Genomic DNA, 55,442 nt, shown 5'->3' with positions numbered 1-55,442 from the left:
CACAAAGGTCTGCCGGTCGTCGAGGCGTCACGCGCCGATCTGAATGCCCATGATTTCCGGCCGTTCCGGGCGCTGGCCGACCTCCCCCTCGCGATGAGCGCGCATGTCGTCTACGCCGAGCTCGACCCGAGCCGTCCTGCCACGCAGTCTCGGATCGTCATCGAGGACGTGATCCGCGGTCTGATCGGCTTCGACGGACTGCTCATGACCGACGATCTGTCCATGCACGCGCTCGACGGCGCGTTCCGTACGCGGGCGGAAGCCGCGTTCGCGGCGGGCATCGACGTCGCTCTTCACTGCAACGGTGACATGGCCGAAATGCACGGCGTCCTCGAAGGGACCCCTGCGCTCGCGGGCGTCGCCCTGCGCCGGGCCGAGGCTGCGCTCTCGCGTCTCCCCTCCGACGCCGGCGATTTCGACGTCCGGGAGGCGCGCGCGCGCTTCGAGGCAGCGCTGTCCGTCGCCGCCTGAGCAGAATCACCCCTCCTGCGACCCCTGCATCGTCTTGTGTTCGGGCGGCGCGCTCCTTAGGTTCGCCCCAAACCGACAACACGAGACGATGCCGCGCGCTTTCTCGCAGCGGGACAGGAGTTTGCCATGGGCAGCATGAGTATCTGGCACTGGATCATCGTCGCGGGCATCGTGATGCTGCTGTTCGGGCGGGGCAAGATCTCCGACCTGATGGGCGATGTCGCCAAGGGCATCAAGGCCTTCAAGAAGGGCATGGCCGAGGACGAGACGCCTCCCGCCCCGACGGCACAGACCCCGCCTCAGGTGAGCGCGACAGAGCCTGTCCGCACCCTGCCGCACCAGGGCGAGCCGGCCGCCACGGCTCCGATCGCCGCGGACCGCAAGGTCGGCTGAGCCGCCTGAACGGATTGCGGCATCCTTCCGATCGGTATCGGGCAGCGCCGGCTCCGGCCGCGGGACGAACGACGCCATGTTCGACATGAGTTGGGGCGAGGTGATGCTGATCGGCGGCGTCGCCCTCATCGTCATCGGTCCGAAGGATCTGCCCAAGGCCCTGCGCACCCTTGGACAGATCAAGGGCAAGGTCGTGCGCATGGCCGGCGAGTTCAACGCCCAGTTCAATGAGGCCATTCGCGAGTCCGAGCTCGACGAGGTCCGCAACGAGATCGACGGGATGCGGCGCTCCGCCAATACGGTGGGGCCGACCTTCGATCCGATCCAGACGATCCGGAGCGAGATCAAGGGTGCCGCCGAAGGGCGGGCTCAGTCGAGCACGCAACCCCTCGCCAACGTTGCCGCGCAGCTAGATGCGGCGGACGCCGCCAAGGGCGCGTCGCCGGGCACCTATGATGTGCCCGCCCCGCTCGCTGCCGCCCCACCCGAGCCCTCTGCGCCGGTCCAGTCCGGAGCAGCCGCACCATGATCGAGGGGACGGACGAGGCCGAGATCGAGGCCTCGCGGGCGCCGTTGGTCGAGCACCTGATCGAGCTGCGTTCGCGCCTGATCAAGTCGCTCGCCGCCTTCGTGGTGATGTTCTTCGGCTGCTTCTTCTTCTCGCGCCACATCTACAACATTCTGGTGTTTCCCTACGTCTCGGTGGTCGGCTCGGACAAGGCGAAGCTCATCGCGACGCATTTTCTCGAGCAGGTCTTCACCAACATTAAGCTCAGCGTCTTCGGGGCGGCCTTCCTGGCTTTCCCGGTGATCGCGACGCAGATCTACGCCTTCGTGGCGCCAGGGCTCTACCGCAACGAGCGCAAGGCCTTCCTGCCCTACCTCGTCGCCACCCCCGTCTTTTTCGTGCTCGGCGCGCTGGTGGTGTTCTTCCTAGCGATGCCGCTCCTCATCCAGTTCTCGGTGAGCCTGCAGCAGATCGGGCAGCCGGGGGAGGCGGAGATCGCCCTGCTGCCGAAGGTCGACGAGTACCTCTCGCTGATCATGACGTTGATCTTCGCCTTCGGCCTCGCCTTCCAGCTGCCCGTCATCCTGACGCTGCTCGGTCAGATCGGCATCATCGACACCGCCTTCCTGCGCGAGAAGCGCCGCTACGCCATCGTCCTCGTCTTCGTGGCGGCCGCGATCCTGACGCCCCCCGACGTCATCTCTCAGCTCTCGCTCGCGCTGCCCATGCTCCTCCTCTACGAGGCCTCGATCTTCTCCGTGCAGCGCGTCGAGGCGGCGCGGGCCCGCAGACGCGCGGCGGAGGGGCTGGAGCCGTAGGCAGGGTCTGACACCGCTTGCGGCTGATCGGTTCTTCGGTCGGCGCGGGAGCCTCTCTCCTGGAAGCAGGGCGCTTGCCGATGAAGCGGCGCATCGGCGTGCCGCTTCTACAGCATCCCCCATTGTCATTCGGGGGCGCCCCCCGGATCTGGCCTTCGGCACATCCGAGGACAGGCTCCTCTGCGCGGCCCCGGAATGATGAAGGGGATGGAGGGAAATCCGTCTGCGATCGCCCCGCCTGGCCAAGGAGGGGACCCGCGCTCCGATCCGCCATCACCCGGCGCAACGAACCGGAAATGGAATGGGAATCCGGCTGTTGAAACGCGGGCCCGCCGGACGCTCTGCAGAAGTACCGCGAGGCGCAAAGCGCCCTCAGCCGATCAACGCCACTGCTCGAAGGCCCTCTGCATCACCTGGGTGCCCGATGAGCCCTTCTCGAAGCTGACGATCGCGCGCGGTCCGGACGTGTACTTCAGCGCGAGGTCGAACCAGTTCCGGTTCAGCAGCAGGTCTGTGTTGCGCTCCACGTCGTTAGTCAGGGACGAGAGGCCGATCAGGAAGACGTTCTCGCGCACCCGCACCGGCAGACCGGATACGGGCGAGCCGCGCGCATTCTCCTCTTCCTTGGCCTGGATCAGGCCGATGTCCTGAACCCCCCGCGCGGCGCCAGCCGGGCCTTGCGTGAAAATCAGCTCGATCGTGTGCGAGGCGGGCAGGGTCGCGTCGAGATTGCGCCGGATCGTCATCGCCAGGCTCAGGCCTGCATCCGGCATATCGATCGTCCCGCGGATCGCGGTTTCCAGGGGCTGGCCCTGCTCCCCGGGGACGGCCTCGAGGCGCCATACCACGCGACCCTGCGTCGTGGCCGGGGCATTGTTCCCGCCGTTCGTATTCTCCTCGTAGAGGATCGCGCGCTGCGAGACCGCGATCTCCGGCTGCGCCGGCGGAGGCTGCGGCGCGGCGGAGGGTGGGCGCTCGGCAGGCTTGGGATCGCCGCCGATCCGATCGGCGTACTTGGTCTCGCCGCTCTCGGCCGGCGCATCCTGAGTTCCGGACGTCGCCGGCTGCAGATCGGAGGGCTTGTCGCGCAGCATATAGGCAGCGGTCGCGATCAGTCCGATGACGATGAGCAGGACGGCGCCCACGAAGGCGTTTCTGAGCGTCCGCGAGCGTCCGCCGCGCGGCGGCACCACCTCGATGCGCGGGCGCTGCCGCCCCGAAGCGGCGTCCGCCAGCAGGGCGCTCGGATCGTCGGTCGCAGCCGGGTTTTCGTCGACCGCGCCGGCAGCGGCGGGCGTCTCGGGTACGGGCGCCGGCTTGGGCGCGCGAAACGGCACTACGGCCGCCGCTTCCACCGGAGGCATGGGCTCGGGGATCGCCGTCCGCTCATCGGTCGTTGGCACGCCGAGCTCCGGCGGGGGAGCCGGTGGAAGCACCGGCTCCGGGAGCGGCGCCGGCTTTGGGGGCGGGGGAGGGGGAGGCGTCGCCTCCGCGATCGGAGCCGGGACCGGATCGTTCGAGGGCGGCGGAGCGGCATGGTCCGTCTCGAGCCGCTCGATCGCGGCTTCGAGCGCCTTGCTCTCGATCTCGATATCCGCATCCGAAAGCGGTGGTTCGAGCGAGCGGAGCTGGCCGATCAGGGCGCTGCGCGCACGATCGTAGACCGCGCGGCGCATGGCCGGGGAACGGTCCGGAAGCGCATCGAGCGCCCGTGACAGCAGCGGATAGTAATCGGCCATCGTTAAGTTGGTCCGCCCTCTTCTCGGCCGCGTGCCGGCCTCGCTCGCGCGGATGGGCGGGCGCTAGTCCTCGAAGGGGTTGTGCATGAGAATGGTGTCGTCGCGTTCGGGCGAGGTCGAGAGCAGGGCGACGGGCGCCCCGATCAGCTCCTCGATCCGGCGGACGTATTTGATGGCTTGGGCCGGCAGGTCCGCCCAGGAGCGGGCGCCGGCCGTCGTCTCTGACCAGCCCTCGATCGTCTCGTAGATCGGCTCGACCCGCGCCTGAGCGGCCTGGTTGGCGGGCAGGTGATCGAGGGTCTCGCTTCCCAATCGGTAGCCCGTGCAGACCTTCAGGGTCTCGAATCCGTCGAGGATGTCGAGCTTCGTGAGCGCGATGCCCTGGATGCCGGAGGTGCGCACCGTCTGGCGGACGAGAACGGCATCGAACCAGCCGCATCGCCGCTTGCGGCCGGTATTCACCCCGAACTCGCGACCGCGCTGGCCGATGGTCTCGCCGATCTCGTCGAAGAGCTCGGTCGGGAAGGGTCCCTCGCCGACCCGCGTCGTGTAGGCCTTGGCGATCCCGAGCACGTAGCCGATGGCGGAGGGGCCGAGGCCCGATCCCGTTGCGGCCTGGGCGGCGACGATGTTGGACGAGGTCACGAAGGGATAAGTGCCGTGGTCCACGTCGAGGAGCGCGCCCTGCGCGCCCTCGAACAGGATGCGCTTGCCCGCTCGGCGCTGGTCGTCGAGCAGGGCCCAGACCGCGTCGGCATAGGGCAGGATCGTCGGGGCGATTGCCTTCAGCTCCGCCAGCAACGCGCCTGCATCGACTTCCTCGATGCCCAGTCCCCGGCGAAGCGCGTTGTGATGGGTGAGAACCCGCTCGATCTTGGCGGCCAGCGTACCCTCGTCGGCAAGGTCGACGACCCGGATCGCGCGGCGACCGACCTTGTCTTCGTAGGCCGGACCGATACCGCGCTTGGTCGTGCCGATCTTCAGCCCGGCATTCGAGGTCTCGCGGAAATGATCGAGCTCGCGGTGGAGCGGCAGGATCAGCGTCGCGTTGTCGGCGATCCTCAGGGTGCGAGGCGAGATCTCGACGCCCTGGGCTTGAAGCCGCGCAATCTCGTCGACGAGATGCCAGGGATCCACCACGACGCCGTTGCCGATGACGGAGAGCTTGCCGCCGCGCACGACGCCGGAGGGGAGGAGCGCGAGCTTATAGGTCACACCGTTCACGACCAGCGTGTGTCCGGCATTGTGGCCGCCCTGGAATCGCACCACGATATCGGCCTGCTCGGAGAGCCAGTCGACGATCTTACCCTTGCCTTCGTCGCCCCATTGGGCGCCTACGACGACGACGTTCGCCATTCACACAACAACCTGTCCCGCGCCCGAGCGAAGAGGGCCCGCCTGCGCAGGAGCCGTCTTGCCGTTGGGTCTTTCCGCGATCCAAGGGCGGAAATCAAGCAAGCGGACGAGGGGCCAGGTGACTAACGCGCCTCCGTCCCGGGCTGGCGACCGGGGAGCTCGCCGGGTTTGATCACCGGCATGGAGCTCGGGTTCGGGTCGGGCGGCGTCACCACCATGCCGGGCGCCGCATTGCCTGGCGGCTTGATCACGCCGTCGTTCCTCTCGAGCTTGTCGCTCAGGGTACCGCCGCCCGCCGGAGCGCCTTCGGAAGGCTGCACCTTCTCGGGGATCGTCTTGTCCGGAGCCGGCATGTTCGGCGCGGTATCGCGGCCTCTCAGGGGCGCGTCCGGCGATTGGGCAAAAGCGGTACCAGCCATCGCGAGCAGGAAAGCGGCAGCCACGTGCGGGAGCTTGGGCATCTCTGGCCTTTCTCTCGGTGGGGGTTCCGAGAGAACAGGTCCAGCGGCAAAGCGTTCCTATCCGGGACCGCCGTCCTCAACCTTCGCCGCGCGCGAGGGCGAGGTAATGCGCCCGCAGCCGCCGGGTCAGCGGGCCGGGGCTGCCGTCTCCGATGACCTTGCCGTCGAGGGCGACCACCGGCATCACGAAGGCCGAGGCGCTGGTGTAGAAGGCCTCCGTCGCCGCGCAGGCCTCCTCCACGGAGAACAGCCGCTCCTCGATCGTCAGGTCGGCCTCCTCCGCAAGGCGCAGCACCGCCTTGCGCGTGATCCCGGGCAACAGCGCCGTCGAGAGCGGACGCGTGACCAGCACCCCGGACGCCGTCACGATGAAGGCAGTGGAGGAGGATCCCTCCGTCACCGCCCCGTCCTCGACCATCCAGGCCTCCGCGACGCCGGCGGCCGCCGCCTGCTGCTTGGCGAGTACCTGAGCGAGCAGGGCCACCGACTTGATGTCGCGCCGCTTCCAACGAAGGTCCGGCACGGTAACGACCTTGGCGCCGGTCTCCGCCAGGGGATTGGCCGCGATGCGCTTTCCTTGCGTGAACATCATCACGGTCGGGGTGGTGTCGGCGGACGGATAGGCGAAGTCGCGCTCGGCCACGCCCCGGGTCACCTGCATGTAGACGAGGCCTTCCTCGAGGCCGTTGCGTGCAATGAGGTCCGTCTGGAGGCCGATCCATTCCTTGGTGGTGTGCGGGTTGCGGATGTCGATCTCGCCGAGCGACCGGTCGAGCCGGGCGAGATGCGCCTCGTTGTCGACGAGCCGGCCGTCGAGCACCGCCGAGACCTCGTAGATCCCGTCCGCGAACAGGAACCCGCGATCCATGATCGGAATACGGGCTTCGGCCAGGGGCAGGAATTCGCCGTTCAAATAGACGATGCGGGATTGCGGCACGTCAGAGTCCTCGAAACCAGTAATGGCAGATCGCGAAGCAGGAATCGTGCGCCCGTCACGCGGTCCCGAACACCCGCTCGAAGATCGTATCGACGTGCTTGAAATGATAGCCGAGGTCGAAGCAAGCCTCGATCTCCTGGGCGGGAAGGGCGGCGCTCACCTCCGGATCCGCCTTCAGCAACGTCAGGAACTCGCCCTCGCCTCGCCAGACCGGCATCGCGTTGCGCTGGACCAGCCGGTAGGAATCCTCGCGGGAGAGGCCGGCCTGGGTCAGGGCCAGCAGCACCCGCTGCGAGTGGACCAGGCCGCCGAGCTTGTCGAGGTTGCGCTGCATCTGCTCCGGGTAGATCAGCAGCTTGTCGACGACGCCGGTGAGGCGGGCGAGCGCGAAGTCGAGGGTGACGGTGGCGTCCGGCCCGATCATCCGCTCGACCGACGAATGCGAGATGTCGCGCTCGTGCCAGAGCGCGACGTTCTCCATGGCCGGCAGCGCGAAGGACCGCACCATGCGGGCGAGGCCAGTCAGGTTCTCGGTGAGCACCGGGTTGCGCTTGTGGGGCATCGCGGAGGAGCCCTTCTGCCCTTCCGAGAAGAACTCTTCCGCCTCCAGCACCTCCGTGCGCTGAAGGTGGCGCACCTCGATGGCGAGGCGCTCGACGGAGCTCGCGACCACCCCCAGCGTCGCGAAGAACATCGCGTGGCGGTCGCGCGGGATCACCTGCGTCGAGACCGGCTCCGGGGTCAGCCCCATCGCCTCGGCGACGTAGACCTCCACGCGCGGGTCGATATTGGCGAAGGTCCCGACCGCGCCGGAGATCGCGCAGGTCGCCACTTCTTCCCGCGCCGCCACGAGGCGGGCGCGGACCCGCACGAACTCCGCATAGGCCTGGGTGAGCTTCAGGCCGAACGTCACGGGCTCTGCATGGATGCCGTGCGAGCGCCCGATCGTCGGGGTCAGCTTGTGCTCGAAGGCGCGGCGCTTCAGGGCGGCGAGCAGCGCGTCGACGTCCGCGATGAGGATGTCCGCGGCCCGCACGAGCTGAACGTTCAGGCAGGTGTCGAGCACGTCGGACGAGGTCATGCCCTGGTGGACGAAGCGCGCCTCCGGGCCGACGATCTCGGCGAGGTGGGTCAGGAAGGCGATGACGTCGTGCTTGGTGACCGCCTCGATGGCGTCGATACGCGCCACGTCGAAGACGGCATCTCGACCCTTCGCCCAGATCGTCTCGGCCGCCTCCTTGGGCACGATCCCGATCTCGGCGAGCGCGGTGGTCGCGTGCGCCTCGATCTCGAACCAGATCCGGAACCGCGTCTCGGGCGACCAGATCGCCGTCATCTCGGGGCGGCTGTAGCGGGGTATCATGCGGGGGCTCGCGGCTTTGGTCGGACCCGGGGCGCGGTAGCATGCGCGGCGGGGCCAGCTCAACACGGGCCGGCCGGACCATCCACTTCCGCTACCCGGCCGAGATCGGCTTGATCCCCTGGTCCCGTCGTGAGAGGGGCAGGCTGCGGCGAGCGGACCTCGGGATCGCGCTGGGACGGGTTTGAGCGAGATGGAGAGCCGAGCCGCGAAGTTTCCCGCATCGAGCGAAACTTCTCCGCCCGCCCACGGCGTCAGCCTCGCTGCGGCCTTCCGGGTCTGGCTGCGGATCGCCGCGCTCTCCTTCGGCGGACCGGCCGGGCAGATCGCGGTGATGCACCGCATTCTCGTCGAGGAGCAGCGCTGGGTTTCCGAGAGCCGGTTCCTGCACGCGCTCAACTATTGCATGCTGCTCCCGGGACCGGAGGCGCAGCAGCTCGCGACCTATATCGGTTGGCTGATGCACCGCACCCGCGGGGGCATCATCGCGGGCGTCCTGTTCATCCTGCCGGGCGCCGTCTCGATCATGGCCCTGAGCTGGATCTACGTCCTGTTCGGAAATGTCGGAATCGTCGCGGGCCTGTTCTTCGGGCTGAAGGCGGCGGTTCTGGCCATCGTCCTCGACGCCGTCGTCCGGATCGGGCGGCGCGCCCTGCGTAACCGGATCATGCTCGGCCTCGCCGGCCTCGCCTTCGTGGCGATCTACCTCTTCGACGTACCGTTTCCGCTCATCATCCTGGCGGCCGCGGCCGTCGGCTTTCTCGGCGTCCGCGCGGGGCTGCAGCAACTTCGTGGCGGCGGCCATGCCGGCGCGGCGGCCCGGGACGCGGGTCCCTACCTGCTCGGCGACGCGTTGCCGGACCATGCACGCCCCAGCGTCGCCAGCAGCCTGCGGATCTCCGCGATTTGGCTGGCGCTGTGGCTCCTGCCCATCGCGGCCATTCTGGGTCTGTTGGGGCCAGACAACGTCTTCGCGCAACTCGCCCTCTTCTTCTCGAAGATGGCGATGGTGACCTTCGGAGGCGCCTACGCCGTGCTCGCCTACGTCGCGCAGCAGGCCGTCGAGACCTATGGCTGGCTGAAGCCCGGCGAGATGCTCGACGGGCTCGGCATGGCGGAGAGCACACCGGGGCCGCTGATCATGGTCCTGCAATTCGTCGGCTTCCTCGCCGCATTCCGCGATCCCGGGACCCTGTCTCCCCTCGTCGCGGCGACCCTCGGCGGATTGGTCGCGACCTGGGTCACCTTCGTGCCCTGCTTCCTGTGGATCTTCCTCGGGGCCCCCTTCATCGAGGTCCTGCGCGGGAACGCGAGCCTCAACGGCGCGCTCTCCGCGGTGACCGCGGCGGTCGTCGGCGTGATCCTGAACCTCGCGGTCTGGTTCGCGATCCACACGCTGTTCCGCGAGACGCGCGACCTGCGCTTCGGCGTCGCCAACCTCGACGTGCCGGTGCTCGCAAGCCTCGACCCCTGGGCGGCGCTCCTGGCCGCCGCGGCCGTGATCGCGTTGTTCCGGTTCAAGCTCGGCGCGATCACCGTGATCGCGGCCGCGGCACTGTCCGGCGTGGCGCTCCATCTCATCGGCGTCGTGGGGTGAGGGCAACGCCCGGTCAGGCTCCTGGCGAAACGGCCGGAGGGTTCGGCTTGGGTGCGTTCGGTGAAAGGACCCGCAGCTCCCCTCTTTCGGCGGCGAAGGCTCGGAGCAGGAGGTCCGTCATCCGGAAGCTGCCACCCTTGGGCTTCCAGGATGGATCGCGAAGGATGGAGATGCGGCTGCCTTCGATGGCTCGGTGGAAGGTTTCCGCCACGATCCGTCCTCCGATGTCGCCGAGCCTGCCGCCGTTCATCTCCGCCTCGCGAAGGATGTAGAACCAGAGCGGCGTGGCGCCGGTCAACTCGCCCATGAGCTTCTTGGACAAGCCGGACAGGTCGACGCCGGCCGCTCCATCCCCGACGATCTCCCCGCTCGTCAGGACCGTCGGCGCGAGGCCGGCGCCGCGGAAGTGCGCGGCGACCTCCTGCGCGCTGGCGAGCCCCACCATCCGACCCCGTATGAGGTTGCGGAAGGCGAGATTCCGATCGAGATCGTCGGCAACGACCGTCCCGCGGCCGCCGAAGGAGCCGAGCGGCAGCTTGTTGAGCGGGTCGGTCAGACGCGTATCGATGCGGCGGGCGAGGTTGAGGATCCCGGGCGCCTCGGGCGCGAGCTCGACGATGCCGGCATCGGCAACGAAGTCGAACAGCCGCGTCCAGTCGGCCACCCAGTTCGTCGGCAGCCGCTCGAACGGCCCCTCGATTGGGTTGTCCACGTCCGTTCCCGGAGAAAGGTTTCCGCTCGTCCCGCTGAAGCGGAACAGGTTCTCCAGCGAACCAGGGGCGAGGGCAGGGCCGAGCGGGCGGACGCGGGCGTTGAAGAACTCGTTCCAGTCGTAATCCTCGCGGATCATCGAGTGCCCGAAGCGATAGGCCGCGACCGAGAACTCAATCGGCATGGTGGGCATCGCGGTGGCACCCGGCTCGAAGACCCGGCGTCCCTGCGCGAGCACGTCGGACAGGATGTCGGCTCTCACGATGCGCGGCAGGAAGTCGTGCAGAAGCATCCACTGGTAGTGCTTGACCGTATCTTCCTTGGCGACCTCCAGCAGACGCGAACTCGGCGTCGCGGTCATGGCGAAGTGCTTCACCCGCGCGTTGTGGAAGCGCATGAAGGCGAGATGGACCTGGGCGACCGCGAGGTTCTCGTCGTTGCGCTGGTCGGGGATATCGGCCATCCGCTCTTCGCTCGAACTGGCCGCGCGACTTCCGAGCCGAGGCAGGTCGAACCCGTCCAGCGGCAGTGCCGCCACCGTTCCGGCTCGGCCGGAACTCTGCGTCGTTCCGATCCGAAGCTGGGCACCGTCGAACTCGTAGCGGTGGGCATCGTTCGGATCGGTCGGGCCGAGACCGTAGACCGAGTCTAGGTCGAGCGCCGGGCTGCGCCCCGGGGAAAGCAGCGCGACCGGCACCAAAGTCTTGAAGGGGACCTTCGTCAGGTCGCGGGTCATGTCGTGATCAACGAACTGCCCCAGATAGGTGAAGCCCGCCGGCACGTCGCCGTCCACGTTGTTCGGACCGGAGACCATCGCCGTCGCGAGAGCCCCGAGAAGCGCTTCGCTCGACGGAGCGGCATCACGTTTGACGATCTGCGAAAACCGGAAGGCAGTCTCCGTCTCACTCGCGGTCGCCGCTCGCACGACCGACCCGACCACCTCGTTCCGGTCGGCAAGAAAAAAGACGTCGCGCTGATGCCGCTCCATGACCGCCCCCGAGAATCATCTCTTACGGAAACTTCAAGTATGTTTTCACAACTTGAGGTCTGCCTCCATATGCAGTGAGGTTCACGACGGCGGAGGCGCGCCACGGCGCCGTCGAAGCGGTAATCGGGCGCCGCAGAGGGCATGCAGGGGAGCGGGTTGGAAGGTCTCAGACCCTCGCTACCTGCGCTGCCGCGGCTTGACTTCCGGTGACGTGCGGTCGCATTGCACAACCGCGTGGGATGGTGCTTGCCTCCCGCCGGGCTGACATTCCTGCGAAAGCCTCTAAATGGACCGGCGCTAGCGCCCGCCCCACGGGCAAGAAGCTGCCGTCCGCATGCCTGGAGCCTCCGACTTGGCGAACAACGTGGCCGATTCCGTTCCCGCTCAGACCGGCCCTGAGGGGACCAAGCGCGACTTCCTCTTCATCGCGACCGGCGCGGCGCTCGCCGTCGGCACCGCCGCCCTGGCCTGGCCCTTCGTCGCCTCGATGGCGCCGGATGCGGAGACGGTCGCGGCCGGCGCTCCGCTGGAAGTCGATCTCACCCCGATCCAAGAGGGCCAGATCATCACGGTGTTCTGGCGCGGCAAGCTGATCTTCGTGCGCAACCGGACCGACAAGGAAGTCAAGGACTCGGAGGCCGTGCAGCTTTCTGATCTGATCGATCCGGCACCGGACTCGGCCCGCGTCAAAGAGGGCCACGCCAAGTGGCTCGTCGTCTACGGCAATTGTACCCATCTTGGATGCGTGCCGATCGGTCATTCGGGCCAGTACGACGGATGGTCCTGCCCGTGCCACGGCTCAGTCTTCGACAGCGCCGGACGGGTCCGGCGCGGGCCGGCTCCGACCAACCTGCCTATTCCGCCCTACGCCTTCACGTCCGACACCAAAATCCGGATCGGCGACGAGGGAGCGGGCAAGGCGGTCGCCTAGCCGACCTGTGATCACGCGAAACAGACAGCGATGCGGGTAGCCCCATGAGCGGACACGCCAACACCTACGTTCCCAAGAGCCGCCTTGCGAAGTGGTTCGAATCGCGCCTGCCCCTCGTCGGGCTGATGCATTCGTCGTTCGTGTCGTTCCCGGTTCCGCGCAACCTGAACTACTTTTGGACCTTCGGCGCGATCTTGATCATGATGCTCGGGCTCCAGATCGTCACCGGCGTCTGGCTCGCGATGCACTACGATCCGTCGGCGGATAAGGCCTTCAACTCCGTCGAGCACATCATGCGCGACGTGAATTACGGGTGGCTGCTGCGCTACGCGCACGCCAACGGCGCCTCGATGTTCTTCGTCGCCGTCTACATCCACATCTTCCGGAACCTCTACTACGGGTCCTACAAGGCGCCCCGCGAGGTGCTCTACATCCTCGGCGTCATCATCTACCTGCTCATGATGGCCACGGCCTTCCTCGGCTACACGCTGCCCTGGGGTCAGATGAGCTACTGGGGCGCGACCGTCATCACCAACATCCTGGCGGCGATCCCGGTGGTCGGCGACACCATCCAGAGCCTGCTCTGGGGTGGCTATTCGGTCGGCAGCCCGACGCTTAACCGCTTCTTCTCGCTGCACTACCTGCTGCCCTTCATGATCGCGGGCGTCGTGGTCCTCCACGTCTGGGCGCTGCACGTCGTCGGCCAGAACAACCCGACGGGCATTCCGATCAAGTCGGGCAAGGACGCGGTGGCCTTCACGCCCTACGCAACCGTGAAGGACGTGTTCGCAGCCGTCGTGTTCATGCTGTTCTTCGCCTACTGGATCTTCTACCAGCCCGGCTATCTCGGCCACGCCGACAACTACATCCCGGCCAATCCCGCAGTGACCCCCGCGCACATCGTGCCGGAATGGTACTTCCTGCCGTTCTACGCGATCCTGCGCGCAGTGCCAGACAAGCTCGGCGGCGTCATCCTGATGTTCGGCGCGGTGCTCATCCTCGCCTTCGCGCCCTGGCTCGACACGTCGCGGGTGCGCTCCTCGAACTACCGGCCGATCTACCGGCAGTTCTTCTGGCTCTTCGTCATCGTCTGCGTGGTGCTGGGCTGGCTCGGCGCGAAGCCTCCCGAGGGTGGCTACGTCATCGCCTCGCAGATCTGCACCTTCTACTACTTCGCGCACTTCCTCATCGTGATGCCGCTCGTCGGTCTGTTCGAGACGCCGACGGCGCTGCCGGGATCGATCCTGGAGAGCGTGACCGGGCCGGGCAAGCAGATCGAGTCCGGATCGGGGATGCCGGTAGGGGCGGCGGCGGCGCCGTCGTCAAAGGGTTGAGGGCAGGGGATCTAACGCAGCAATGACCATGACCCGCGCCCTCGCCGCGTCGTTCCTCGCGGCCCTCGTCAGCCTCGCTCCGGCCCATGCGGCCGAAGCTCCCAAGCCGCCGCGGGAGGAGTGGAGCTTCTCCGGCATCTTCGGCAAGTTCGACCAAGCCCAGCTTCAGCGCGGCTTCCAGGTCTACCGGGAAGTCTGCTCGAGCTGCCACAGCATGAGCCTCGTCCGCTTCCGGAACTTGGCCGAACCCGGCGGCCCCGGCTTCACGGCCGGCCAGGTCAAGGCCTTGGCCGCCGAGTACAAGGTCAAGGAAGTGAACGACAACGGCGAGGAGGTCGAGCGGCCTGCCCGGCCCGCCGACGCCTGGCCGTCACCCTTCCCGAACGACAAGGCCGCCGCGGCCGCCAACGGCGGCAAGGCGCCGCCGGACTTCTCGGTGCTGGCCAAGGCGCGCACCTTCGAGCGCGGCTTCCCGCTCTTCGTCGTCGACGCGATGCCCTTCGTCGGCTATTCGGAGCAGGGCGTCGACTACATCCACGCGCTCCTCAACGGCTACGAGGACGCGCCCGCCGGCATGGAAGTGCCCGCGGGAACGAACTACAACAAGTACTATCCCGGCCACCTGATCGCGATGGCCAAGCCCCTGAGCGACGGTCAGGTGACCTACGCCAAGGGCGAGAACGGCGAGCCGGTCGTTCCCGAGACCGTCGAGCAATATTCGAGGGACGTCGCCGCCTTCATGTCGTGGACGGCGGAGCCTCACATGGAGGCACGCAAGGCCCTGGGCTTCCGGGTCATCCTGTTCCTGATCCTGCTGGCGGGCCTGCTCTACTACGTGAAGAAGAAGATCTGGGCCGATGTCGGCGGCGAGGTCCACGGTCTGCAGCCCGAACTGCACAAGACCGGCTGACGCCACCCTGATCCCAACCGATCGCATTGACGCGCCGTCCGCGATGCCCCGACAAGGGTGGTCCCGGGCGGCGCTTCCGTGATCCGCGCAGTCTCGAGCTCTGATTGACCCGTGAGGTGAAGCGATGGCCGCAGCGATCCTGGGCGTGATCGGCGGATCCGGCATCTACGATCTGCCGGGCCTGGAAGACATCCGCGAGGAGGCGATCCCTTCGCCCTGGGGCGAGCCTTCGGACGTCCTCCGCATCGGTCGCATCGGCGAGACGACGGTGGTGTTCCTGGCCCGGCACGGACGCGGGCATCGGCTCTCGCCTTCCGGCATCAACTACCGCGCCAACATCGATGTGCTGAAACGCGCCGGCGTCACCGATCTCGTCTCGGTTTCGGCCTGCGGCTCCTTCAGGAAGGAGCTTCATCCCGGGTTGTTCGTGCTCGCCGACCAATTCGTCGATCGCACATTCGCACGGTCCTCGTCCTTCTTCGGGAACGGCTGCGTGGCGCACGTGCCCTTCGCACATCCCGTAGGGCCCACTCTCCAGGCCCGCATCGTTCAGGCTGCGGCCGCCGAGGAGGTCGCGGTCCATCGCGGCGGGACCTATGTCTGCATGGAAGGCCCGCAATTCTCCTCCTACGCGGAGTCGATGACCTACAAGGATGCGGGCTACGACGTGATCGGCATGACCGCGATGCCGGAGGCCAAGCTCGCCCGCGAGGCGGAACTGACCTACGCCATCATCGCCATGGTGACCGACTTCGATTGCTGGCACCCGAACCACGCCGAAGTCGACGTCGCTTCCGTCGTCGCCGTCGCCAGGGCCAATGCCGGTAGGGCGGCGCGCTTGGTGGCGCGCCTCGCCCGCGACTTCCCCGGGGAGCGCGAGGATTGTCCGGTCGGGTCTCACCGATCCCTCGACGGCGCCGTCATGACGGCGCCTGATCACCGGGATCCCGACCTCCTCGCGAAGCTCGACGCCGTCGCCGGACGCATCCTTGCGGCCTGATCGGCGGGTTCTGCCGGCGCGACCCTTTCCAAGGCCCCGATCTTCGCACTAGAAGGCGGCTTCGTTTCCTGCCGACCCTTTGAGCGGACGATTGAAGCGCGATGCGCTCTGCCAGCATCAGCCGCCGCACGGCGGAGACCGACGTGACCGTCTCGATCAACCTCGACGGGAGCGGCCGCGCGAGCGTCGCCACCGGCGTTGGCTTCCTCGACCACATGCTGGAGCTCTTCGCCCGGCACGGATTGTTCGACCTCGACGTGGCCGTGACGGGCGATCTCCACGTCGACGCCCACCACACCACCGAGGATGCCGGCATCGCCCTCGGCCAGGCGGTCGCGCAGGCGCTCGGTGACAAGGCGGGCATCGGCCGCTACGCCGACATTCACCTTCCCATGGACGAGGCGCTCACCCGCGTTGCGGTCGACATCTCGGGCCGGCCCTTCCTTGTGTTCCGCACGACGTTCAAGGCCGAGAAGATCGGGTCCTTCGACACCGAACTGGTGCGCGAGTGGTTTCAGGCCTTCGCGATGAATGCGGGCATCACCCTGCATGTCGAGACGCTCTACGGCGACAACGCCCACCACGTCGCCGAAAGCTGCTTCAAGGGATTGGCCCGAGCCTTGCGGCAGGCGGTCGCCGTCGATCCGCGCGAACAGGGCCGCGTGCCCTCGACGAAGGGATCGCTCTGAGCCGGCGACGGCGTCGGAGAGTGAGGAGTCCGAGGATGCGCACTTACACGCTCCACCTGCCGAAGGGCGCGCTTGCCGGCGAGGCTTACGGACTGGACCGGGCCGAGCTCGTGCCGGACGGATTCTCCTGGCGCGCCTTCGCCTTCGGCCCCCTCTGGTTCCTCTATCATCGGCTCTGGATCGCGGCCCTGGGCGTGTTGGCGCTTCTCCTCGCGGCGGCCGTCCTCGGCCGGTTTCTCGGCCTGAACCCGCTTGCGGGAACCGCGATCTCTCTGCTGCTCCAAGTGCTCATCGGCCTGGAAGCCTCGAGCCTGCGCCGCTGGACCTATGCCCGCCGCGGGCGCCCCGCGCGCGACGCGGTGGTCGCCGCCTCGCCGATCGAGGCCGAGCGCAAGGCGCTCACGCGCTGGCTTGATCCTGCGAACGCCGCGCTTGCGCCGCAGGTGCCCTACGGCTCGTCGATGGGCCGATCCGCCGACGCGGTGATCGGGCTGTTCCCGTTGAGCGAGGGACGCCGGTGACGCGCGCAGCGGTTCTGCCGTGACGGGCGAGACGGTCGCCATCATCGATTACGGCTCGGGCAACCTGCATTCGGCGGCCAAGGCTTTCGAGCGCGCGGCGCGCGAGGCGGGCCTCGCCTCGCGCATCGCGGTCACCAGCGATCCCGACCGCGTCGCATCGGCCGACCGCGTCGTGCTCCCGGGTGTCGGCGCCTACGCCGATTGCCGGAGGGGCCTCGACGCCGTACCCGGCATGGTCGAGGCCATGACGCACGCGGCCAAGGAGCGGGTGCGGCCGTTCCTCGGCATCTGCGTCGGCATGCAGTTGCTGGCGACCCGCGGCCTCGAACACACGCCGACACCGGGCCTCGGCTGGATTCCGGGGGACGTGGCGCCGATCGCACCGTCCGATCCGGAGCTGAAGGTCCCGCATATGGGCTGGAACACCCTGAGGCGCGACCGGGACCAAGCCCTTCTCGAGGGCATTCCCACGGGTGAGACGGGATTGCATGCCTATTTCGTGCACAGCTACGCGTTGATCCCCGAGGACTCGTCCGACGTGGTGGCCCATAGCGAGTATGGCGGTCCGGTCACGGCGCTCGTGGCGCGCGACAACATCGCGGGCACGCAGTTTCACCCCGAGAAGAGCCAGCGCCTGGGCCTCGCCCTGATCGCGAATTTCCTGCGGTGGCGGCCGTGACCCTGCCCGCGACCCCGACGACGAGATAGCCGAGTGATCCTGTTTCCCGCGATCGACCTGAAGGAGGGGCGCTGCGTCCGCCTCGTGCAGGGGGACATGGCGCAGGCCGTCGTCTTCAACGACGACCCCGCAGCGCAAGCCAAGACCTTCGAGGACCAGGGCTTCTCCTGGCTGCACGTGGTCGACCTGGACGGCGCCTTCGCCGGCGCGCCGATGAACGCCTCCGCCGTCGACGCGATCCTCGCGCGCACGTCGCTGCCGGTGCAGCTCGGCGGCGGCATCCGCGAGATGCGCACCGTCGAGGCCTGGATCGCCAAGGGTGTGACGCGGGTCATCATCGGAACGGCGGCGGTCCGCGACCCCACCTTCGTGCGCGAGGCGGCGCGGCTCTATCCGGGCAAGATCGCCGTCGGCATCGATGCCAAGGACGGACGGGTCGCCGTCGAGGGCTGGGCCAAGACGTCCAGCACGACGGCCGAGGAGCTCGGGCGCCGCTTCGAGGATGCGGGGGTCGCGGCGATCATCTACACGGACATCGCGCGGGACGGCATCCTCAAGGGGCTCAACATCGAGATGACGCTGGCGCTTGCAGGCGCGGTGACGATCCCGGTGATCGCGTCCGGCGGCCTCGCCTCGATCGAGGACGTGCACCGGCTGCTGCAGCCGGATTGCGCGCTGCTGGCCGGTGCCATCACGGGCCGCGCCCTCTATGACGGCCGCATCGACCCGGCCGAGGCGCTTGCCGCCATCGCAGACGCAACGTCCCAGGCCGGGGCCGCGTGACGACACCCGATTTCGTGTAATCTGATCGGCCCCGACGGCCCCAAGGCGCTCGTGCTCAAGACCCGCATCATCCCCTGTCTCGACGTGAAGGACGGCCGCGTCGTAAAGGGCGTCCAGTTCCTCGAACTCCGCGACGCCGGCGACCCGGTCGAGGCCGCCAAGGCCTACGACGCGGCCGGCGCCGACGAGCTCTGCTTCCTCGACATCACGGCGAGCCACGAGGACCGCGGCACGCTGCTCGACGTGGTCAGCCGGACGGCGGAGGCTTGCTTCATGCCCCTCACGGTGGGCGGCGGCGTGCGCACGGTGGAAGACATCCGCACCCTGCTGCTGGCCGGGGCCGACAAGGTCTCGATCAACACGGCGGCGGTGAAGGACCCCGACTTCGTGGCGCAGGCGGCCCGGAAGTTCGGCAGCCAATGCATCGTCGTGGCGATCGATGCCAAGCGCACCTCCGCGCCCGGCGAGCCGGCCGCCTGGCAGATCTTCACCCACGGCGGCCGGAGCCCCACGGGAATCGACGCGATCGATTTCGCGCGGACGGTGACGGCGCGGGGCGCGGGCGAACTCCTCGTCACCTCGATGGACCGGGACGGCATGCGCTCCGGCTACGACCTCGCCCTGACCCGGGCCATCGCCGATGCGGTCTCGGTACCCGTGATCGCCTCCGGCGGCGTCGGCGGCCTCGACGATTTCGTCGCCGGCGTGCGGGACGGCGGCGCCAGCGCGGTGCTGGCCGCCTCGATCTTCCATTTCGGCCAGCATACGGTTGCCGAGGCCAAGGCCCACATGGCGGCGGCCGGCCTCGCCATGCGGCTCGACGCATGATCGATGACCGCCGCCCGTGGTCCTCACGGGACTGAGAAGCCCATGACGCAGTTTTCCCTCAGTGACCTCGAAGCCCTGATCGCGACCCGTGCGGAGGCCTCGCCGGAGGTCTCCTACACGGCGAAGCTCCTGTCCGGCGGTCCTGCGAAGCCGGCCAAGAAGCTCGGGGAGGAAGCCGTCGAGGCGGCCATCGCCGCGGTACAAGGAGACCGGGCCGGCCTCGTGGCCGAGGCCGCCGACGTGCTCTATCACTTGGTCGTGGTTCTGAGGGCCGGAGGCGTCGGCCTCGACGAGGTGATGGCGGAGTTGGAGGGTCGCACGGTTCAGAGCGGCATCGCCGAGAAGGCCTCTCGGAGGCAGACGTGAACGCCGTGTCCGGCAAGTCGGCGCGGCCCGTCTCCGAGCGCGACCCGACGCTCGGGCAGGACCCCGTCACCGGCGTCGGGCCGGAGCGCCTCTCGCCCTACCGCCTCTTTAAGCGCGAGGAATGGGCGCAGCTGCGCGCCGACGCGCCGCTGACCCTCGACGTTGAGGAGATTACCCGGCTGCAATCGCTGAACGACCCGATCTCCGTCGAGGAGGTCGTGGCGATCTACCTGCCGCTCTCCCGCCTGCTCTCCCTCTACGTCGCCGCCACGCAGGGGCTGTTCAAGGCGACGCAGCGCTTCCTGCTCGCCGAGCACGAGACCAAGGTGCCCTACATCATCGGCGTCGCGGGCTCGGTGGCGGTGGGCAAGTCGACGACCGCCCGCGTCCTGCAGGCGCTCCTCGCCCGCTGGCCGAACACGCCGAACGTCGATCTGGTCACCACGGACGGGTTCCTGCTGCCGAATGCGGAACTGCAGCGCATGGGCGCGATGGAGCGCAAGGGCTTCCCCGAGAGCTACGACACCGGGGCGCTGCTGCGGTTCCTCACCGATATCAAGGCGGGCAAGAAGCGTGTGGCGGCGCCGCTCTACTCGCACCTCGTCTACGACGTCATCCCGGGCGAGGAGCGGGTGGTGGAATCCCCCGATATCCTGATCGTGGAAGGACTCAACGTGCTCCAGCCGGCCCGGCTGCCGCGGGACGGCACCGCCATCCCCTTCGTGTCCGACTTCTTCGATTTCTCGATCTACCTCGACGGCCACGAGGACGACCTGCACCGCTGGTACGTCAACCGCTTCATGCGCCTGCGCCAGACCGCGTTCCGCGATCCGCTCTCCTACTTCCGAAAGTTTGCCGAGGTGCCCGAGGCCGAAGCGCTCGACATCGCCGACCATCTCTGGACCTCGATCAACCTGCCGAACCTGCGCGACAACATCCTGCCGACACGCCAGCGTGCGAGCCTGATCCTCGCCAAGGGCGCGAGCCACCGGATTGAGAGCGTCGCCCTGCGGCGCCTCTAACAGGTCGCGTCTCCGCGATCCCGGTTAAGCCGCGTGACACTGCCGCGTCCCGCATCGCTGGCCTCACGTCAGCGGATAGACGGCCTCCACGACGTAAGGCCCTCCGCCGGTGGATTCGCGGGCGGAGAACAACGCGACTCGGTCCGCGCTGAAGCGCAGCGTCGCGAAGAGCCCCTGCTGCGCCAGGTAGGTCGCGACATCCTCGGAATGAGTGTCGCGGCGCAGGCGCGCCAGCGTCACGTGCGGCGTGAATTTTCGGCGCTCCGGGGCCGCGCCGGCCTCGCGGGCGAGGTGCTCGTGCTCGGCCTGCAGGTCGGCGAGTTCCCGGTTCGCCGCCACCGCGGCGATGAGCGCGCGGGGCTTGGCGCCGCCGAAGCTCGACAGACCATCGAGCACGATCTGCATCGGCCCGCGCCGCCGGGCGTTGACCAGGGCCTCGTGCATTGCCTCGGCGCAGGTGGTGTCGACGTCGCCGAGGAAGCGCAGGGTCACGTGGTAATCGCTGGGCTCGATCCAGCGCGCGTGACGCAAACCGCCTCGCCGGCCGGCGAGGGCGGCCGCGATGTCCGGCGGGATCCCCAGGCCGGTGAACAGGCGCGGCATCGCTTCAGCGCTTGAGCCGGTCGATGAAGGCTTCGACCGTAGGCAGGATGCCGGCCACGATCGTTTCCACTCCTTTGGAGTTGGGGTGGAGGCCGTCGTCGAGGTTGTAGACCGGATCGCCGACGATGCCTTCGAGGAAGAACGGGTAGAGAACGAGACCGTATTTCGCGGCGAGATCCGGATAGATCGCGTCGAAGCGGTTCACGTAGTCGGGCCCCAGGTTGCGGGCGGCCCTCATGCCGGCCAGCAGCACGGGAATGCCGCGCTCCTTGAGGCGGCGGATGATCGTGTCGAGCGCCTTGGCGCTGACGCTTGGATCGGTGCCGCGCAGCATGTCGTTGGCGCCGAGCTCCAGGATGACGCCGTCGGTCCCGTCGGGGACGGACCATTCCAGGCGTTCGAGCCCGCCGGTCGTGGTGTCGCCCGAGACCCCGGCATTGGCGACGCTGACCTGACGGCCGCGCTTGCGCAGCTCCCGCTCCAGCACCGCGGGGAAGGCCGCCGCCGCCGGGAGCCGGTAGCCGGCGCTGAGGCTGTCGCCGAAGGCCACAAGCTTGAGCGGACGCCCGTCCGGCGCGGCCTGGGCGGGGAGCCCGCCGAGGGCGAGTGCGGCAAAGAGCACCATCAGCCCTCGCGCGCCGTGGCGCGAGGGCTTACGCCCGACCATATCGCGAAAAGGCTTGAGCACGGCCCCAAGGGGTGACGAAAAGCACAGACCCATTCCGATTCAGCCCCAATCCTCGTCGCCGATGTTCTCATTCGCACACAGATCGGTAGCCCCTTGAGCGCAGGCAAGGCCGATGGCCCCGCCATCACACTCGCAGAGATCGATCTGAGCCTCGGCCGCGATGCGGCGCGGGTCCACGTGCTGCGGGGCATCTCCCTCGATGTCGCGCGGGGCGAGGCCGTCGGCCTCGTCGGGCCGTCGGGTTCGGGCAAGTCGACCCTGCTCATGGTCATGGCGGGCCTGGAACGGCCCGACAGCGGCCGCATCCTCGTCGAGGGCACGGATCTCGGCGCGCTGGACGAGGACGCCCTGGCGGGCTTCCGGGGGCGGCGGATCGGCATCGTCTTCCAGGCCTTCCACCTCGTCCCGACCATGACGGCGCTGGAGAACGTGGCCCTGCCGCTCGAACTCGCCGACAAGCCCGATGCCCATGTCCGCGCGGCGGCGGAGCTGCGGGCCGTCGGTCTCGGCGACCGCCTGCATCATTATCCGGCCCAGCTCTCGGGTGGCGAGCAGCAGCGCGTCGCCATCGCCCGCGCCATCGCGCCGGACCCGGCGATCCTCGTGGCGGACGAGCCGACCGGCAATCTCGACGAGGCGACCGGCCGACAGATCGTCGACCTCCTCTTCGCCCTGAAGCGCGACCGCGGCGCCACCCTCGTCCTCGTGACCCACGATCCGGGCCTCGCCAAGCTGTGCGACAGGACCGTTCGGCTGCGCTCGGGGCGGGTCGAGGAGCCGGTAGCCGCGTGACCGGTTTGTCGGGTTTGACTTCGACCCTCCCCGGTCACGTTCCGATCTCAAAACGGCGGGCTGGCTGAACCATGCACGGTACGCTTCCGCAGGCCGATCGTGGCCGCCGATCCGCTCCCCGGGAAACTCGCCTCCCGCTCACCTTGCGCCTCGCCCTGCGCGAACTACGCGGCGGGCTATCCGGCTTCGTCGTCTTCCTCGCCTGCATCGCGATCGGCGTCGCGGCCATCGCCGGCGTCGCCTCGATCTCGCGCTCGCTGACCGACGGGCTCGGCCGCGAGGGAAGGCGCATCCTGGGCGGCGACCTCACCTACAGCCTGATCAACCGCTCGGCGACACCGGCCGAACGTGCGGTCCTCGAGGCCCAGGGACCCGTCTCGGTGGTCACGACGCTGCGGGCCATGGCGCTGGCCGGCGACAAGGGCGCGGCCCTCGTCGAGCTGAAGGCGGTCGACGCCACCTATCCGGCGACGGGCGACCTCGTCACCGATCCGGCAGTGCCTCTCGCCACGCTCCTGGCGGAGCGGGACGGCGCCTACGGCGCGGTGGCCGATCCCGTGCTGCTGACCCGCCTCGACCTCAAGGTCGGCGACCGCGTCAGCATCGCCGGCAAGCCCGTGGCGATCCGGGCGACCCTCGTCTCCGAGCCCGACAAGATCGCCAACGGCATCGGCTTCGGCCCCCGCGTTCTCATCTCCGACGCCGCGCTGGCGGAGACCGGCCTCGTCCAGCCGGGCAGCCTCAACCGCTGGAGCTATCGGCTGCAGCTTCCGGGGGTGCCGGATGCCGAGCTCGAGCGGCGTACCGCCGCCATCGCCAAGGCCGCGCCGGAGGCGGGTTGGGAGATGCGTTCGCGCACCAACGCCGATCCGCGCTTCGCCCGGAGCATCGAGCGCTTCACTCAATTCCTCACCCTCGTCGGCCTGACCGCGCTCATCGTCGGTGGGGTGGGTGTCGCCAACGCGGTCCACGCCTTCGTCGAGCGCAAGCGCGGCTCGATCGCGACCTTGAAGAGCGTCGGCGCCCCGGGGGGGCAGGTCGTCAGGCTCTACCTGACCCAGGTGATGCTGATCGCCGGCCTCGGAACGGCGATCGGCCTCGCCGTCGGCGCCGGGCTGCCCTTCCTCCTCGACGCCTTCTTCCGCGCGGACCTGCCGCTTCCGCTCAACCCGACCCTCGCGCCGGCCGAGCTGGCATTGGCCGCCGCCTACGGCCTTCTCACCGCGCTCGCCTTCGCCATCGTGCCCCTCGGCCGCGCCCATGACGTGCCGGTCTCGGGCCTGTTCCGCGACGTGGTCGACCGGAGCGGCGCGCGCACGCGCCTGCGTTATCGCCTGATCCTGGCCGCTGCGCTGGCAGCCCTCGTCGGGCTCGCCGTCGTCACCGCTTTCGACAAGCGCGTGGCGCTCGTCTTCATCGCTGCGGCCGGCCTCGCCTTCGGCCTCCTGCGCCTCGTCGCCCTAGGCCTGATGGCCCTGGCGCGTCGCCTGCCTCGCCCGCGAACGGCCGCGCCGCGCCTGGCGCTCGCCAACCTGCACCGGCCCGGCGCGCTGACCCCGTCCATCGTGCTCTCCCTCGGGCTCGGGGTCACGCTCCTCGTGACCCTGAGCCTCATCGACGCCAATGTCCGGCAGACGCTGACCTCGTCGCTGCCGGCCCGCGCGCCGAACCTGTTCTTCCTCGACATCCCTGCTTCCGAGGCGGACGGCTTCCACGCCTTCCTCGGCAGGGCCGCGAGCAACGCGAAGATCGAGCGCGTGCCGATGATGCGAGGCCGCATCACCGCCCTCAACGGCGTGCCGGCGGCCGAGATCAAGCCGCCGGAGGACGCGGCCTGGGTGCTCGACGGCGACCGCGGCATCACCTATTCGGCCGACCTGCCGGAGGGGTCGAGCCTGATCGCGGGGAGCTGGTGGAACGCGGAGGAGGGCCGCGCGGCCCTGGTATCGTTCGATTCCGAGCTTGCCCGCGCCCTCAAGCTGGAAGTTGGCAGCACCGTCAGGGTCAATGTCCTCGGGCGCGAGCTCACGGCGCGGATCGCCAACCTGCGCAAGGTCGAGTGGCGCTCGCTGGGCATCAACTTCGTGATGGTGTTCTCGCCCGGCACCTTCCGCGGCGCCCCCCACAGCGACCTCGCGACGCTGACCCTGCCGAACGGTCCAGATGCGGGCATCGAGGCCGGAATCCTGCGCGACGTCGCCCGAGCCTTCCCCTCGGTGACCAGCGTGCGGGTCAAGGACGCCCTCGACGCCGTCAACGACATCGTCGGCAAGCTCGTCCTCGCCATCCGCGGCGCGAGCGCGGTGGCGGTGGTCGCGAGCCTCTTCGTCCTCGCCGGCGCGCTGGCCGCCGGACACCGCAGCCGCCTCTACGATGCGGTGGTGCTGAAGACCCTCGGCGCGACGCGGCGCCGGCTGCTCACCGCCTACCTCCTCGAATACGGCGCGCTCGGGCTTGCCACGGCCCTGTTCGGCCTCGCCGCGGGCACGCTCGCCGCCTTCGTGATCGTGACGCGGGTTATGCGGCTGGAATTCAGCCTCGACCTCTCGGGCGCGTTCGTGGCTGCGGCGCTGGCAGTGGTCTTCGCCGTCGTCCTCGGCCTCGCCGGAACCTGGCGCATCCTGGGCCAGAAACCGGCACCGTACCTGCGGCAGTTCTGATGCATGTTCTGCGGGTCGCTGGCAGTCGACCTGCGGTCCCGTCCGGCGCTGCGCGACGTCGGCGGTCACCCGGGGACGGATCATCCGTTCGGGACCCCGTAGGAGAGAGACGTGTCAGGAGGCTGGCCGGAACTCGGAAAGGCGCCTGCGCTGGCGGCCCGCCTCGTCGAAGTTCTCGGGGTCCAGCCAGCGCTTGAAGGCGGTGCGGCGGTCGGGCCATTCATGGTCGAGGATGGAGTACCAGGCGGTGTCCCGGCTCTCGCCCTTGAGGACCAGGTGCTGGCGGAAGATGCCCTCGAAGGCGTAGCCGAAGCGCTCGGCCGCGCGCCGCGAGGGTCCGTTGCGAGCGTTGCAGCGCCACTGGTAGCGCCGGTAGCCGAGGCCGAACACGTGATCGGCGAGGAGGAAGAACGCCTCCGTCGCCACGCGCGTGCCGGCGATCCGGGGCCCCCACAGAATGTGCCCGATTTCGGCGCTGCCGTGAGCGGTGCTGATGTCCATGAGGCTCTGGCGGCCCTCGGCGCGGCCCGTGGCTCCGTCGATCACGGCAAAGGCCATTCGGTCGGTCGACGCGGCCGCCGCCAGAAGTTCCTCCTCGAAGGCTTCGCGGGAGGTCGGCACCGGGTCGGGCAGCCAGCGATACAGGCGCTCGGCGTCGCGGTCCGAGGCGACGGCGTAGAGGTCATTGCCGTGGAGGGCCGGATCAAGCGGCTCCAGGCGGCAGTACAAGCCTGCGAAGGGTTGCCGTTCCGGCATTGGCCAGGACGCGGGAAAGGATGACATCGGGGTTTCGTCGTCTGACACGGGAAGCACGGGCGCCGGGTACCATCCCACAGCCTCCAGGCGCCAGCCGGCCGGGCACGGGGCGCCGGCTCTTGCATCGATCGGCGTCATCTTTCGTCAATGCCGAACCGGGGGGGGCGAAATTAACAGCTTGGACGGACCATCGAAGCGGGTCCGTCGCCATTCCGACAGTCAAGCTCAGCGCATCAACACGCAGCAAAGCTTTGCGGAGATCGCGCCGGCAGCGATGAACACTTTCGGAACTTTGCTGCGACCCACTGCTTCTTGACGGATACCCTCCACGAGGATTCCGGAATGAACAGCGAATATCTCATCATCGTGCTGGCGCTCGCCACGCTCGCCATGGTCATTGGCTTCGCGCTCTGGCAGCGCGGCCGGGTCGCGGCGGCCAAGAAGGATCCGGCCCGATCCGCCTTCACGGAAACTCATGGCGGCACGCCGCGGCCGAACCGTCCCGGCACCGAGCACTAAGGCGCCACCCGGCGAGGCGATGGCCGCCTCGCCCCGCCCGCCCGTCAGAACGGCAGCAGCACGTCGACGAGCTGCTGGCCGTAGCGCGGCTGCTGCACGTCGGTGATCTGCCCGCGCCCGCCATAGGCGATGCGCGCTTGCGCGATCTTCGTCGATTCGATGGTGTTGTCGGACTCGATGTCCTCGGGGCGGACCACACCGGCGACGACGAGCTCGCGGACCTCGAAGTTGATCCGGATCTCCTGCTTGCCCTCGACCACGAGATTGCCGTTCGGGAGGATCTGCGTGACGACCGCCGCGATGCTCGTCGTGACCTGCTCGTTGCGCTGAACCGATCCCGCGCCCTCGCTCGTCGTGTCCGACGTCGCCTTGACCAGGGATTCCGGGTTGACCCCGGCGGCAAGGATGGCCGCGTTGGTCTCCAGGCCCAGCGCATTCGGCAGTCCGACATTCTCGCTGTTCGTTCGCGAGCGCTTCGTCTCGTTGTTGAGGTTGGCACGGTCCGTCACGTTGACCTTGACGGTGACGAGATCGCCGATCCGCGCCGCGCGCTGGTCCTTGAAGAAGGCCCGCGAGCCCGTGCGCCAGAGCGAATTCGGCGCGTAGGACACGGGCTGGACCTCCGGCATCGGCAGGCGGACCGGCTTGTAGCCGGCCTGGGCGGTCGGGTCCTCGATCGCCGAGAGCTTGGGCGTCGCGCCGATCTGGGAAAGGCGGTCGACGGTGTTGCAGGCGCCGAGGCTTCCGCTGAGCAGGGCGGCGGCGAGGGCGAGGGGCAGGCGGAGCGTCATCGGGGCGGCCGGAGGCAGGAGGACGGGGTCAGCGGATGTCGAGGGCGGCGTTGGTCTGGCGGGCCGGCGGCGGCCCCACCGAGACCCGGCCGGGACCGATCACGGTGGCGGCGAGAACCTTCTTCGAGACCGGGTTCGTGACGTTGATCATGGCACCGAGCCGGCCGTTCTCGTTGGCCTGCCCGCGAAGGGACAGGTTGAGGCCCGGGGCGTCGAACACGATGGTCACAGCCTCGCCGCGGGTCACGAGATCGGGCGGCGCGATATCGCCGGCCCGCAGTACGGCTCCGGCGCCCAGCGCACGCTGAGCGACCTGACCCGTGAGGCCGGCGACCCCCGTCTGCGCGTCGGCCGGAGCCGCCTCGCGGGGACGTCGTTCGGTCGTGAGATCGGCCGCCGTCATCGCCTCGCCGCGGTTGAGCGCGCGCACCAGGATCGCGACCTCCCGCATCTCGAGCACCTGACCCGAGACGCGCAGGGAGGCCTGGCGCTCGCCGAGCGTCACCAGCGCCGCGACGCGGCGCGAGCGCGCGTCGTAGGCGAGGTCGAGAGCGGCGACGGGACCGTTGAGGTCCACCGGCGCGAGGAGGGTCGGCGCCGCGCCGTCGATCCGGATCGCCAGATTGCGGGGATCGAGGCCGTGGGCGGTCTCGAGCGCCCGCTTGAGAGCGGCCTCGATCTCCGACGTCCCGATGCGGCGGGCGGCCCGCTGCACCGCGACCTGCACGAGGCCGTCGGTCTCGATCTCGCCGAGGCCGAGGGCCGCGACCGCGTCCGCGATCCGGCGGGCCTGGATGGTGCCAGTGGCGCCGAGCGCCGGCGCCCGGAACAGCGGGCGGCGGGCCGCCTCGGCGGAGGCGCCTTCCAGAAGCTCGCCCAGCGTCAGCACGTCGCCGCGGGCGGTCACGTCGCCGCGCAGGCGTAGGCGCTGCCCATCCTGGGCCAGCACCGGCAGCGCCAGGAGGCCCAGCGCCACGAGGGCGAGGAAGGTCCGGGCCACGACGCCGGCGGTCAGGCAGGTGACTCGGGCGGGGGCGACGCGGCGGATCGGCTTCAGGGCGTACATCGGGGTGCTCCTCAGGAACCGGATCAGCCGCGGAACATCTGCGACGTGGTGGAGAGCATCTGGTCGGCCGCCGTGACGACCTTCGAGTTCATCTCGTAGGCGCGCTGCGCCGCGATCAGCGACGAGATCTCGGTGACGGCGTTGACGTTCGCCTCCTCGAGGTAGCTCTGCTGCAGGTTGCCGAAGCCCTCGGCACCCGGCAGGCCGTTGATCGCCGGACCCGAGGCGGCGGTCTCGACGAAGAGGTTGTCGCCGATGGATTCCAGGCCGACCTTGTTCACGAAGCGGGAGAGCTGGAACTGGCCGAGCGCCTGCGGCGCGGTCTGGCCCGGCACCGTCGCCTGGACCGCGCCCTGCGCGCTGATCGTCACGCTGGTCGCCGTGTTCGGCACCGTGACGCCGGGATCGACGAGGTAGCCGTCGCGGGTGACGAGCTGGCCCTGCGCGGAGAGGTCGAACGAGCCGTCGCGGGTATAGGCGGTGCGGCCATCCGGCAGCGTCACCCGGAACAGGCCCTCGCCGCGGATGGCGACGTCGTACTGCTTCTCGGTCGAGGACAGCGTGCCCTGCGACATCACCCGCGCGGTCGAGGTCGTCTTCACGCCTGAGCCGATCGCCAGGCCCGCGGGGAGCTGGGTGTTCTGGTCCGAGGTCGAGGAGCCGGCCCGCCGCAGGTTCTGGTAGAGCAGATCCTGGAAGTGCGGCTGCTGGCGCTTGTAGCCCGTGGTGCGCAGGTTCGCGATGTTGTTCGAGATGACTTGGACGTTGAGTTCCTGGGCCGCCATGCCCGTGGCGGCGGCGTAGAGCGCGCGCATCGTCGGATATCCTTAAGCGACGTCGGCGAGACGGCGGATCGCCGTGCCGCGCAACTCGTCGAGGCGTGAGATCACGCTCGAGACCATGGTGTAGGTGCGGTTCACGTCCATGAGCCGGGTCATCTCGACGACCGGCTTGACGTTCGAGCGCTCGAGCGCCCCGGACTCGAGCCTGCCGGCGAGGCCTGCGGCCTGCGGCTGGTCCCGCGAGGCGTAGAGGTTGGCGCCCTGGTTCGTCAGACCCTGCGGGTTCGCGAAGGTGACGAGGCGCAGGCGCCCGCGGATGCCGAGATTGGTCGAGACCGTCCCGTCCGGGCCGATCCAGAGGCCGGCCTCCTGCGCGTTGATCTGAATGGGGCCGCCGTCGCCCTGCACGGGGTAGCCGTCGCTGGTGACGATCCGGCCCTGCGCATCGGTCTCCAGGGCGCCGTTGCGGGTGTAGCGCTCGCCCTCCGGCGTCTGAACGGCGAGGAAGGCCTCGCCGCGCAGGGCCACGTGCAGCGGGTTGCCCGTCTGCTCGATCGGGCCCTGGCCAAGGTCGAGGGCCGTGCCCTGGTCGATGACGTAGGAGAGCTTGCGGTCGGGCCGCTTGAAGGAATCGGCGCTCGCCACCGGCATCAGGTATTCCTGGAAGCGGGTGTTGCGGGTCTTGAAGCCGTTGGTCGAGACGTTCGCCATGTTGTTGGCGATCACCTCTAGATCACGCTGGAGCGCAACCTGGCTCGAAACTCCGACGAACAGTGCGTTCTGCATCGATTGACCAGGCCCAGCGAGACGGCGACGGTGATCATGTCCGCATGGGCCGTGCCAACCGGCGGCGGCCGAAATTCCCTAGAACTGAGAGGTGGTTAGCCGCACGAACGCTCATAGTCGGCCCCAGTCGATCCCGTCCCTCGGCAGGTCCGACCCGGCAGCTTTTGCCGCCTTAACGACGCGTTAACCGTGACGCTCGATATCTCTCAACGAAGCCGTGTCTCACGACATGCTCGGCGGGATTTGGTCCCGGACCTTTGAGGGCGCGCAAGATGGCCAAGAAGCCGAAAAAGGCGCCCGCCGCCGAAGGCGAGGCGGCGGAGGGCGAAGCCCCGCAGGGCTCGAAGAAGAAGCTCATCATGATCGCCGGCGCGGTGCTGCTGCTCGCAGGCGGCGGTGGGGGCTACTTCATGATGAAGAAGAAGCCGGCCGCCGAGGCCGAGAAGGCCATGGCCGAGGTCAAGAAGCCCATCGTCTTCCTCGAAGTGCGGGAGATGATGGTCAACCTCGCCAACGAGCCCGGCCAGGACAAGACCCGCTTCGCCAAGATCAAGGTCGCCCTGGAGCTGAAGGACGCGAAGGTCGAGGGCGAGGTGAAGCCCCTGATGCCGCGCATCGAGGACACCTTCCAGGTCTACATGCGCGAGCTGCGCGCCAGCGACCTCGCGGGTTCGGCCGGCATGTACCGCCTGCGCGAGGAATTGCTGCGGCGGGTCAACGTGGCGATCCATCCGGCCCGCGCCGAGGCGGTGCTCTTCAAGGACGTGGTCGTCCAGTAGCCGGCCCACACGATCAGGACAGTACCGAGAGCCATGGCCGGACCCGACGAGATGGAAGAGGACGACTGGTCCGCCGCGCTGCTCGAGCAGGGCGACGGCGGCAGCGGCGATTCGCTCGCCGACGAATGGGGCGCGGCGCTCGCCGAGCAGGGCACGACCGCGGGCAGCAGCGACGTCGCCGCCGAATGGGCGACGATGATCGAGGACGGGGAGACCGACAATCTCCCGGAGCTCGCCGGCAACGACCGCATCCTGAACCAGGACGAGATCGACGGCGTCCTCGGCTTCTCGCTGCGCGAGCTCTCCGCCTCGGGGGCGGGCGGCGTCCGCGCCATCGTCGATTCCGGCGTCGTTCAGTACGAACGCCTGCCGATGCTCGAAATCGTCTTCGACCGGATGATCCGGTTGCTGTCGACGAGCCTGCGCAACTTCTTCCAGGACAACGTCGAGGTTACGCTCGACAACATCACCTCGGTTCGCTTCGGCGACTACCTCAACTCCATCCCCCTGCCGACGCTTCTCGGCGTCTTCCGGGCCGACGCCTGGGAAAATTCGGGCCTCGTCACCGTCGAATCGAACCTGGCCTACTCGACCCTGGACCTGCTCCTCGGCGGCAAGCGCGGCGGCTCGTCCTCGCGCCTGGACGGACGACCGTTCACGACGATCGAGATGCAGCTCGTGCGCCGCCTCGTCGAGATCATCCTCACCGACCTCGAACTCTCGTTCCAGCCGCTCTCGCCGGTCCGCTTCGGCATCGACCGGATCGAGACGAACCCGCGCTTCGCCACCATCACCCGCCCGGCCAACGCCGCCATCCTGATCAGCCTCAAGCTCGACATGGACGGCCGCGGCGGTCAGCTCCAGATCCTGTTTCCCTACGCTACGATCGAGCCCATCCGTGAATTGCTCATGCAGAGCTTCATGGGCGAGAAGCTCGGCCGCGATCACGTCTGGGAGAGCCACCTCGCCACCGAGATCTGGCAGGCGGACGCCAAGATGGACGCCGTGCTCCACGAGATGATGCTGCCCCTCAAGAAGGTGCTCTCGCTGAAGGTCGGCGACACCATCATGTTCGATTCGAAGCCCTCGGACCTGATCACGGTCCGCTGCGGCGACTGGGCGCTCACGCAGGGGCGGATCGGGCGGATCGACGACAACATCGCGGTTCAGCTGACCCGGCCCCTGCGGCGCTCGCGCACGACCTTCCAGGCCTTCGAGGCCTCCATGAACAACCGCAACGACGGGTGAGCCAAGCCATGAGCCTCCTCGTCACACTCCTCGCCGATGCCCTCGTCGCCGTGCTCCTCGTGGCGACGATCCTCTCCTCCCTGCGGCTCAGCCGACGCATCGCCAAGCTGAAGGGCGACGAGGCGGCGCTCCGGCAGACCATCGGCGACCTCGTCATCGCGACCTCCACCGCGGAACGCGCCATCGCCGGCCTGCGGGCAACGCTGGACGAATGCGACCGGACGCTGGGCGAGCGCCTCGGTACGGCCGAGCGCTACGCCGCCGACCTCTCCGGCCACATCGCGGCGGGCGAGGCGGTGATCGCGCGGATCGCCGCGATCGTCAGCCATGCTCAGCCCGGTCGGCCCGCCGCAGCGCCCGCCGAGAGGCCTGCGCCGGAACCCGTCGCCGGGCCTCGGCCGGTGCCGGTGCAGGCCTCCCCGCGCGAGCCTGAGCCTGCGCCCGCCGCGCCCTCCAACGGCGAGCGCCTCGGCGCTGCTGCCGCCGCGGCACGCGCCATGTCGGAGCGGGCCCTGGGCCGCCTGCGGAGCCGCGCCGCGTGAAGAAGCCCGGCACCTTCGCGTGGGTCCCGCAGGCCCGGCCATACAAGCTGCGCCTGATTGATGCCGTGACCCTCGCAGCGGTCGGCCTGCTCGTGCTCAAGCTCTCGGCGCTTGCCGTTGAGGACGTGCGCTCCGACCGGCCCGTGCCTGGCGGCCCTCTGCCGGACTTCGCCCGCGTCATCGCGAAGGCCCGCACCGGCTACGAGATCCCCGATCCCCTGACGACTGGCTCCGTCACCCCGAAGGAGAGCGAGAAGGCGCCCGAGGTCAAGCCGGAGGCGGAACCGAAGGCGTCCCTGTCGGCCGAGCCGATTTCGCCCACAGAGCGCGCGCTGCTGGAACGGCTCGCGTCGCGGCGCGACGCCCTCAAGCAGCGCAGCGAGGCCCTCGACCTCCGCGAGCAGGTGATCGGCACCGCGGAGCGCAAGCTGGAGGAGGGCGTCCAAGACCTCAAAAAGTCCGAGACCCAGGGCGGGGGCGGCAACGCGCAGCAGGCCGAGGCCGAGAAGGCCGCCCTGAAGAACATCGTGACCATGTACGAGACGATGAAGCCGAAGGACGCCGCCCGCGTCTTCGACCGGCTCGCCCTCGACGTGCTGGTGCCCATCGTCCTCGCGATGAACCCCCGCAAGATGGCGGAGGTCCTGGCCCTGATGCAGTCGGAGCCGGCCGAGCGCCTGACCGTGGCGCTGGCGAGCCGGGCTCGCGGCGGCGCCCAGCCCGCACCCGCCGTTGCCGGCCTTCCGCCGAACGAGCTGCCCGCGATCGACCCGGGCCCGCGGCCGGCGCGCTGACGGCGCGCCCGTCCCGACGCATTGCTTCGCCCCGCCCGTGCGGGTACGCGGCGGCCCGGCCCGTCGCGGAAGGTTGAGGACGCCGCATGCACCTGTCGAAGCCCCACGGCCTGCTCCTGGCGTTGATCGCCCTTGGCCTCGCCTTCGGACCCGGCGTCGCGCCGGTTCGCGCGCAGGAGGCGCCGGCCGAGGAGGCGCCCAAGGCCGAGCCCAAGCCAAAGCCTCAGCCGCGACCGAAGAAGCCCGCGCCGAAAGAGGCTGCCCCGGCTCCCGCGCCCGCACCGCCGGCCGCCGCGGCCATCTGGCCCGCCGGGGCGAGCACGGTGAGCGAGACCTATGCCGACTGGACCATGAACTGCAGCCGCGACGAGGCGCGCGCCGCCTGCGTCGTCATGCAGGCGCAGGGCAATGCGCGGAGCGGGCGCCGTGAATTCGCCCTTGAGCTCAAGACGCCCGTCGAGGGGCGCGCCGATGGCGTGATCCTGATGCCCTTCGGTTTCGACATCGAGCCCGGCGTGACCTTCAAGCTCGACGACGCGACTCTGGGCAAGGGCGCGCCCTACATGACCTGCTCGGCGGAAGGATGCCTCGTTCCGATCAGCCTTCCGACGCTCGCGACGGACACCATGATGACGGCCAAGACCCTCACGATCTTCGCCACGAAGCCCGACGCGAAGGAGCCGACGGCGATCACCGTCTCGCTCGGCGGGTTCGCGAGCGCCTTCGCGCGGGCGATCGCGCTCGGCCGATGAACAGCCTCGAAGGAGGGATCCCTTGGTGAAGCACACCCTTGCGGCGGCGCTCCTGCTCGCCTGCCTGACGCCGCTCGCGGCGCAGCCCGAGATCGACGCGCGGCCGCCCGACACCAAGGCGGAGCGCCAGAAGAACAACGCGGCCAAGCTCGCCGGCCTCGTCCGCTTCGTGAAGGAATCCTGCCCCGAGATGCAGCCCGACGAGGCGCGGCTCAAGGGCGTCGTCACCCGCCTCGGCGTCGACCCGTCCGACCTCGAACAGGGCGACCTTCTCCTGCGGGTGCGGGCCTATGCCGAGATCTACGGCAAGGACGTCCCCGTCAATTGCGCCAAGGCGGCGGAGAACTTCGGCGAGGCCGGGACGGTGATCCCCGGCCTCGTCGGCCGAAAGTGAGGGCCGGCGCCCGCCCATTAAGCGCCCGTTAGCCGCGATCGGGGAGAGTGCCCGGACTTGCGTGGCGTAGGGCGACGGTCTCGACGAGACTGTCCGCCTCCGGGTTTGGCGTTCTGCGATGGGACTGGGGGCCGTTATCGCGACACGACGAATCCGGCCCCTGGCCGGACTGTTCGTGACGTCGGTCATGGCGCTGGTCACGGCGGCCCTGCTCTGGGCCGCGCCGGCGAGCGCCGCGCGCCTCGCCTCGATCAAGGGCACGCAGGCCGACCGCTACGGGCGCATCGCGCTCACCTTCGACGCGCCAGTGTCCGTCACGGCCAAGGTCTCCGGCTCCGTGCTGATCGTGAGCTTCGGCGAGCGCAGCCCGTCCGGACCGGAACGGCTCGCCCTGGAGCTGCCGGACTACGTGTCCGTGGTCCGGCGCGATCCCGACGCGACCGGGATGCGCGTCGCGCTCGTCCGGCCCTTCCGAGTCAACGTGCAATCGGCCGCCGAGCACGTCTTCATCGACCTCCTGCCGGAGGGCTGGTCCGGCCTACCGCCCCCGCTGCCCTCGGAGATCGTGACCGAGATCGTCCGCCGGGCGCAGGTCGCCGAGGCGGCCATCCGCGCCGCCACGCCCCCGCCCGTGCCCCGGCGCGTCGCCCTCGACCTCTCGCAACTGCCGACCCTGACCCGCCTCAGCCTGCGCCTGCCGCCGGAGGCGACGCCGCGCTTCGAGCGCGTCGGCCCCGCAACGCGGCTCGTCCTGCCCGGTGCTTGGCGGATCGACGAGACCGACACCCGCGGCCGCACCAAGCCCGCGATCGAGGCCCTCGCCACGGAGACCGACGCGGATGGTGCCCGGCTGCTCGTGACGCCGGCGGCGGGCTACGAGGTGCGAACCTGGCGGGACGAGGAGGGGGCCACCCTCGACATCATCCGCCTGAAGCCGGCGACCGAGGCGAAGGCCGCCGAGAAAGGACCGGAGAAGGCACAGGCGGAACAGGCCGATGCGGCGGTGCCTGCTGCTTCCCCCGCAGCGCCGGCGAAACCAGCAGCCTCAGCGGTGCAGCCGATGCCGGCCAGCGAGCCGGCGCGCGTCATCGTCGAACGCCCCGCCGGCCCGGGTCTGGTCTTCCCCTTCCGCCGGCTGCCCGCCGCCGCCCTGTTCGAGCGGGCCGGCGTCGCGACGCTGGTCTTCGAGACGGCGGAACCCGTGAAGGCCCCGCCGGGCGATCCGGTCTTCCAGCCCGTCGGCGAACCGACCCGGACCGGCAACTTCCTCGCGCTGCGCTTCGTCGCGCCGCGCGACCGCCTTCTCGACCTGATCCCGACCGGTGATCCCGCCGCGCCGACGGGCTGGGAGCTCGTCGCGGGCGAGGGGCTTGCGGCCAGCGAGAGCCTGTCGGCAATCCGTCGCCCCGAAGCCGGCGGCCGGATCGGGATCGGCGTCGCCCTGCCCAATCCGGGCGGCGCGGCCTGGTTCGAGTTCGACGGCGCCCGCATCGCCGTGGTGACGGGCTACGGCCCGAAGCCCGCCGGCATCCCGAAGCGCCAGGCCTTCGTGGATTTCGAGCTGCTGCCCAGCCGCCAAGGCGTGGCCGTGCTCGCCCATGTCGACGACCTGCTGGTGCGGCCCGATGTCGAGGGCGTCGCGATCGGCCGGGAGGGCGGCATGGCCGTCTCCGGCGTGGCGCGCAATCCCGAGGTGCCTCTCGTCGCGGCCCGGGACCTCGCCATCGAGCGCGGCCCGTGGGACGCCGTGCGGCGCGGCGACGTGCGCGAGACCCTGCGCGAGCAGTTCCAGGCCGCCGTCGACGCGCCGCGCCTCGGGCGCGGGCCGCAACGCCTGACGCTCGCGCGGACCATGATCGCCAACGGGCACTGGAGCGAGGCGCTCGGCGTGCTCGCCGTCGCGGCCGCCGAGGATCCGGTGCTCGCAGGCAACCGCGACGTGGCGATCCTGCGCGGCGTCGCGCATGCGCGGATGGACCGCGACGCCGAGGCGCGCGCCGACCTCGCCACTGACGCGCTCCGCAGCGACCCCGAGGCGCGGCTCTGGCTCGCCCATCTCGATGCCAAGGCCGGCCGCTGGACTCCCGCGGACACCGCCTTCCGCGCGACCGCGGCGACCCTCGACCGCTACCCGGACGACCTGCAGGCGCTGCTGCGCACGAGTGCGGCGGAGGCCGCCATCGAGAGCGGCGACTGGGAATCCGCGACCCGGCAGATCACCGGGGCCACCGCGCGGGCCACCGAGACGCCGCTGCGCGAGCGGCTCGCCTTCCTGCGCGCCCGCATCGACGAGCTGAACGGCCAGACCGTCGCGGCGCTCGACGCCTATCGCCGGCTCGCCGACAGCCTGGACCGTCCCGTCGGCGCCGAGGCCACACTGCGCGCCGCCATCCTCGGGCAGGCGCTGGGCAAGACGCCGGTGGCCGATGCGCTCGAGAGCCTCGAGACTCTGCTGATGACCTGGCACGGCGGGCAGATCGAATCGAAGACCATCGCCGCGCTCGGGCAGCTCTACATCCAGGCGGGGCAGTGGCGGCAAGCGTTTCTCTCGGCGCGCCGGGCCAATGCCATCGCGCCGGAATCGACGGTCGCGCGCAATCTCCACGAGGCGGCGCAGACGCTGTTCGACGACCTGTTCCTCGGCGACCGCGGCGCCGCACTCTCCGGAGTGGCCGTGCTCGCGCTCTACTTCGACTTCAAGGATTTCGCCCCGATCGGTCGCCGCGGCGACGAGATCGTGCGGCGCCTCGCCGACCGCCTCGTAGAGCTCGACCTGCTCGATTCGGCGGCCGACCTGCTGCAGCACCAGGTCGACCACCGTCTCACCGGCGGCGCCCGGGCCGCCGTCGCCGCCAGGGTCGCGGCGATCCGGCTAATGGACGAGAAGCCGATGCTGGCCCTCAAGGTGCTGGACGCGACGCATCTTCCGGAATTGCCCGAGGATCTGCGCCGCGCCCGGGCGCTGCTGCGGGCGCGTGCCCTCTCCGATCTCTCCCGCACCGACCTGGCCCTCGAGACGATCGAGGGCGAGACCGACACCGACGCCCTGCGCCTGCGGGCCGATATCCTCTGGACGGGCCGGCGCTGGCGCGACGCCGGCGAGGCCCACGAGGCCCTCGTCGGCGAGGCCTGGCGCAGCCGCGCGCCGCTGGACGACGTCGCCCGCGCCGACATCATCCGCGCGGCCGTCGCCTACGGCCTCGCCGGCGAGGGGCTGGGGCAGGAGCGCCTGCGCGCGAAGTTCGCGGGGCCGATGGCCGAGAGCGCCGACGCCCGCACCTTCGCGCTCCTGACGCAGCCCAACGCTGCGCGGACGGCGGGCTTTCGCGAGATCGCCTCACGGGCGACGAGCGCCGAGACGCTGCAGGCCTTCCTGGCGGAATACCGCAAGCGCTATCCGGAGAGCGCGGTGCCGGAGCGGGGCCGCCGCGAGGCAGGGCCCGGCGACAGTGCCGCCAACGCCGAGGCACCCGCCGAGCCGCCGACCTGAGGCAGCTTCAGCTCCCGTAACTCTGGACCAGCGAGCCCGCGACCAGCGTCCAGCCATCGACGAGCACGAAGAAGATCAGCTTGAAGGGCAGCGCCACCGTCGCGGGCGGCACCATCATCATGCCCACCGCCATGAGGATCGAGGCCACGACGAGGTCGATGATCAGGAAGGGAATGAACAGGAGGAAGCCGATCTCGAAGGCACGGCGCAGCTCGGAGATCATGAAGGCCGGCGTGAGGATCTCGAGGCCGACCGCCTCGGGCCCGGCGGGCACCGGGGCCTTGGCCATGTCGAGGAAGAGCTTGAGGTCCTTCTCGCGCACGTTCTTCAGCATGAAGGTCTTGAAGGGCGCCGAGGCCCGCTCGAAGGCGACGGCCTGCGTGATCTGCCCGGCGATGAGCGGCTCGATGCCGTTGCGGTAGGCCTCCTTGCCCACGGGCGCCATCACGAAGGCCGTCAGGAACAGGGCCAGGCTGACGATGACGGCGTTCGGCGGGGCGGTCTGCGTGCCGAGCGCGGTGCGCAGGATCGAGAGCACCACGACGATCCGGGTGAAGGACGTCGCCATCACGAGGACGGAGGGCGCCAGCGCCAGGACGGTGATCAGCGCGACGAGCTGAAGGGCACGCTCGGTCACGCCGCCGGTGCCGAGATCGACGGAGACGCTCTGGGCCCAGGCTCCGCCGGAGCACAGGACGAGCGTCGCCCCTGCCAGCGGCAGGGAACGCGAGAGGCGGGAGATTCGTCGTTTCACGGGGACCATCGCGGCCGCAACCTGCGTCGGGTCCGCCGCCGGCGCAAGCGGCGTTCAGCCGCGCGCCAGCAGCCGTGCGAGGGAGGGCGCGAGACCGATGCTCTCGAGTGGAGGTGCCGTACCCCGGACTAGGCTTCCGCGCGCCGCGGCGAGGACGGCCCGCGTGCCCTCGGCGACGGAGCAGAGAACCGGCACCGGCACGGTCGGCTGGACGCGCTCGGCGAGGCCGGCCAGGGCCGCGCCTCCGAGGATGACGGCGTCGGCGCCGTCCCGCGTCGCGCATCGCGTGCAGGCCTCGGCAAGCCCCGCGAGGGCTGCCTCGGGATCGCGCGCGATGAGGTCGCCCGTCGGCGCGACGGTGCGCACGGAGGCGAGCCGATCGGAGAGGCCGAGCCAGGCGACGAACTCGGTCAGCATCGGTCCCCAAAGCGCGCCGCCCGTCACGATCGCGAAGCGCCCGCCCGCCTCGCAGGCCGCTTGGCACGAGGCCTCGGCCATGCCTACGACCGGCACGGGTGAGACTTCCCGCAGGGCGGCAAGCCCCGGATCGCCGAAGCAGGCGAGATAGACCGCATCACAGCCCGCCCCATTCTCGGCCAGCGCATCGAGGGCGGCATGACCGGCGATCGCGGCGGCGGCCCGGCTCGCGATGTAACGGGCGCCGAAGCGGCCGGTCACGGGCACGATCTCGGCCGTCTCGCCAGCGATCCGGCGGACGTGGCCCGCGACGAGATCCGTCACCGAGGCGGAGGTGTTCGGATTGATCAGCAGGATGCGCAACGCGTCCCCTCCGGCGACGAGTGCGGCCCCAAGGCTTACCCCTTCTTGTCGAGGGGGCGGCCGAGAAGCCGCGCGAACTCGGCCTCGATCTCCTCGACGGAGAAGGGATTCTGCGGCTGCGACTTCGGGCTCGGTTGCGGCGGAGCAGCGGAAACCTTCGGCGGCGGCTCCGGCAGGAACGGGGCCGGGGGCTGCGGTTCGGGTGCCGGCGGGGGAGGGGGCGCCAGTGAGGGCGGCGGCGTCTCCGGCTCGAACAGCCCGTCCTCGCCCGCGGACTCGCCCGCCGATGACATCGCCGCGGCGATCGGGTCGACCCGCGGCTCCGACTCCGGCTGCGGCGCCGGCTCCGCCGCTGGCGCCTCCTCCTCGGGCTCGGGGCTCACGACGGACGAAGGGAGCTCCATTGCGGGTTCAGTCGGGGGCGCAGTGGAGGCCACGGGCGTCGGGGGGCGGCGCAGGGCCTCTTCGAGCTGGCGCGCCATGTCCGAGAGGATCGCGGCATCGACGGCGCGCGAGGGCGCGGGGATGGGCGGAGGCTGCCGCATCATCGGCTGGCTCGCGACGGGCGCGGGCGCCGGCTCGGGCACGGGCGGGGGCGGCAGGGGCGGCTCCGGGGCCCGGGCGCGCTCCGAGGCCACGTCCGGCTTCGGGTTGACGAGGGCCGGCGTCGAGCGCGGCATCAGCCGCGCCGGCTGCGGCTCGGGGCGCCGCGGCGGGGCGGGCGGCTCGATGACGGGTTCGGGCTCGGCGTCGAGCTCGAGCACGGGCTCGTCCGGCTCCGGCCCGGCCGGCGGCATCTCCAGCGGGCGGGCGACCGTGGGCGGGGGCGTCACGGAGCCCGGCACGGGCGGGGGCACGACGACGGGCATCTCGAAGGCCGGCTCTCGCGCCGGCTCCCGGAAGGTCTCTTCCCTGCGCTGGGGCGGAACGAAGGCAGGCGCGGGAAACAGAGGCGGCGTGCGGGCAGGCTCGGCGGCGGGCGCCGGCTCGGCCCGGAGGTCCGGCTCCGCCGCGACCCGGGCATCGAGGCCGCGGCTGATGTTGCGCTCGACCACCACGTCGTTCGGGCCGCCGACCAGGAGCAGGTGCTCGACATTGTCCCGACGCAGCAGGATGAGCTGCCGCGCACGGTCGAGCTCGTACACGTCGACGATGCCGAGCCGGGGTTGGCGCCCGCGCTGCCCTGCCTTCGCGCTCACCGACAGGCCCCGGCGGGTCAGCTTCTGGATCACCAGCACGATCGCTGCGAGCAGCGTGACGATGACGGCAAAGATGATCGCGAATTGGAGAGTGGACGAGCCCTCCGAGCCGAAGAACGAGGACAACACAGCGATCTTTTGCTCCAAGGGGCAGGCGCCCAACACAACACGCCGGAGCCAATATCACGGCTGGCTTGGGCCCGGGCAATAACGTTAAGACTTCGTTAACAGCTATTCGCCTTCCGGGATGATGTGCCCGCGCGAGGAAAGGCTTAACCCGACATTAACCATGCAGGCGGCAGATTTTGCCCAGCGCGCCGGGTTCACCGACCGCGCGGGAAGGCTCCGCGCCGATGTCCGTCACCGACCTGCCCATCCTCGGCATGCTGCGCACCAAGATGCAGTGGCATCAGACGCGGCAGAAGCTCCTGGCGGAGAACGTCGCCAATGCCGACACGCCCGGCTTCAAGCCGCGCGACCTTGCGGCACCGCGGTTCGGCCGCGCCGCCGAGGCGCTCTCGCAGCCCGCGAGCGCCCTCGACGGGGGCGGGCTCGCCCGCACCAGCCCGGGCCATATCGCCGTCGGGGGCGGCGACGGGCCGGCCGCCGATCCGCGCCGCTTCAAGGGCTTCGAGGTCCGGCCGAGCGGCAACGGCGTGAACCTCGAGGAAGAGATGATGAAGGCCGGCGAGAACCAGGGCGACTACGCGCTCGCGGCCTCGCTCTACCAGAAGAGCCTCGAGACCCTGAAGATCGCGATCGGCAAGCGCTGAGCGCCGCTGACCCTTAGGAGACCGTGCCGTGGACTTCATCAAATCGATGCACATCGCGGCCTCGGGCCTCAAGGCCCAGTCGAGCCGCATGCGCGTGATCGCCGAGAACATCGCCAACGCCGATTCCGCCCCGGCGAGCGCCGGAGCCGAGCCCTACCGCCGCAAGATCCCGACCTTCAGCCAGCAGGTCGACCGCGAGACTGGCGCCAGCCTGATCGAGGCCGGCCGCGTTCGCCGGGACAACGCACCGTTCCGCACGAAGTACGATCCGGGCAACCCCGCCGCCAACGCCCGGGGCGAGGTGCGCATGCCCAACGTCAATTCGCTGATCGAGAACATGGACATGCGTGAGGCCCAGCGCTCCTACGAGGCGAACCTCAACATGGTCACCGCCACGCGCCGGATGATCTCGAAGACCCTCGAAATCCTCAAGGCCTGAGGCCTCCCGCAGCTGAAAGATCGAGCCCATGCCGACCAACGCCTTCGCGGCCGGGACCTACGCCGCGATCCAGAACATCGGCGTGCCGAAGGGCGGCATGCCCAAGGTCGCCTCCACCGGCGGCGCGGACGGCGGCTTCAGCCAGCTCCTGACCTCGGCCCTCGACAAGGTCGGCGATGCCGGCCGCAACGCCGACGCCCAGGCCCTCTCGGTGGCCGGTGGCAAGGCCAACGTGGTCGACGTCGTCACGGCCGTGGCCGAGAGCGAGACCGCGCTGCAGACCCTGGTGGCCGTGCGCGACCGCGTGATCTCGGCCTACGAGGAGATCATGCGGATGCAGATCTAGCGCGTCTCTTCTCCTCCTCGCGAGGAGAAGTTGGAGGTGGGGGTGGCTGGGTAACCCTGCCGCTCACCAGGCAGAACCACCCCACCCCGAACCCCACCCCACAAGGGGGAGGGGACGATTGAGATCGACGGACGCACGAGCAAAGAATCCAATGACAGGCCTTGCCATCCTCGACGTCGCCCGCGACGGGATCTTCGTCTTCCTCAAGGTCGCGGGGCCGCTGATGATGGTCGCGCTGATCGTCGGCCTCGTGGTCTCGCTGCTTCAGGCCCTGACCCAGATCCAGGAGCAGACCCTGATCTACGTTCCGAAGATCGTCGCGGTCTTCGCGGCCCTCCTCCTGATGCTGCCCTTCATGGGCGACGCGCTCGCCGGCTACATGACCCGCATCGCCGCCCGCATCGCATCGGGCGGGTGAGGGCTCCGGCCCGTGCTATGACAGCGCATGAATCTCCTCCTGCCCGGCATCGCGGCGGCCTTCCTGCTCACCTTCGCCCGGGTCGGCACGCTGATCATGCTGATGCCGGGCCTGGGCGAGCAGCTCATCTCGCCGCGCATCCGCCTCGCCTTCGCGCTGCTCGTCACGCTGATCCTGTTTCCGATGGTCCGGCCGCTGCTGCCGACGGAGGGCGGCGCCATCGCCGGACCGGCGCTGATCACGCTGCTCTTCGGCGAGATCCTGATCGGGCTGATGCTCGGCCTGACCGTGCGGATGGTGCTGGCCGCCCTGCAGACCGCCGGACTCATCCTCTCGCAGCAGCTCGGCCTCGGATACGCCATGACCGTCGACCCGACGATGGGGGGGCAGCAGGCGGCGCTCGGCAACTTCCTCACGCTGCTCGGCGTCACCCTCATCCTCGCCACCGACCTGCATCACCTCGCCCTCGAGGCGATCGGGCGCAGCTACATGCTGCTGCCGCCGAACGGGGTGCCGGGCATGGGCGAGGCCGCCACCCTGGCGCTGAAGGCGGTCGCGCGCGGCTTCGGGCTCGCGGTGCAGATCTCGGCGCCCTTCATCGCCTTCGGCATCCTGTTCAACATCGGGCTCGGCGTCATCTCGCGGTTGATGCCGCAGATGCAGGTGTTCTTCGTCGGCGTGCCGGCCTCCGTCATGATTGGAATGCTGATCCTGTTCGGCAGCCTCGGGATCATGATGGGGGTCTTTCTCGACGACATCGGCCGCTACCTTGTCCAGCTCACCGGGCGCTGACGCCCCGCGCGCAGAAGGGGATCTGAGCCTTGGCCGAAGGTGCAGAGCAGGAAGACAAGACAGAAGACCCGACCCCGCGGCGCATCGAAAAGGCGATCGAGCAGGGCAACGTCGCCAACAGCCCCGAGATCAACACCTTCTTCATCCTGGCGGCCTTTACGCTGGCGCTGCTGCTCGCGGCGGGACCGATCGCGCAGGCCCTCGTATTGAGCATGCGCGGCTTCCTGATGAACGCTCATGCCGTCCCCTCCGACGCGCACGCCTACGGCGCGATCGGCCTGCGCACGCTGATGATCTGCCTTCAGGCCCTCGCCGTGCCGGTCGGGCTCGTGGCGGTGGCCGGTCTCGCCGCCGGTCTGCTGCAGCACCCACTCGTCTTCACCACCGAGACCCTCGGACCGAAATGGGAGCGGGTCTCGCCGATGGCCGGCGCCAAGCGCATCTTCGGCATGGAGGCGCTGGTTCAGTTCGGCAAAGGGCTCGCCAAGCTCACCATCGTCGGCGTCGTCGCGGGCACCATCCTCTGGAGCGAGCGCGACCGTCTCGAGACCTTCGCACGGCTCGAGCCCGCCGCTGGATTGCAGGCGGTGCTGACCCTCGTGCTCAAGCTGATGGGCGGCGTCCTCGCCATCTTCGTGGTGATCGCGATGGCGGATGCCGTCTACCAGCGCTTCCGCTGGCACCAGCGCCTGCGCATGTCGAAGGAGGAGCTGAAGCAGGAGCATAAGGAGAGCGAGGGCAGCCCCGAGGTGAAGGGCCGCATGAAGCAGATCCGGGCCTCCCGCGTGCGAAAGCGTATGATGGCCGCGGTGCCCGAGGCGACCGTGATCGTCACGAACCCGACCCACTACGCGGTCGCCCTGCGCTACGAGCCCGGCATGGCGGCACCGATCTGCGTCGCCAAGGGCGTCGACTCCCTCGCCCTGCGCATCCGCGCGGTCGCGACCGAGCACGACGTGCCCATCATGGAGAACCCGCCGCTCGCCCGCGCGCTGCACGCCACCGTGGACATCGACGAGGAGATCCCGGCCGAGCATTACCGGGCGGTGGCGGAGGTGATCGGCTTCGTCCTGCGCCTCAAGCGCCGGGCCGCGTGATTGCGCGGAGCCGCAAGCCACGGTTTATGCACCTTTTTTCGCGAGACTTTTCGGTAAGCTCCGCAGGATACCCCCTTGCTGCCTCGGCAAGCGGAGCGCTAACCCGGAGCGTGAGAGAGTATTTGGCGCCGGATGGCTGAGTTGCGCGGACCGACGACGCCTGCAACGAGTTCGATCGACCGATCCGAGCGGCCCGGCCGCGTCGGCATGCTGCTGGTGCTGGCGGGGCTTCTCGTCGGCGCGGCGGTCGGTATCTCCTTCGTCGCTAGCGACCAGGCCCAGCCGCTCATCCTCGGGCTGCTCGCGCTTCTCGCCATGGCCGGCGTGTTCTTCCTGTTCGCGCTCGCCATCGGTGCGATCCAGCTCTCCGGCCAGGCCGGGCGGGACGACATCACCAAGGCCATCGTCGACGCGGCGCCGGAGGGCGGGATCGTCGTCGAGGACGGTGGCCGGCTCATCTACGCCAACGAGGCCTACCTGCGCATCGCCGGCGGGGACAGCTTCGCCAACCTCAAGCCGGTCGAGCGGATCTTCGTGGGCTCGCCGGAGGTCTCCGAGGCGATCTACCGCCTGGCGCAGGGCGCCCGCGACGGCCGCGCCCATGTCGAGGAGATCCGGATGGCGCCGCCCCCCGACGGGGCTGGGCGGGCCTTCGCCTGGTTCCGGATCGCGGTGCGCCCCGTCGACCGGCCTCGCAAGCCTGCGACCCTCTGGACGGTGGCCGACATCACCCACGAGCGCGAGCGCCAGGAGAACGTCTTCCAGGAGCTCCAGCACGCGATCGACTACCTCGACCACGCGCCGGCCGGCTTCCTCTCGATCGATCCGGCCGGCGCCATCGTCTACATGAACGCGACCCTGGCCTCCTGGCTCGGCTACGACCTTGCCACGGTCGGCTCTGGCGGGCTGCGGCTGGCCGACATCGCACCGGGTGCCGAGATGCTGGTCACGGCGGCCGGCCAGCCCGGGGAGGTCCGGACCGACCGCTTCGACATCGACCTGCGACGGCGCAACGGCCATCCGCTGCCCGCCCGGCTCTACCACCGCGTCGCCTTCGGGCAGGACAGCAAGCCGGGCCCCTCGCGGACCTTCGTGCTGAACCGCTCGGCCGGGGCCGAGAGCGACGAGCCGCAGCGGGCGGCGGAAGTGCGGCTCGCCCGCTTCCTCAACAACAGCCCGATCGCCATCGCGACGCTGGACCGGAACGGCCGCATCGGCCGGGCCAACGCCTCCTTCGCGCGGCTGTTCGGCGGGGTCCCACGCCAGTCGGTGCCGGACGCCGGAAGCGACGGCACAATCGAGCCGACGATGTGGGAGGCGCTGGCCGAGCGCGACCGTTCCGCCTTCGAGGCGGCGCTCGCCAAGGCGGTCAGCGGTCTCGCCGAGGTCCAGCCGATCGAGATCGCCGTGGCCGGTCCGGGCAACCGCTCGGCCCGGGTCTGGCTGAGCCCGGCCGGCACCGACGGGTCCGGCGCGGAGCCCAGCGGAGCCGAGGCGGACCGCGAGGGCATCATCCTCTACGCCCTCGATACGACCGCGCAGCGCCAGCTCGAGCAGCAGATCGCACAGACCCAGAAGATGGACACGGTCGGCCAACTCGCCGGCGGCATCGCCCACGACTTCAACAACGTCCTGCAGGCGATCATCGGCTATTCGGACCTGCTGCTCGCGAGCCACCGGCCGACCGATCCGGCGTTCCAGGACATCATGCAGATCAAGCAGAACGCGAACCGGGCCGCGAGCCTGGTGCGCCAGCTGCTCGCCTTCTCGCGCCGCCAGACCCTGCGGCCGGAGGTGATGAACGTGGGCGAGGCATTGGCCGACCTCACGCTGCTCCTGAAGCGGCTGCTCGGCGAGCGGGTCGACCTCGACCTCAAGCACGGTCGCGACGTCTGGCCGATCAAGGCGGACGTCAACCAGTTCGAGCAAGTCATCGTGAACCTCGCGGTGAACGCCCGCGATGCGATGCCTGAGGGCGGGCGCCTGCGCATCCGGACCGCCAACGTCGTGCAGGACACCCACGACAGACCGCCCGGCGCGCCCGCCGGGGACCATGTCCTCGTAGAGGTGCTCGACACCGGCGAGGGCATCCCGCCCGAGGTCATGGAGAAGATCTTCGAGCCGTTCTTCACCACCAAGGAGATCGGCAAGGGCACGGGGCTCGGCCTCTCGACGGTGTTCGGCATCGTCAAGCAGAGCGGCGGCACGATCGACGTGCAGTCGACGTTGGGGGAGGGCACCGCCTTCCGCATCTACCTGCCGCGCCACGTGCCGTCCGAGGTGACGGAGCCGGTGGTAGAAAGCCTGCCGGATGTCGGAACCGGGTCGGCCGAGGTGGTGGCGCTGTCCGCGCCGCGCGAGGCCGGCACGGCGCCGAGCAAGCCCACTCCGCGCAAGCCCGGAGCCGACCATACCGGCCAGGGCACCATCCTCCTCGTCGAGGACGAGGACCCAGTCCGGGCCGTGAACAGCCGGGCCCTCTCGGCTCGCGGCTACACGGTCTTGGAGGCGGCCTCCGGCGTCGAGGCCCTGCGCATCATTGCCGACGAGGGGCAGCCGATCGATCTCGTCGTCTCCGACGTCGTGATGCCGGAAATGGATGGGCCAACCCTCCTGATGCGCCTGCGCCAGCACCGGCCTGACCTGAAGGTGATCTTCGTGTCCGGCTACGCCGAGGACGCCTTCCGCAAGAACCTGCCCGAGGGCGAGGCCTTCAACTTTCTGCCCAAGCCCTTCAGCCTGAAGCAGCTCGTCGAGACGGTGAAGGAAATCATCGCACGGTGAGCGCTGATGTCGCCGCAGCCCTTGCGGGACGAGAACAAAAAGAGTACAAAATCGGTCTCGGCGCGAGATTGAGAACCGCGCCCGCCCCATGCATAAGGATGCCGCCGGATGGCTCAGCCCGCATTGAAAGTGGTGGAAAACCCGATGGTGGACAAAGACCGGGCGAAGGCGATCGACGCAGCCCTGTCCCAGATCGAGCGCGCCTTCGGCAAAGGCTCGATCATGCGGCTGGGCAAGAACGACAAGGTCGCGGAGGTCGAGACCGTCTCCACCGGTTCGCTCGGCCTCGACATCGCGCTCGGCGTCGGCGGCCTGCCGCGCGGCCGCGTCATCGAGATCTACGGTCCGGAATCCTCGGGCAAGACGACGCTCGCCCTGCACACCATCGCCGAGGCCCAGAAGAAGGGCGGCGTCTGCGCCTTCGTCGACGCGGAACACGCCCTCGACCCGATCTACGCGCGCAAGCTCGGCGTGAACCTCGACGACCTCCTGATCTCGCAGCCCGACACGGGTGAGCAGGCGCTGGAGATCACCGACACTCTCGTCCGCTCCGGCGCCATCGACGTGCTCGTGGTCGATTCGGTGGCGGCCCTGACGCCGCGGGCCGAGATCGAGGGCGAGATGGGCGACAGCCAGCCCGGCCTTCAGGCCCGGCTGATGAGCCAGGCCCTGCGCAAGCTCACGGGCTCGATCTCGCGCTCGAAGTGCATGGTCATCTTCATCAACCAGATCCGGATGAAGATCGGCGTGATGTACGGCAGCCCCGAGACCACGACGGGCGGCAACGCCCTGAAGTTCTACGCCTCGGTGCGTCTCGACATCCGCCGCATCTCGACCCTCAAGGATCGCGACGAGGCCATCGGCAATCAGGTCCGCGTCAAGGTCGTCAAGAACAAGGTCGCGCCGCCCTTCAAGCAGGTCGAGTTCGACATCATGTTCGGCGAGGGCATCTCTAAGGTCGGCGAGCTGATCGACCTCGGCGTCAAAGCCGGCATCGTCGAGAAGTCCGGCGCCTGGTTCTCGCATGCGAGTCAGCGGCTCGGTCAGGGCCGCGAGAACTCGAAGGGCTTCCTGCGCGACAACCCGGACATCGCGATGAAGATCGAGGCCTCGATCCGCCAGAATTCCGGCCTCGTCGCCGAGAAGATCCTGGAGAACGCCACGCCGACCGACGACGACCTCGACGAGGGCGAAGCCTGACGCACGGCTCCCGGTGAGTCAGGCTCATCGGGACGGATTTAACGGACGAAACGAAGACCGTCGGGCATCGCGCCCGGCGGTTTTTGTCATCTTGTGCCGTATCGGAGTGACCGCCTCGATGATGAAGAGGGCGATCTGGTACGGCACTACCCCGGCGGCATAACTTCGATCTGGATCGATGCGTAGTATGCCGCCAGATTGGCGATATCCGCGTCGCTCAAGGGCTTGGCCACCACGTTCATGACCTCGTTCCTGCGGGTGCCGTCGCGATACTCGCCGAGCGCCTTCGCAAGATAGATCTCGACTTGGCCAGCGAGGTTGGGGGCTTCGGGAAGCTTCGACAGGCCGTCCATCCCATGGCAGGTCTGGCAGGCACTGGCCGCCTTACGGCCCGCCTTCGCGTCCCCCGCCTCGGCGGCGGAGACGAAGCTCACGCCTAGGGCGAGAGCCAGGATCGTTCGCGCAAGGGAATCACGGGCCATCAGGGTCTCGCGATCTTGGATCGCGCGAAGAACGGGGGCGATCGTCTCGGCCGCCCCCATCCTGCGCTGAAGGGGATCATTTCGCCTCATAGGAAATGCGATAGATCGCGCCGGCGGTGTCGTCGGACACGAGGAGCGACCCGTCGAGGAGCAGGGCGACGTCCGTCGGACGGCCGAGATACTCGCCGTCGCCCGTCAGCCAGCCCTCCGCGAACGGCGTCGGCGTGCCCGCCTTACCGTCCTTGTCGACGGGTACGTACATCACCCGCGCGCCGATCGGCTGGGTGCGGTTCCACGAGCCGTGCTCGGCGATGAAGATGCCGCCGCGATAGGAGGCCGGAAACATCTTGCCCGTGTAGAACACCATGCCGAGGTCGGCCGCGTGCGGCGGCAGCTCGGCCTGCGGCAAGACCGCATCCTTGGGCGGCGTCTCGTCCTTGTAGTCCACCGTGCGTACGGCTCCGCCCCCGAACCAGGGGAATCCGAACGTCTCGCCGGCCTTGACCGAGCGGTTGAGCTCGCCCGGCGGCGTGTCGTCGCCCATGCCGTCGACCTGATTGTCCGTGAACCATAGGGACTTGTCGGCGGGGCTGAAATCCATGCCGACGGAATTGCGGATTCCCGTGGCGTAGACCTCGCGGTTCTTGCCGTCGGCATCCATGCGGACGATGCCGCCGATACCGGTCTTCTCGTAGAGCGCGCGCTTGGCGGCTGGAGGCACGTTGTAGGGCTGCCCCAGCGAGATGTAGGTCTTCCCATCCGGCCCGACGCGGCAGACCCGCGCCGTGTGGTTGTAGCTCTCCTCGGAGGTTGGGATCAGCTCGCCCTGCTTCACGAGGATGCCGGCCGCCACATCGGGGCTCTCGTAGAAGAACTCGGCGGCCGGGAACGACAGCACCCGGTTCTGCTCGACAATCGTGAGGACGCCGTCCTTCGAGAAGCAAACCCCGTTGGGGATCTTGAAGTCGATGCCCGGCGCGAAGGCGCGGACCTCGTCGGCGACCCGGTCCTTGTCGCGGTCCGTCACCGTGAAGACCTTGGTCTTTCGGGTGCCCACGAACAGCACGCCGGCATTGGGCCCGACGGCGATGGAGCGGGCATCCGGCACGATGGCGTACAGGTCGATCCGGAAGCCCTCGGGCAGCTTGATCTTGGCGAGCGTCCGGCGGAGCGCGTCGGCGCGCCGGCCGGTCTGCGGAATCTCCGGCGCCTCGACGGTGCCGGTGCTCTGCATCCCCGTGAGCTTCTCGAGGGAATCGGCCTTCGCCTTCGTCTCGGCGGGCGCCGCTCCCTGGCCGTAAGCGCCGAACGTTGTCGCACAGACGGCAATGCCGGCCAGCAGCGTGGCGGATAAAACCGATCGCATCGAGGTCTCCCGGGTATCCGCCACTCTCGTCGGGGCGGTTGAACACCGACGATATGCGGTTGCAAACGGAGCCGGCAAGTGCGGCAGGCCCAGTGACGTCGCTCAGGTGCCGTAGGGCAGGATCTTGATGAAGAGGCCCCACATGACGAGCAGGATGCCGACGATCGAGACGACCCAGACGATCGAGCGGATATGGGGCACGCCGAAGCCGAAGACGGGCAGGTAGACGACCCGCGACCAGAGATACAGGTGCGCGCCGAGCACCACCGCTGTGTTGTGTCGCCCGATCGCCGCGCAGGCGAGAACGAGTGCGGCGAAGATCGGAAAGGTCTCGAAGAAGTTCTTCGAGGCCTTCTCCAGACGGGCGGCGACCCCGGTCACCTGCGGGGTCTCACCCTCGCGGTTGCCCGCGGCCCAGGCGAAACCGCCGCGCTGCTGCAATCCGCTCGCGGAGGCCGCGATGATGTGGACGAGGCCGAGCAGGCAGGCCCAGGCGAGAAGGCGGATTTCGATGGGCATCACGCGGGTATCCCTGAATCGGTCGTGGGCAGGACGCGCGGTGTCCTAGCGCGGCCGTTCCGCAAAGCGAAGTGGGCGACTCGGCCCGTGACTCGGCCCGTGACTTGGCCGTGTCAGGTCCGTAAGAGTGCGCGGGCACGAAGAGGGGTCGCGCCCGGTGCCATCGGGAGTGGCGCGCGACCGGCCCCGAACCACCACAGAGTTTTTGCGATGAGCGGCGTCAACGAGATCCGGTCGACCTTCCTCGACTACTTCGCACGGGGCGGCCACACGGTGCTGCCCTCCTCGCCGCTCGTGCCGCGCAACGATCCGACGCTGATGTTCACAAATGCCGGCATGGTGCCGTTCAAGAACGTCTTCACCGGCATCGAGAAGCGGCCCTACAGCCGGGCGACGACGGCGCAGAAATGCGTCCGAGCGGGCGGCAAGCACAACGATCTCGACAATGTCGGCTACACCGCCCGCCACCACACCTTCTTCGAGATGCTGGGGAATTTCTCCTTCGGCGATTACTTCAAGCCCCAGGCGATCGAGCTCGCCTGGACGCTGATCACGCGGGAATTCGGCCTGAGCAAGGACCGCCTGCTCGTCACCGTCTATGCCGACGACGACGAGGCGGCCGACCTCTGGCGGAAGATCGCGGGGTTCTCCGACGACAAGATCATCCGGATCGGCACCTCCGACAACTTCTGGCAGATGGGCGACACCGGCCCCTGCGGGCCCTGCTCCGAGATCTTCATCGACCAGGGGCCCTCGCTGCGCGGCGGTCCGCCCGGCAGCCCCGACGAGGATGGCGACCGCTTCCTCGAGTTCTGGAACCTCGTCTTCATGCAGTACGAGCAGGTCGAGCCGGGCAACCGCCTCGCCCTGCCGCATCCCTCGATCGATACCGGCATGGGCTTGGAGCGCATAGCCGCGATCCTCCAGGGCGTCACGAGCAACTACGAGACCGACCTGTTCCGCGCCCTGATCGACGCCGTGTCGCACGCCGTGGGACGTCCGCCCGAGCCCGGCAACGTCGCCTCCTATCGGGTCATCGCCGACCACCTGCGCGCTTCGGCCTTCCTGGTGGCCGACGGCGTATTGCCCGGCAACGAGGGTCGCGGCTACGTGCTGCGCCGGATCATGCGCCGCGCCATGCGCCACGCCGAGCTCCTCGGTTCGCGCGAGCCCGTCATGTTCCGCCTCGTGCCCACCCTCGTGCGCGAGATGGGCGCGGCCTACCCCGAGCTGATCCGCGCGGAAGGATTGATCGCCGAGACCCTGCGCCTCGAGGAGACGCGCTTCCGCCGCACCCTGGAGCGCGGCCTCGCCATCCTCGACGCGGAGAGCCGCGACCTCGGCCCCGGCCAGAACCTGTCCGGCGAGACCGCCTTCACCCTCTACGACACCTACGGCTTCCCCCTCGACCTGACGCAGGACGCCCTCAAGGCCCGCGGCATCGGCGTCGACACCGACGCCTTCGGCCAGGCGATGGAGCGCCAGCGCAAGGCGGCCCGGGCCGCCTGGTCCGGCTCCGGCGAGGCGGCGACCGAGACGGTCTGGTACGGCATCCGTGAGCGCGTCGGGGCGACCGAGTTCCTCGGCTACGAGACCGAGACCGCCGAGGGGATCGTGACGGCCCTCCTGCGGGATGGGGCCGAGGTTCCTGCCCTGGAGGCCGGCGAGACCGGGCTTGCGATCCTCAACCAGACGCCCTTCTACGGCGAATCCGGCGGCCAGGTGGGCGATACCGGCCGGCTCGCCGCGGGCGGGTGCAAAGTGCGCGTGACCGCGACCGAGAAGAAGCTCGGCGATGTCCTCGTCCACCACGTCACTGTGGAGGAGGGACGCCTCGGCACGGGGCAAGCGGCGGAGCTCGTCGTCGACCCAACCCGTCGTCGCGCGATCCGTGCCAACCACTCGGCGACGCACCTTCTGCACGAGGCTCTGCGCCAGGTGCTCGGCGATCACGTCGCGCAGAAGGGGTCGCTGGTCTCTCCCGAGCGCCTGCGCTTCGATTTCAGCCACCCGAAGCCCATGGAGCCGGCCGAGATCCGCGCCGTCGAGGACATCGCCAACGCCGTTCTGCTCCAGAACGAGGCTATCGTCACCAAGCTGATGGGCGTGGAGGAGGCCAAGGAATCCGGCGCCCGCGCCCTGTTCGGCGAGAAGTACGGCGACGAAGTCCGCGTCGTGTCGATGGGCCGGCCGATCGATGACGTCGCCTCGCCCAGCGGGGGCCGCCCCAACGCCTTCTCGGTGGAACTCTGCGGCGGCACGCATGCAGCCCGCACCGGCGACATCGGCGTCATCTCCGTTATCGCCGAGAGCGCTGTCGGCGCCGGCGTGCGCCGGATCGAGGCGATGACCGCGGATGCCGCCCGCCACCACATGGCGGAGGAGAGCCGGGCCCTCGGCGCGGTCGCAGGCCTCCTGAAGGCGCCGATCACGAACGTGCCGGATCGCCTGGCCGCCCTCCTGGAGGAGCGCCGGCGCCTGGAGCGGGACCTCGCCGAAGCGCGCAAGAAGCTGGCGTTGGGCGGAGGCTCCGCGTCGGGCGACGACGGCATCCGTGAGGTCGGCGGCGTCAAACTGATGGCGCGGGTGGTCGAAGGTGTCGAGATGCGCGACCTCAAGAGCCTCGCCGATGCCGGCAAGGCGCAGCTCGCATCGGGGATCGTGGCTTTCGTCGGCATCGGTACCGATGGCAAGGCCGGGCTCGTGGTCGGCGTTACGGCGGACCTGACCGAGCGCCACGACGCGGTTGCCCTGGTTCGCGCCGGCGCCGAGCACCTCGGCGGAAAGGGCGGAGGCGGCCGCCGCGACATGGCTCAGGCCGGAGGCCCGAACGGCGCCGGTGCAGAGGCTGCACTCGCCGCGGTCGCGGAGGCTGTCGGATCAGGGGGATGAGGCGGGCGCGGAGTGCCTGTGCACGGACGCCCGCGCCTTCGACCGGATGTCGGGTGTCAGTTCACGCGCTTCCAGGTCTGCCGCTTGCAGAACACGCTCATCACGCAGCCCGCGACCTCGACCGTGCCGGGCCCTTTGACCTTGAGGGTGCCGGAATAGGTCTTGCCGTCCTTCGGATTGTAGAGGGTGCCCTCGTAACCGTCGGAACCGGCCGACGAGGCATTGACGATCTGCACGCCCACCAGGCTGCGCGAGCGCTTCGAGGCGTCGGGATTGTTCACGTCGACGCCTGCGCCCGATGTGCTGACGATGGTGCCGCAATAGCCGCCGCCGCAGCGCGAGAGCCGGACCTTGGAATCCCCAGTCTCGGTGAGCCAGACCCCGCTCGCGTCGCCGGTCTGCGCCAGCGCGCTGCCGCCGAGAACGAGGCCAGCCAGGAGGGTTCCGGCGAGGCCGAGGCGCGCACGATGTCCGAAATTCATTTCTTCCCTCCCATCCGCGTCCCGATCGGACGTCGTTCACATATGAACTAACCTGCCCGTTTGCGGGGGGCAAGGCATGCCGCAGCATGCCCGAACCATGTCCTTCGCCCGCGGTGAAGAGGGGCTGAACGCCCGCGCCCGTCGGGGGGGGCGCAAGGCTTGACATCCAGCACCAGGGCTTGCCTACGACGCGCCAAGACTTTGATGCGGCGGACGCAAGGGATCGACCGATGCAGGTGATCGAGACGGCGATACCGGCGGTGCGTCGGGTGGCTCCCATCCGCCACGGCGATGCGCGGGGCTGGTTCTGCGAGACCTATCGGGCAGACCTGCTGGCGCAGGCGGGCATCGCCGACGTTTTCGTGCAGGACAACCAGTCCTTCTCCGCGCCGGTCGGGACGCTGCGGGGCCTGCACTTCCAGACCCCGCCCTTCGCGCAGGGTAAGCTCGTGCGGGTGATCCAGGGCGCGATCCTCGACGTGGCGGTGGATCTGCGCCGGGCCTCATCGAGCTACGGCCGGCACGTGGCCGTGCGGCTCGATGCCGAGGAGGGTCATCAGCTCTACATTCCGTCGGGCTTCGCGCACGGCTTCTGCACGCTCACCCCCGACACGATGGTGGCCTACAAGGTGTCCGGCGGGCTGTACAATCCGGCCCATGACGGGGCCATCGCCTTCGACGACCCGGACCTTGCCATCGCGTGGCCGGTCACGCGCGAGACCGCGAGCCTCTCCGGCAAGGATGCCGCCGCAGGCGCTTTCGCGACCTTCGACAGCCCCTTCTAGAGGACAGCCGATGCGGATTTTGGTGACGGGTGGGTGCGGCTTCATCGGTTCGGCGCTGGTGCTGCACCTCGTGCACGATCTCGGGCACGAGGTCGCCACGCTGGACGCACTCACCTACGCGGCCAACCCGGTCTCGCTTTCCAGCCTGGAGGGCGATCCCCGCCACCGCCTGGTGCAGGCCGACATCTGCGACGCGCCCGCCGTCCACGCGCTCTTCGCGGACTTCCAGCCCCAGGCCGTGATGCACCTGGCCGCCGAGAGCCATGTCGACCGCTCGATCACCGATCCGGGTGCGTTCGTGCGCACCAACGTCATCGGCACCCAGGTCATGCTCGACGGCGCCCGCACGCACTACGAGGGCTTGGGCAGCGCCGACAAGGAGGCGTTCCGCTTCCTCCACGTCTCGACGGACGAGGTCTACGGCTCGCTGCCGCCCGAGGCCTTCTTCACGGAGGCGAGCCGCTACGACCCGCGCTCGCCCTACTCGGCC

General features: G+C 69.5%; 57 protein-coding genes (1 of these 57 running past the window's edge). 37 read left to right on the top strand and 20 right to left on the bottom strand.

Translation table 11 applies throughout. The annotated features are described in order from the left end of the window. The 4 genes from nagZ to tatC form a co-directional block, all read left to right on the top strand. Positions 1–471 carry the end of a beta-N-acetylhexosaminidase gene (gene nagZ, locus MFF55_RS01250; protein ID WP_238242268.1) on the top strand. The gene continues 537 nt to the left of window position 1, outside the view, so the window shows 471 of its 1,008 coding nt (coding positions 538–1,008); its start codon lies beyond the left edge, outside the window; its stop codon occupies positions 469–471. Between the two features lie 126 nt (positions 472–597). Then, positions 598–864 carry a twin-arginine translocase TatA/TatE family subunit gene (locus tag MFF55_RS01245; RefSeq protein ID WP_238242267.1) on the top strand — a complete coding sequence of 89 codons (267 nt, stop codon included), beginning with the start codon at positions 598–600 and terminating at the stop codon, positions 862–864. Positions 865–940: 76 nt separating this feature from the next. Continuing rightward, entirely contained in the window at positions 941–1,393 is a 453-nt protein-coding gene (gene tatB / locus MFF55_RS01240; RefSeq protein ID WP_238242266.1) for a Sec-independent protein translocase protein TatB, read from the top strand. After that, on the top strand, positions 1,390–2,190 hold the full coding sequence (gene tatC, locus MFF55_RS01235; RefSeq protein ID WP_238242265.1) for a twin-arginine translocase subunit TatC: 801 nt from the start codon (positions 1,390–1,392) through the stop codon (positions 2,188–2,190). The genes tatB and tatC overlap by 4 nt, the downstream gene beginning before the upstream one ends. Before the next feature lie 380 nt (positions 2,191–2,570). Here tatC and MFF55_RS01230 read toward each other — a convergent pair whose 3' ends face one another. The 5 genes from MFF55_RS01230 to purB all read right to left on the bottom strand — a co-directional run bounded on the left by MFF55_RS01230 (position 2,571) and on the right by purB (position 8,046). After that, entirely contained in the window at positions 2,571–3,929 is a 1,359-nt protein-coding gene (locus MFF55_RS01230; RefSeq protein WP_238242264.1) for a histidine kinase, read from the bottom strand. A gap of 63 nt (positions 3,930–3,992) precedes the next feature. After that, positions 3,993–5,285, bottom strand: a complete 1,293-nt coding sequence (locus MFF55_RS01225; protein WP_238242263.1) for an adenylosuccinate synthase — start codon at positions 5,283–5,285, stop codon at positions 3,993–3,995. A gap of 122 nt (positions 5,286–5,407) precedes the next feature. Then, a complete protein-coding gene (locus MFF55_RS01220; protein ID WP_238242262.1) occupies positions 5,408–5,746 on the bottom strand; it encodes a hypothetical protein in 339 nt (112 codons plus the stop codon). Positions 5,747–5,822: 76 nt separating this feature from the next. After that, complete coding sequence (locus MFF55_RS01215) at positions 5,823–6,683, bottom strand: D-amino-acid transaminase (protein WP_238242261.1); 861 nt, start codon at positions 6,681–6,683, stop codon at positions 5,823–5,825. Positions 6,684–6,738: 55 nt separating this feature from the next. Continuing rightward, positions 6,739–8,046, bottom strand: a complete 1,308-nt coding sequence (purB, locus tag MFF55_RS01210) for an adenylosuccinate lyase (RefSeq protein WP_238242260.1) — start codon at positions 8,044–8,046, stop codon at positions 6,739–6,741. 190 nt (positions 8,047–8,236) lie between these two features. Between purB and chrA the strand changes: the two genes are divergently transcribed. Next, positions 8,237–9,640, top strand: coding sequence for a chromate efflux transporter (gene chrA, locus MFF55_RS01205; RefSeq protein WP_238242259.1), 1,404 nt, complete (start codon positions 8,237–8,239; stop codon positions 9,638–9,640). A gap of 13 nt (positions 9,641–9,653) precedes the next feature. Here chrA and MFF55_RS01200 read toward each other — a convergent pair whose 3' ends face one another. Beyond that, positions 9,654–11,339: a peroxidase family protein gene (locus tag MFF55_RS01200; RefSeq protein WP_238242258.1), complete on the bottom strand. Its 1,686-nt coding sequence runs from the start codon at positions 11,337–11,339 to the stop codon at positions 9,654–9,656. A 352-nt stretch (positions 11,340–11,691) separates the two neighbouring features. Here MFF55_RS01200 and petA point away from each other — a divergent pair, with 352 nt between their 5' ends. The 11 genes from petA (at position 11,692) to coaA (ending at position 20,402) form a co-directional block, all read left to right on the top strand. Beyond that, positions 11,692–12,270 carry a ubiquinol-cytochrome c reductase iron-sulfur subunit gene (gene petA / locus MFF55_RS01195; protein WP_238242257.1) on the top strand — a complete coding sequence of 193 codons (579 nt, stop codon included), beginning with the start codon at positions 11,692–11,694 and terminating at the stop codon, positions 12,268–12,270. Positions 12,271–12,314: 44 nt separating this feature from the next. After that, positions 12,315–13,604: a cytochrome b gene (locus MFF55_RS01190; protein ID WP_238242256.1), complete on the top strand. Its 1,290-nt coding sequence runs from the start codon at positions 12,315–12,317 to the stop codon at positions 13,602–13,604. A gap of 22 nt (positions 13,605–13,626) precedes the next feature. Continuing rightward, positions 13,627–14,514 (top strand): cytochrome c1, encoded by an 888-nt coding sequence (locus MFF55_RS01185; protein ID WP_238242255.1) that lies wholly within the window; start codon positions 13,627–13,629, stop codon positions 14,512–14,514. Positions 14,515–14,638: 124 nt separating this feature from the next. Continuing rightward, the gene (locus tag MFF55_RS01180) at positions 14,639–15,514 is read left to right on the top strand and encodes an S-methyl-5'-thioadenosine phosphorylase (RefSeq protein WP_238242254.1); all 876 of its coding nucleotides are present in this window, start codon (positions 14,639–14,641) and stop codon (positions 15,512–15,514) included. A gap of 101 nt (positions 15,515–15,615) precedes the next feature. Further along, positions 15,616–16,203 carry an imidazoleglycerol-phosphate dehydratase HisB gene (gene hisB / locus MFF55_RS01175; RefSeq protein ID WP_238242253.1) on the top strand — a complete coding sequence of 196 codons (588 nt, stop codon included), beginning with the start codon at positions 15,616–15,618 and terminating at the stop codon, positions 16,201–16,203. Between the two features lie 35 nt (positions 16,204–16,238). Beyond that, positions 16,239–16,724, top strand: a complete 486-nt coding sequence (locus MFF55_RS01170) for a DUF2628 domain-containing protein (protein WP_238242252.1) — start codon at positions 16,239–16,241, stop codon at positions 16,722–16,724. A gap of 19 nt (positions 16,725–16,743) precedes the next feature. Next, on the top strand, positions 16,744–17,403 hold the full coding sequence (hisH, locus tag MFF55_RS01165) for an imidazole glycerol phosphate synthase subunit HisH (protein ID WP_238242251.1): 660 nt from the start codon (positions 16,744–16,746) through the stop codon (positions 17,401–17,403). A gap of 33 nt (positions 17,404–17,436) precedes the next feature. After that, positions 17,437–18,186, top strand: a complete 750-nt coding sequence (gene hisA, locus MFF55_RS01160; RefSeq protein ID WP_238242250.1) for a 1-(5-phosphoribosyl)-5-[(5-phosphoribosylamino)methylideneamino]imidazole-4-carboxamide isomerase — start codon at positions 17,437–17,439, stop codon at positions 18,184–18,186. Between the two features lie 51 nt (positions 18,187–18,237). After that, positions 18,238–19,014 carry an imidazole glycerol phosphate synthase subunit HisF gene (gene hisF / locus MFF55_RS01155; protein ID WP_238242249.1) on the top strand — a complete coding sequence of 259 codons (777 nt, stop codon included), beginning with the start codon at positions 18,238–18,240 and terminating at the stop codon, positions 19,012–19,014. Positions 19,015–19,056: 42 nt separating this feature from the next. Beyond that, positions 19,057–19,380, top strand: a complete 324-nt coding sequence (locus MFF55_RS01150) for a phosphoribosyl-ATP diphosphatase (protein WP_238242248.1) — start codon at positions 19,057–19,059, stop codon at positions 19,378–19,380. A 5-nt stretch (positions 19,381–19,385) separates the two neighbouring features. Beyond that, positions 19,386–20,402, top strand: coding sequence for a type I pantothenate kinase (gene coaA, locus MFF55_RS01145; protein WP_238242352.1), 1,017 nt, complete (start codon positions 19,386–19,388; stop codon positions 20,400–20,402). Positions 20,403–20,465: 63 nt separating this feature from the next. Here coaA and thpR read toward each other — a convergent pair whose 3' ends face one another. Then, positions 20,466–21,005, bottom strand: coding sequence for an RNA 2',3'-cyclic phosphodiesterase (thpR, locus tag MFF55_RS01140; protein WP_238242247.1), 540 nt, complete (start codon positions 21,003–21,005; stop codon positions 20,466–20,468). A 4-nt stretch (positions 21,006–21,009) separates the two neighbouring features. Then, a complete protein-coding gene (locus MFF55_RS01135) occupies positions 21,010–21,630 on the bottom strand; it encodes an arylesterase (protein ID WP_238242244.1) in 621 nt (206 codons plus the stop codon). A 156-nt stretch (positions 21,631–21,786) separates the two neighbouring features. Between MFF55_RS01135 and MFF55_RS01130 the strand changes: the two genes are divergently transcribed. Together MFF55_RS01130 and MFF55_RS01125 are read left to right on the top strand one after the other, a co-directional pair. After that, positions 21,787–22,485, top strand: a complete 699-nt coding sequence (locus MFF55_RS01130; protein WP_238242243.1) for an ABC transporter ATP-binding protein — start codon at positions 21,787–21,789, stop codon at positions 22,483–22,485. Between the two features lie 71 nt (positions 22,486–22,556). Continuing rightward, entirely contained in the window at positions 22,557–25,145 is a 2,589-nt protein-coding gene (locus tag MFF55_RS01125) for an ABC transporter permease (protein WP_238242241.1), read from the top strand. Between the two features lie 114 nt (positions 25,146–25,259). On the opposite strand, the gene MFF55_RS01120 is transcribed toward MFF55_RS01125, so the two are convergent. Then, positions 25,260–25,928, bottom strand: coding sequence for a GNAT family N-acetyltransferase (locus tag MFF55_RS01120; protein ID WP_238242239.1), 669 nt, complete (start codon positions 25,926–25,928; stop codon positions 25,260–25,262). A gap of 315 nt (positions 25,929–26,243) precedes the next feature. Between MFF55_RS01120 and MFF55_RS01115 the strand changes: the two genes are divergently transcribed. Then, positions 26,244–26,420, top strand: a complete 177-nt coding sequence (locus MFF55_RS01115; protein WP_238242238.1) for a hypothetical protein — start codon at positions 26,244–26,246, stop codon at positions 26,418–26,420. 44 nt (positions 26,421–26,464) lie between these two features. Here the strand turns inward: MFF55_RS01115 and flgH are convergent, their stop codons facing one another. From flgH to flgF, 4 genes are read right to left on the bottom strand one after another with little or no spacing between them, the layout of a single operon-like run. Then, positions 26,465–27,211, bottom strand: coding sequence for a flagellar basal body L-ring protein FlgH (gene flgH, locus MFF55_RS01110; protein ID WP_238242237.1), 747 nt, complete (start codon positions 27,209–27,211; stop codon positions 26,465–26,467). A 28-nt stretch (positions 27,212–27,239) separates the two neighbouring features. After that, complete coding sequence (gene flgA / locus MFF55_RS01105) at positions 27,240–28,277, bottom strand: flagellar basal body P-ring formation chaperone FlgA (RefSeq protein ID WP_238242235.1); 1,038 nt, start codon at positions 28,275–28,277, stop codon at positions 27,240–27,242. Between the two features lie 23 nt (positions 28,278–28,300). Beyond that, positions 28,301–29,092 (bottom strand): flagellar basal-body rod protein FlgG, encoded by a 792-nt coding sequence (gene flgG, locus MFF55_RS01100; RefSeq protein ID WP_238242234.1) that lies wholly within the window; start codon positions 29,090–29,092, stop codon positions 28,301–28,303. Between the two features lie 12 nt (positions 29,093–29,104). Beyond that, positions 29,105–29,845 carry a flagellar basal-body rod protein FlgF gene (flgF, locus tag MFF55_RS01095; protein ID WP_238242232.1) on the bottom strand — a complete coding sequence of 247 codons (741 nt, stop codon included), beginning with the start codon at positions 29,843–29,845 and terminating at the stop codon, positions 29,105–29,107. Between the two features lie 272 nt (positions 29,846–30,117). On the opposite strand from flgF, the gene fliL reads away from it, so the two are divergent. From fliL to MFF55_RS01060, 7 genes are all read left to right on the top strand, one after another. Beyond that, a complete protein-coding gene (fliL, locus tag MFF55_RS01090; RefSeq protein ID WP_238242231.1) occupies positions 30,118–30,624 on the top strand; it encodes a flagellar basal body-associated protein FliL in 507 nt (168 codons plus the stop codon). A gap of 33 nt (positions 30,625–30,657) precedes the next feature. Beyond that, the gene (gene fliM / locus MFF55_RS01085) at positions 30,658–31,872 is read left to right on the top strand and encodes a flagellar motor switch protein FliM (protein ID WP_238242229.1); all 1,215 of its coding nucleotides are present in this window, start codon (positions 30,658–30,660) and stop codon (positions 31,870–31,872) included. Positions 31,873–31,880: 8 nt separating this feature from the next. Continuing rightward, on the top strand, positions 31,881–32,414 hold the full coding sequence (locus tag MFF55_RS01080; protein WP_238242228.1) for a DUF6468 domain-containing protein: 534 nt from the start codon (positions 31,881–31,883) through the stop codon (positions 32,412–32,414). Continuing rightward, complete coding sequence (locus tag MFF55_RS01075; protein WP_238242227.1) at positions 32,411–33,208, top strand: MotE family protein; 798 nt, start codon at positions 32,411–32,413, stop codon at positions 33,206–33,208. The genes MFF55_RS01080 and MFF55_RS01075 overlap by 4 nt, the downstream gene beginning before the upstream one ends. Positions 33,209–33,294: 86 nt before the next feature. Further along, positions 33,295–33,960, top strand: coding sequence for an invasion associated locus B family protein (locus MFF55_RS01070; protein ID WP_238242225.1), 666 nt, complete (start codon positions 33,295–33,297; stop codon positions 33,958–33,960). Positions 33,961–33,985: 25 nt separating this feature from the next. Beyond that, positions 33,986–34,354 (top strand): hypothetical protein, encoded by a 369-nt coding sequence (locus MFF55_RS01065; protein WP_238242224.1) that lies wholly within the window; start codon positions 33,986–33,988, stop codon positions 34,352–34,354. Between the two features lie 118 nt (positions 34,355–34,472). Next, the gene (locus tag MFF55_RS01060; RefSeq protein WP_373874686.1) at positions 34,473–37,844 is read left to right on the top strand and encodes a bacterial transcriptional activator domain-containing protein; all 3,372 of its coding nucleotides are present in this window, start codon (positions 34,473–34,475) and stop codon (positions 37,842–37,844) included. A gap of 7 nt (positions 37,845–37,851) precedes the next feature. Here MFF55_RS01060 and fliP read toward each other — a convergent pair whose 3' ends face one another. The 3 genes from fliP to MFF55_RS01045 are packed head-to-tail and all read right to left on the bottom strand — an operon-like array spanning position 37,852 to position 40,706. Next, positions 37,852–38,607 carry a flagellar type III secretion system pore protein FliP gene (fliP, locus tag MFF55_RS01055; protein ID WP_238242222.1) on the bottom strand — a complete coding sequence of 252 codons (756 nt, stop codon included), beginning with the start codon at positions 38,605–38,607 and terminating at the stop codon, positions 37,852–37,854. Positions 38,608–38,652: 45 nt separating this feature from the next. Further along, positions 38,653–39,378 (bottom strand): aspartate/glutamate racemase family protein, encoded by a 726-nt coding sequence (locus MFF55_RS01050; protein WP_238242216.1) that lies wholly within the window; start codon positions 39,376–39,378, stop codon positions 38,653–38,655. A gap of 35 nt (positions 39,379–39,413) precedes the next feature. Then, positions 39,414–40,706: a hypothetical protein gene (locus tag MFF55_RS01045; protein ID WP_306421370.1), complete on the bottom strand. Its 1,293-nt coding sequence runs from the start codon at positions 40,704–40,706 to the stop codon at positions 39,414–39,416. Positions 40,707–40,930: 224 nt separating this feature from the next. Between MFF55_RS01045 and flgB the strand changes: the two genes are divergently transcribed. From flgB to recA, 8 genes are all read left to right on the top strand, one after another. Continuing rightward, complete coding sequence (flgB, locus tag MFF55_RS01040; RefSeq protein ID WP_238242212.1) at positions 40,931–41,350, top strand: flagellar basal body rod protein FlgB; 420 nt, start codon at positions 40,931–40,933, stop codon at positions 41,348–41,350. A gap of 28 nt (positions 41,351–41,378) precedes the next feature. Further along, positions 41,379–41,789, top strand: a complete 411-nt coding sequence (flgC, locus tag MFF55_RS01035) for a flagellar basal body rod protein FlgC (protein ID WP_238242211.1) — start codon at positions 41,379–41,381, stop codon at positions 41,787–41,789. Positions 41,790–41,817: 28 nt separating this feature from the next. Continuing rightward, positions 41,818–42,135, top strand: a complete 318-nt coding sequence (fliE, locus tag MFF55_RS01030) for a flagellar hook-basal body complex protein FliE (RefSeq protein ID WP_238242210.1) — start codon at positions 41,818–41,820, stop codon at positions 42,133–42,135. A gap of 151 nt (positions 42,136–42,286) precedes the next feature. Further along, complete coding sequence (gene fliQ / locus MFF55_RS01025; protein ID WP_238242207.1) at positions 42,287–42,553, top strand: flagellar biosynthesis protein FliQ; 267 nt, start codon at positions 42,287–42,289, stop codon at positions 42,551–42,553. 27 nt (positions 42,554–42,580) lie between these two features. Continuing rightward, on the top strand, positions 42,581–43,345 hold the full coding sequence (gene fliR, locus MFF55_RS01020) for a flagellar biosynthetic protein FliR (RefSeq protein WP_238242206.1): 765 nt from the start codon (positions 42,581–42,583) through the stop codon (positions 43,343–43,345). A 29-nt stretch (positions 43,346–43,374) separates the two neighbouring features. Further along, a complete protein-coding gene (gene flhB, locus MFF55_RS01015) occupies positions 43,375–44,442 on the top strand; it encodes a flagellar biosynthesis protein FlhB (protein ID WP_238242204.1) in 1,068 nt (355 codons plus the stop codon). Between the two features lie 132 nt (positions 44,443–44,574). After that, positions 44,575–47,226: a cell cycle histidine kinase CckA gene (cckA, locus tag MFF55_RS01010; protein ID WP_238242197.1), complete on the top strand. Its 2,652-nt coding sequence runs from the start codon at positions 44,575–44,577 to the stop codon at positions 47,224–47,226. A 108-nt stretch (positions 47,227–47,334) separates the two neighbouring features. Beyond that, positions 47,335–48,426 carry a recombinase RecA gene (recA, locus tag MFF55_RS01005; protein WP_238242196.1) on the top strand — a complete coding sequence of 364 codons (1,092 nt, stop codon included), beginning with the start codon at positions 47,335–47,337 and terminating at the stop codon, positions 48,424–48,426. A gap of 146 nt (positions 48,427–48,572) precedes the next feature. Here the strand turns inward: recA and MFF55_RS01000 are convergent, their stop codons facing one another. The 3 genes from MFF55_RS01000 to MFF55_RS00990 all read right to left on the bottom strand — a co-directional run bounded on the left by MFF55_RS01000 (position 48,573) and on the right by MFF55_RS00990 (position 50,793). Next, entirely contained in the window at positions 48,573–48,908 is a 336-nt protein-coding gene (locus MFF55_RS01000; RefSeq protein WP_238242351.1) for a c-type cytochrome, read from the bottom strand. Between the two features lie 76 nt (positions 48,909–48,984). Further along, the gene (locus tag MFF55_RS00995) at positions 48,985–50,274 is read right to left on the bottom strand and encodes a PQQ-dependent sugar dehydrogenase (protein ID WP_238242194.1); all 1,290 of its coding nucleotides are present in this window, start codon (positions 50,272–50,274) and stop codon (positions 48,985–48,987) included. Between the two features lie 102 nt (positions 50,275–50,376). Continuing rightward, positions 50,377–50,793: an MAPEG family protein gene (locus MFF55_RS00990; protein ID WP_238242192.1), complete on the bottom strand. Its 417-nt coding sequence runs from the start codon at positions 50,791–50,793 to the stop codon at positions 50,377–50,379. Between the two features lie 210 nt (positions 50,794–51,003). Between MFF55_RS00990 and alaS the strand changes: the two genes are divergently transcribed. Beyond that, positions 51,004–53,685: an alanine--tRNA ligase gene (alaS, locus tag MFF55_RS00985; protein WP_238242190.1), complete on the top strand. Its 2,682-nt coding sequence runs from the start codon at positions 51,004–51,006 to the stop codon at positions 53,683–53,685. A 56-nt stretch (positions 53,686–53,741) separates the two neighbouring features. Here alaS and MFF55_RS00980 read toward each other — a convergent pair whose 3' ends face one another. Beyond that, positions 53,742–54,167: a DUF2147 domain-containing protein gene (locus MFF55_RS00980; RefSeq protein ID WP_238242189.1), complete on the bottom strand. Its 426-nt coding sequence runs from the start codon at positions 54,165–54,167 to the stop codon at positions 53,742–53,744. 230 nt (positions 54,168–54,397) lie between these two features. On the opposite strand from MFF55_RS00980, the gene rfbC reads away from it, so the two are divergent. Beyond that, positions 54,398–54,952 carry a dTDP-4-dehydrorhamnose 3,5-epimerase gene (gene rfbC / locus MFF55_RS00975; protein WP_238242187.1) on the top strand — a complete coding sequence of 185 codons (555 nt, stop codon included), beginning with the start codon at positions 54,398–54,400 and terminating at the stop codon, positions 54,950–54,952. Positions 54,953–54,962: 10 nt separating this feature from the next. Further along, positions 54,963–55,442 (top strand): dTDP-glucose 4,6-dehydratase (locus MFF55_RS00970; RefSeq protein ID WP_238242184.1); only part of this gene is annotated, 480 nt, incomplete at its 3' end.

It is taken from the genome of Methylobacterium iners (assembly GCF_022179305.1).
In the GTDB taxonomy this organism is placed as follows: domain Bacteria; phylum Pseudomonadota; class Alphaproteobacteria; order Rhizobiales; family Beijerinckiaceae; genus Methylobacterium; species Methylobacterium iners.
Note: the sequence above shows the minus strand (reverse complement) of the source record. Positions and strands in the feature narration are given on the sequence as shown.

Excerpts from the sequence above, each read along its gene's own strand:
- flgH (WP_238242237.1), bottom strand. The coding sequence starts at position 27,211 with ATGACGCTCCGCCTGCCCCTCGCCCTCGCCGCCGCCCTGCTCAGCGGA.
- MFF55_RS00980 (WP_238242189.1), bottom strand. The coding sequence starts at position 54,167 with ATGAATTTCGGACATCGTGCGCGCCTCGGCCTCGCCGGAACCCTCCTG.
- flgG (WP_238242234.1), bottom strand. The coding sequence starts at position 29,092 with ATGCGCGCGCTCTACGCCGCCGCCACGGGCATGGCGGCCCAGGAACTC.
- flgF (WP_238242232.1), bottom strand. The coding sequence starts at position 29,845 with ATGCAGAACGCACTGTTCGTCGGAGTTTCGAGCCAGGTTGCGCTCCAG.
- MFF55_RS01200 (WP_238242258.1), bottom strand. The coding sequence starts at position 11,339 with ATGGAGCGGCATCAGCGCGACGTCTTTTTTCTTGCCGACCGGAACGAG.
- MFF55_RS01170 (WP_238242252.1), top strand. The coding sequence starts at position 16,239 with ATGCGCACTTACACGCTCCACCTGCCGAAGGGCGCGCTTGCCGGCGAG.
- MFF55_RS01125 (WP_238242241.1), top strand. The coding sequence starts at position 22,557 with ATGCACGGTACGCTTCCGCAGGCCGATCGTGGCCGCCGATCCGCTCCC.
- alaS (WP_238242190.1), top strand. The coding sequence starts at position 51,004 with ATGAGCGGCGTCAACGAGATCCGGTCGACCTTCCTCGACTACTTCGCA.
- fliQ (WP_238242207.1), top strand. The coding sequence starts at position 42,287 with ATGACAGGCCTTGCCATCCTCGACGTCGCCCGCGACGGGATCTTCGTC.
- rfbC (WP_238242187.1), top strand. The coding sequence starts at position 54,398 with ATGCAGGTGATCGAGACGGCGATACCGGCGGTGCGTCGGGTGGCTCCC.
- MFF55_RS01115 (WP_238242238.1), top strand. The coding sequence starts at position 26,244 with ATGAACAGCGAATATCTCATCATCGTGCTGGCGCTCGCCACGCTCGCC.
- MFF55_RS00995 (WP_238242194.1), bottom strand. The coding sequence starts at position 50,274 with ATGCGATCGGTTTTATCCGCCACGCTGCTGGCCGGCATTGCCGTCTGT.
- MFF55_RS01225 (WP_238242263.1), bottom strand. The coding sequence starts at position 5,285 with ATGGCGAACGTCGTCGTCGTAGGCGCCCAATGGGGCGACGAAGGCAAG.
- MFF55_RS01150 (WP_238242248.1), top strand. The coding sequence starts at position 19,057 with ATGACGCAGTTTTCCCTCAGTGACCTCGAAGCCCTGATCGCGACCCGT.
- MFF55_RS01120 (WP_238242239.1), bottom strand. The coding sequence starts at position 25,928 with ATGTCATCCTTTCCCGCGTCCTGGCCAATGCCGGAACGGCAACCCTTC.
- MFF55_RS01060 (WP_373874686.1), top strand. The coding sequence starts at position 34,473 with ATGGGACTGGGGGCCGTTATCGCGACACGACGAATCCGGCCCCTGGCC.
- fliM (WP_238242229.1), top strand. The coding sequence starts at position 30,658 with ATGGCCGGACCCGACGAGATGGAAGAGGACGACTGGTCCGCCGCGCTG.
- hisB (WP_238242253.1), top strand. The coding sequence starts at position 15,616 with ATGCGCTCTGCCAGCATCAGCCGCCGCACGGCGGAGACCGACGTGACC.
- recA (WP_238242196.1), top strand. The coding sequence starts at position 47,335 with ATGGCTCAGCCCGCATTGAAAGTGGTGGAAAACCCGATGGTGGACAAA.
- cckA (WP_238242197.1), top strand. The coding sequence starts at position 44,575 with ATGGCTGAGTTGCGCGGACCGACGACGCCTGCAACGAGTTCGATCGAC.
- flgA (WP_238242235.1), bottom strand. The coding sequence starts at position 28,277 with ATGTACGCCCTGAAGCCGATCCGCCGCGTCGCCCCCGCCCGAGTCACC.
- MFF55_RS01080 (WP_238242228.1), top strand. The coding sequence starts at position 31,881 with ATGAGCCTCCTCGTCACACTCCTCGCCGATGCCCTCGTCGCCGTGCTC.
- MFF55_RS01230 (WP_238242264.1), bottom strand. The coding sequence starts at position 3,929 with ATGGCCGATTACTATCCGCTGCTGTCACGGGCGCTCGATGCGCTTCCG.
- MFF55_RS00990 (WP_238242192.1), bottom strand. The coding sequence starts at position 50,793 with ATGCCCATCGAAATCCGCCTTCTCGCCTGGGCCTGCCTGCTCGGCCTC.
- flgB (WP_238242212.1), top strand. The coding sequence starts at position 40,931 with ATGTCCGTCACCGACCTGCCCATCCTCGGCATGCTGCGCACCAAGATG.
- purB (WP_238242260.1), bottom strand. The coding sequence starts at position 8,046 with ATGATACCCCGCTACAGCCGCCCCGAGATGACGGCGATCTGGTCGCCC.
- fliL (WP_238242231.1), top strand. The coding sequence starts at position 30,118 with ATGGCCAAGAAGCCGAAAAAGGCGCCCGCCGCCGAAGGCGAGGCGGCG.
- MFF55_RS01135 (WP_238242244.1), bottom strand. The coding sequence starts at position 21,630 with ATGGTGCTCTTTGCCGCACTCGCCCTCGGCGGGCTCCCCGCCCAGGCC.
- MFF55_RS01220 (WP_238242262.1), bottom strand. The coding sequence starts at position 5,746 with ATGCCCAAGCTCCCGCACGTGGCTGCCGCTTTCCTGCTCGCGATGGCT.
- MFF55_RS01000 (WP_238242351.1), bottom strand. The coding sequence starts at position 48,908 with ATGGCCCGTGATTCCCTTGCGCGAACGATCCTGGCTCTCGCCCTAGGC.
- thpR (WP_238242247.1), bottom strand. The coding sequence starts at position 21,005 with ATGCCGCGCCTGTTCACCGGCCTGGGGATCCCGCCGGACATCGCGGCC.
- MFF55_RS01245 (WP_238242267.1), top strand. The coding sequence starts at position 598 with ATGGGCAGCATGAGTATCTGGCACTGGATCATCGTCGCGGGCATCGTG.
- tatB (WP_238242266.1), top strand. The coding sequence starts at position 941 with ATGTTCGACATGAGTTGGGGCGAGGTGATGCTGATCGGCGGCGTCGCC.
- MFF55_RS01070 (WP_238242225.1), top strand. The coding sequence starts at position 33,295 with ATGCACCTGTCGAAGCCCCACGGCCTGCTCCTGGCGTTGATCGCCCTT.
- MFF55_RS01185 (WP_238242255.1), top strand. The coding sequence starts at position 13,627 with ATGACCATGACCCGCGCCCTCGCCGCGTCGTTCCTCGCGGCCCTCGTC.
- MFF55_RS01180 (WP_238242254.1), top strand. The coding sequence starts at position 14,639 with ATGGCCGCAGCGATCCTGGGCGTGATCGGCGGATCCGGCATCTACGAT.
- tatC (WP_238242265.1), top strand. The coding sequence starts at position 1,390 with ATGATCGAGGGGACGGACGAGGCCGAGATCGAGGCCTCGCGGGCGCCG.
- chrA (WP_238242259.1), top strand. The coding sequence starts at position 8,237 with ATGGAGAGCCGAGCCGCGAAGTTTCCCGCATCGAGCGAAACTTCTCCG.
- fliP (WP_238242222.1), bottom strand. The coding sequence starts at position 38,607 with ATGGTCCCCGTGAAACGACGAATCTCCCGCCTCTCGCGTTCCCTGCCG.
- fliE (WP_238242210.1), top strand. The coding sequence starts at position 41,818 with ATGCCGACCAACGCCTTCGCGGCCGGGACCTACGCCGCGATCCAGAAC.
- MFF55_RS01190 (WP_238242256.1), top strand. The coding sequence starts at position 12,315 with ATGAGCGGACACGCCAACACCTACGTTCCCAAGAGCCGCCTTGCGAAG.
- fliR (WP_238242206.1), top strand. The coding sequence starts at position 42,581 with ATGAATCTCCTCCTGCCCGGCATCGCGGCGGCCTTCCTGCTCACCTTC.